At 50.4% G+C, this 57,671-nt stretch carries 55 protein-coding genes and 1 pseudogene; 39 read left to right on the plus strand and 17 right to left on the minus strand.

All coding sequences use genetic code 11. The annotated features are described in order from the left end of the window. Window positions 1–256 precede the first annotated feature (256 nt). Window positions 257–859, minus strand: a complete 603-nt coding sequence (gene yyaC / locus ACE99V_RS07705) for a spore protease YyaC (RefSeq protein WP_400490488.1) — start codon at window positions 857–859, stop codon at window positions 257–259. A gap of 146 nt (window positions 860–1,005) precedes the next feature. On the opposite strand from yyaC, the gene ACE99V_RS07710 reads away from it, so the two are divergent. The 4 genes from ACE99V_RS07710 to ACE99V_RS07725 all read left to right on the plus strand — a co-directional run bounded on the left by ACE99V_RS07710 (window position 1,006) and on the right by ACE99V_RS07725 (window position 3,643). Next, complete coding sequence (locus ACE99V_RS07710) at window positions 1,006–1,311, plus strand: putative Se/S carrier protein (RefSeq protein WP_400490490.1); 306 nt, start codon at window positions 1,006–1,008, stop codon at window positions 1,309–1,311. 5 nt (window positions 1,312–1,316) lie between these two features. Beyond that, complete coding sequence (locus ACE99V_RS07715; protein WP_400490562.1) at window positions 1,317–2,186, plus strand: mechanosensitive ion channel family protein; 870 nt, start codon at window positions 1,317–1,319, stop codon at window positions 2,184–2,186. A gap of 23 nt (window positions 2,187–2,209) precedes the next feature. Further along, a complete protein-coding gene (locus ACE99V_RS07720; protein WP_400490491.1) occupies window positions 2,210–2,413 on the plus strand; it encodes a DUF951 domain-containing protein in 204 nt (67 codons plus the stop codon). 102 nt (window positions 2,414–2,515) lie between these two features. Continuing rightward, window positions 2,516–3,643, plus strand: a complete 1,128-nt coding sequence (locus tag ACE99V_RS07725; RefSeq protein WP_400490492.1) for an Ig-like domain-containing domain — start codon at window positions 2,516–2,518, stop codon at window positions 3,641–3,643. Window positions 3,644–3,804: 161 nt separating this feature from the next. On the opposite strand, the gene ACE99V_RS07730 is transcribed toward ACE99V_RS07725, so the two are convergent. Further along, window positions 3,805–3,897 (minus strand): YjcZ family sporulation protein, encoded by a 93-nt coding sequence (locus tag ACE99V_RS07730; protein ID WP_400490493.1) that lies wholly within the window; start codon window positions 3,895–3,897, stop codon window positions 3,805–3,807. A gap of 376 nt (window positions 3,898–4,273) precedes the next feature. Here ACE99V_RS07730 and pepF point away from each other — a divergent pair, with 376 nt between their 5' ends. The 10 genes from pepF to ACE99V_RS07780 all read left to right on the plus strand — a co-directional run bounded on the left by pepF (window position 4,274) and on the right by ACE99V_RS07780 (window position 15,064). Beyond that, a complete protein-coding gene (gene pepF / locus ACE99V_RS07735) occupies window positions 4,274–6,163 on the plus strand; it encodes an oligoendopeptidase F (RefSeq protein ID WP_400490563.1) in 1,890 nt (629 codons plus the stop codon). Window positions 6,164–6,368: 205 nt separating this feature from the next. Continuing rightward, window positions 6,369–7,469, plus strand: coding sequence for a redox-regulated ATPase YchF (gene ychF, locus ACE99V_RS07740; protein ID WP_400490494.1), 1,101 nt, complete (start codon window positions 6,369–6,371; stop codon window positions 7,467–7,469). A 141-nt stretch (window positions 7,470–7,610) separates the two neighbouring features. Continuing rightward, complete coding sequence (rpsF, locus tag ACE99V_RS07745) at window positions 7,611–7,898, plus strand: 30S ribosomal protein S6 (RefSeq protein ID WP_400490495.1); 288 nt, start codon at window positions 7,611–7,613, stop codon at window positions 7,896–7,898. 30 nt (window positions 7,899–7,928) lie between these two features. Continuing rightward, window positions 7,929–8,390: a single-stranded DNA-binding protein gene (locus ACE99V_RS07750; RefSeq protein WP_400490496.1), complete on the plus strand. Its 462-nt coding sequence runs from the start codon at window positions 7,929–7,931 to the stop codon at window positions 8,388–8,390. A 56-nt stretch (window positions 8,391–8,446) separates the two neighbouring features. Continuing rightward, window positions 8,447–8,677, plus strand: a complete 231-nt coding sequence (gene rpsR, locus ACE99V_RS07755) for a 30S ribosomal protein S18 (RefSeq protein WP_400490497.1) — start codon at window positions 8,447–8,449, stop codon at window positions 8,675–8,677. Window positions 8,678–8,900: 223 nt separating this feature from the next. Continuing rightward, window positions 8,901–9,809, plus strand: coding sequence for a YybS family protein (locus tag ACE99V_RS07760; RefSeq protein ID WP_400490498.1), 909 nt, complete (start codon window positions 8,901–8,903; stop codon window positions 9,807–9,809). Window positions 9,810–9,813: 4 nt separating this feature from the next. Next, window positions 9,814–11,754, plus strand: a complete 1,941-nt coding sequence (locus tag ACE99V_RS07765; protein ID WP_400490499.1) for a DHH family phosphoesterase — start codon at window positions 9,814–9,816, stop codon at window positions 11,752–11,754. A 17-nt stretch (window positions 11,755–11,771) separates the two neighbouring features. Further along, entirely contained in the window at window positions 11,772–12,215 is a 444-nt protein-coding gene (gene rplI / locus ACE99V_RS07770; RefSeq protein ID WP_400490500.1) for a 50S ribosomal protein L9, read from the plus strand. A gap of 25 nt (window positions 12,216–12,240) precedes the next feature. Continuing rightward, window positions 12,241–13,590: a replicative DNA helicase gene (gene dnaB / locus ACE99V_RS07775; RefSeq protein ID WP_400490501.1), complete on the plus strand. Its 1,350-nt coding sequence runs from the start codon at window positions 12,241–12,243 to the stop codon at window positions 13,588–13,590. 187 nt (window positions 13,591–13,777) lie between these two features. Beyond that, window positions 13,778–15,064, plus strand: coding sequence for an adenylosuccinate synthase (locus ACE99V_RS07780; protein WP_400490502.1), 1,287 nt, complete (start codon window positions 13,778–13,780; stop codon window positions 15,062–15,064). A 124-nt stretch (window positions 15,065–15,188) separates the two neighbouring features. Here the strand turns inward: ACE99V_RS07780 and ACE99V_RS07785 are convergent, their stop codons facing one another. Further along, the gene (locus ACE99V_RS07785) at window positions 15,189–16,556 is read right to left on the minus strand and encodes an LVIVD repeat-containing protein (protein ID WP_400490564.1); all 1,368 of its coding nucleotides are present in this window, start codon (window positions 16,554–16,556) and stop codon (window positions 15,189–15,191) included. Window positions 16,557–16,771: 215 nt separating this feature from the next. Between ACE99V_RS07785 and ACE99V_RS07790 the strand changes: the two genes are divergently transcribed. Beyond that, window positions 16,772–16,975 (plus strand): hypothetical protein, encoded by a 204-nt coding sequence (locus ACE99V_RS07790; protein WP_400490503.1) that lies wholly within the window; start codon window positions 16,772–16,774, stop codon window positions 16,973–16,975. A gap of 181 nt (window positions 16,976–17,156) precedes the next feature. Here ACE99V_RS07790 and ACE99V_RS07795 read toward each other — a convergent pair whose 3' ends face one another. After that, window positions 17,157–17,528: a hypothetical protein gene (locus tag ACE99V_RS07795; RefSeq protein ID WP_400490504.1), complete on the minus strand. Its 372-nt coding sequence runs from the start codon at window positions 17,526–17,528 to the stop codon at window positions 17,157–17,159. 263 nt (window positions 17,529–17,791) lie between these two features. Here ACE99V_RS07795 and ACE99V_RS07800 point away from each other — a divergent pair, with 263 nt between their 5' ends. The 6 genes from ACE99V_RS07800 to ACE99V_RS07825 all read left to right on the plus strand — a co-directional run bounded on the left by ACE99V_RS07800 (window position 17,792) and on the right by ACE99V_RS07825 (window position 24,984). Further along, window positions 17,792–19,282, plus strand: a complete 1,491-nt coding sequence (locus tag ACE99V_RS07800) for a LysM peptidoglycan-binding domain-containing M23 family metallopeptidase (RefSeq protein ID WP_400490505.1) — start codon at window positions 17,792–17,794, stop codon at window positions 19,280–19,282. Window positions 19,283–19,418: 136 nt separating this feature from the next. Then, complete coding sequence (yycF, locus tag ACE99V_RS07805) at window positions 19,419–20,123, plus strand: response regulator YycF (RefSeq protein ID WP_400490506.1); 705 nt, start codon at window positions 19,419–19,421, stop codon at window positions 20,121–20,123. Then, window positions 20,123–21,955, plus strand: coding sequence for a cell wall metabolism sensor histidine kinase WalK (walK, locus tag ACE99V_RS07810; protein ID WP_400490507.1), 1,833 nt, complete (start codon window positions 20,123–20,125; stop codon window positions 21,953–21,955). The genes yycF and walK overlap by 1 nt, the downstream gene beginning before the upstream one ends. Beyond that, window positions 21,952–23,331 (plus strand): YycH family regulatory protein, encoded by a 1,380-nt coding sequence (locus ACE99V_RS07815; RefSeq protein ID WP_400490508.1) that lies wholly within the window; start codon window positions 21,952–21,954, stop codon window positions 23,329–23,331. The genes walK and ACE99V_RS07815 overlap by 4 nt, the downstream gene beginning before the upstream one ends. Then, a complete protein-coding gene (locus ACE99V_RS07820; RefSeq protein WP_400490509.1) occupies window positions 23,318–24,094 on the plus strand; it encodes a two-component system regulatory protein YycI in 777 nt (258 codons plus the stop codon). Before ACE99V_RS07815 ends, ACE99V_RS07820 begins: the two co-directional genes overlap by 14 nt. Before the next feature lie 101 nt (window positions 24,095–24,195). After that, complete coding sequence (locus tag ACE99V_RS07825) at window positions 24,196–24,984, plus strand: MBL fold metallo-hydrolase (RefSeq protein WP_400490510.1); 789 nt, start codon at window positions 24,196–24,198, stop codon at window positions 24,982–24,984. Here the strand turns inward: ACE99V_RS07825 and ACE99V_RS07830 are convergent. Then, window positions 24,948–25,166: a hypothetical protein gene (locus tag ACE99V_RS07830; RefSeq protein ID WP_400490511.1), complete on the minus strand. Its 219-nt coding sequence runs from the start codon at window positions 25,164–25,166 to the stop codon at window positions 24,948–24,950. The genes ACE99V_RS07825 and ACE99V_RS07830 overlap by 37 nt on opposite strands. A 215-nt stretch (window positions 25,167–25,381) precedes the next feature. Here ACE99V_RS07830 and ACE99V_RS07835 point away from each other — a divergent pair, with 215 nt between their 5' ends. From ACE99V_RS07835 to rlmH, 3 genes are all read left to right on the plus strand, one after another. Next, entirely contained in the window at window positions 25,382–26,608 is a 1,227-nt protein-coding gene (locus ACE99V_RS07835; protein ID WP_400490512.1) for a S1C family serine protease, read from the plus strand. A 128-nt stretch (window positions 26,609–26,736) separates the two neighbouring features. After that, window positions 26,737–26,973: a CxxH/CxxC protein gene (locus ACE99V_RS07840; protein WP_400490513.1), complete on the plus strand. Its 237-nt coding sequence runs from the start codon at window positions 26,737–26,739 to the stop codon at window positions 26,971–26,973. Window positions 26,974–26,978: 5 nt separating this feature from the next. Then, on the plus strand, window positions 26,979–27,458 hold the full coding sequence (gene rlmH, locus ACE99V_RS07845; RefSeq protein ID WP_400490514.1) for a 23S rRNA (pseudouridine(1915)-N(3))-methyltransferase RlmH: 480 nt from the start codon (window positions 26,979–26,981) through the stop codon (window positions 27,456–27,458). Between the two features lie 77 nt (window positions 27,459–27,535). Here the strand turns inward: rlmH and ACE99V_RS07850 are convergent, their stop codons facing one another. Continuing rightward, window positions 27,536–28,894 carry a tetratricopeptide repeat protein gene (locus tag ACE99V_RS07850; RefSeq protein ID WP_400490515.1) on the minus strand — a complete coding sequence of 453 codons (1,359 nt, stop codon included), beginning with the start codon at window positions 28,892–28,894 and terminating at the stop codon, window positions 27,536–27,538. Window positions 28,895–29,509: 615 nt separating this feature from the next. On the opposite strand from ACE99V_RS07850, the gene ACE99V_RS07855 reads away from it, so the two are divergent. Both ACE99V_RS07855 and ACE99V_RS07860 read left to right on the plus strand, forming a co-directional pair. Further along, a complete protein-coding gene (locus tag ACE99V_RS07855; protein WP_400490516.1) occupies window positions 29,510–29,767 on the plus strand; it encodes a Fic family protein in 258 nt (85 codons plus the stop codon). A gap of 98 nt (window positions 29,768–29,865) precedes the next feature. After that, window positions 29,866–30,324 (plus strand): Fic family protein, encoded by a 459-nt coding sequence (locus ACE99V_RS07860; protein WP_400490565.1) that lies wholly within the window; start codon window positions 29,866–29,868, stop codon window positions 30,322–30,324. A 263-nt stretch (window positions 30,325–30,587) separates the two neighbouring features. Here ACE99V_RS07860 and ACE99V_RS07865 read toward each other — a convergent pair whose 3' ends face one another. Then, window positions 30,588–31,328, minus strand: coding sequence for an SDR family NAD(P)-dependent oxidoreductase (locus ACE99V_RS07865; RefSeq protein WP_400490517.1), 741 nt, complete (start codon window positions 31,326–31,328; stop codon window positions 30,588–30,590). A 125-nt stretch (window positions 31,329–31,453) separates the two neighbouring features. Between ACE99V_RS07865 and ACE99V_RS07870 the strand changes: the two genes are divergently transcribed. After that, window positions 31,454–32,344 (plus strand): LysR family transcriptional regulator, encoded by an 891-nt coding sequence (locus tag ACE99V_RS07870; protein WP_400490518.1) that lies wholly within the window; start codon window positions 31,454–31,456, stop codon window positions 32,342–32,344. An 85-nt stretch (window positions 32,345–32,429) separates the two neighbouring features. On the opposite strand, the gene ACE99V_RS07875 is transcribed toward ACE99V_RS07870, so the two are convergent. Both ACE99V_RS07875 and ACE99V_RS07880 read right to left on the minus strand, forming a co-directional pair. Beyond that, entirely contained in the window at window positions 32,430–32,864 is a 435-nt protein-coding gene (locus ACE99V_RS07875) for a DUF488 domain-containing protein (RefSeq protein WP_400490519.1), read from the minus strand. Between the two features lie 51 nt (window positions 32,865–32,915). Then, window positions 32,916–33,275 carry a TetR family transcriptional regulator C-terminal domain-containing protein gene (locus ACE99V_RS07880; RefSeq protein ID WP_400490520.1) on the minus strand — a complete coding sequence of 120 codons (360 nt, stop codon included), beginning with the start codon at window positions 33,273–33,275 and terminating at the stop codon, window positions 32,916–32,918. A 231-nt stretch (window positions 33,276–33,506) separates the two neighbouring features. On the opposite strand from ACE99V_RS07880, the gene ACE99V_RS07885 reads away from it, so the two are divergent. Together ACE99V_RS07885 and ACE99V_RS07890 are read left to right on the plus strand one after the other, a co-directional pair. Continuing rightward, window positions 33,507–34,913, plus strand: a complete 1,407-nt coding sequence (locus ACE99V_RS07885; RefSeq protein WP_400490521.1) for a tetratricopeptide repeat-containing diguanylate cyclase — start codon at window positions 33,507–33,509, stop codon at window positions 34,911–34,913. A gap of 102 nt (window positions 34,914–35,015) precedes the next feature. Then, window positions 35,016–35,686: pseudogene (locus ACE99V_RS07890) on the plus strand (glycosyltransferase). Window positions 35,687–35,745: 59 nt separating this feature from the next. Here the strand turns inward: ACE99V_RS07890 and ACE99V_RS07895 are convergent. Next, window positions 35,746–36,225 (minus strand): CarD family transcriptional regulator, encoded by a 480-nt coding sequence (locus tag ACE99V_RS07895; protein WP_400490522.1) that lies wholly within the window; start codon window positions 36,223–36,225, stop codon window positions 35,746–35,748. 223 nt (window positions 36,226–36,448) lie between these two features. Between ACE99V_RS07895 and ACE99V_RS07900 the strand changes: the two genes are divergently transcribed. Next, window positions 36,449–37,801 carry an MATE family efflux transporter gene (locus ACE99V_RS07900; RefSeq protein ID WP_400490523.1) on the plus strand — a complete coding sequence of 451 codons (1,353 nt, stop codon included), beginning with the start codon at window positions 36,449–36,451 and terminating at the stop codon, window positions 37,799–37,801. A gap of 249 nt (window positions 37,802–38,050) precedes the next feature. On the opposite strand, the gene ACE99V_RS07905 is transcribed toward ACE99V_RS07900, so the two are convergent. Beyond that, a complete protein-coding gene (locus ACE99V_RS07905) occupies window positions 38,051–38,230 on the minus strand; it encodes a small acid-soluble spore protein H (protein ID WP_400490524.1) in 180 nt (59 codons plus the stop codon). 141 nt (window positions 38,231–38,371) lie between these two features. On the opposite strand from ACE99V_RS07905, the gene fumC reads away from it, so the two are divergent. Continuing rightward, the gene (gene fumC / locus ACE99V_RS07910; protein ID WP_400490525.1) at window positions 38,372–39,760 is read left to right on the plus strand and encodes a class II fumarate hydratase; all 1,389 of its coding nucleotides are present in this window, start codon (window positions 38,372–38,374) and stop codon (window positions 39,758–39,760) included. 8 nt (window positions 39,761–39,768) lie between these two features. Here fumC and lplT read toward each other — a convergent pair whose 3' ends face one another. The 4 genes from lplT to ACE99V_RS07930 form a co-directional block, all read right to left on the minus strand. Then, window positions 39,769–40,980 carry a lysophospholipid transporter LplT gene (gene lplT, locus ACE99V_RS07915; protein WP_400490526.1) on the minus strand — a complete coding sequence of 404 codons (1,212 nt, stop codon included), beginning with the start codon at window positions 40,978–40,980 and terminating at the stop codon, window positions 39,769–39,771. Further along, window positions 40,977–43,091 carry an AMP-binding protein gene (locus tag ACE99V_RS07920; protein ID WP_400490527.1) on the minus strand — a complete coding sequence of 705 codons (2,115 nt, stop codon included), beginning with the start codon at window positions 43,089–43,091 and terminating at the stop codon, window positions 40,977–40,979. Before ACE99V_RS07920 ends, lplT begins: the two co-directional genes overlap by 4 nt. Window positions 43,092–43,212: 121 nt before the next feature. Next, window positions 43,213–43,851, minus strand: coding sequence for a response regulator (locus ACE99V_RS07925; protein WP_400490528.1), 639 nt, complete (start codon window positions 43,849–43,851; stop codon window positions 43,213–43,215). Between the two features lie 9 nt (window positions 43,852–43,860). Then, window positions 43,861–45,222 carry a sensor histidine kinase gene (locus ACE99V_RS07930; protein ID WP_400490529.1) on the minus strand — a complete coding sequence of 454 codons (1,362 nt, stop codon included), beginning with the start codon at window positions 45,220–45,222 and terminating at the stop codon, window positions 43,861–43,863. Window positions 45,223–45,399: 177 nt separating this feature from the next. Between ACE99V_RS07930 and hrpB the strand changes: the two genes are divergently transcribed. Beyond that, complete coding sequence (gene hrpB, locus ACE99V_RS07935) at window positions 45,400–47,910, plus strand: ATP-dependent helicase HrpB (RefSeq protein ID WP_400490530.1); 2,511 nt, start codon at window positions 45,400–45,402, stop codon at window positions 47,908–47,910. Between the two features lie 127 nt (window positions 47,911–48,037). Here hrpB and ACE99V_RS07940 read toward each other — a convergent pair whose 3' ends face one another. Both ACE99V_RS07940 and ACE99V_RS07945 read right to left on the minus strand, forming a co-directional pair. Further along, window positions 48,038–48,385: an MmcQ/YjbR family DNA-binding protein gene (locus tag ACE99V_RS07940; RefSeq protein ID WP_400490531.1), complete on the minus strand. Its 348-nt coding sequence runs from the start codon at window positions 48,383–48,385 to the stop codon at window positions 48,038–48,040. A 23-nt stretch (window positions 48,386–48,408) separates the two neighbouring features. Continuing rightward, window positions 48,409–50,043, minus strand: coding sequence for a M20/M25/M40 family metallo-hydrolase (locus tag ACE99V_RS07945; protein ID WP_400490532.1), 1,635 nt, complete (start codon window positions 50,041–50,043; stop codon window positions 48,409–48,411). A 163-nt stretch (window positions 50,044–50,206) separates the two neighbouring features. Between ACE99V_RS07945 and ACE99V_RS07950 the strand changes: the two genes are divergently transcribed. From ACE99V_RS07950 to ptsP, 7 genes are all read left to right on the plus strand, one after another. Beyond that, window positions 50,207–50,971 carry a dimethylarginine dimethylaminohydrolase family protein gene (locus ACE99V_RS07950; RefSeq protein WP_400490533.1) on the plus strand — a complete coding sequence of 255 codons (765 nt, stop codon included), beginning with the start codon at window positions 50,207–50,209 and terminating at the stop codon, window positions 50,969–50,971. Between the two features lie 118 nt (window positions 50,972–51,089). Beyond that, window positions 51,090–51,560: a nucleoside deaminase gene (locus tag ACE99V_RS07955; protein WP_400490534.1), complete on the plus strand. Its 471-nt coding sequence runs from the start codon at window positions 51,090–51,092 to the stop codon at window positions 51,558–51,560. 154 nt (window positions 51,561–51,714) lie between these two features. After that, entirely contained in the window at window positions 51,715–52,470 is a 756-nt protein-coding gene (locus ACE99V_RS07960) for a DeoR/GlpR family DNA-binding transcription regulator (protein WP_400490535.1), read from the plus strand. Then, window positions 52,467–53,381 (plus strand): 1-phosphofructokinase, encoded by a 915-nt coding sequence (gene pfkB, locus ACE99V_RS07965; RefSeq protein WP_400490536.1) that lies wholly within the window; start codon window positions 52,467–52,469, stop codon window positions 53,379–53,381. Before ACE99V_RS07960 ends, pfkB begins: the two co-directional genes overlap by 4 nt. Window positions 53,382–53,395: 14 nt before the next feature. Continuing rightward, window positions 53,396–55,324 carry a PTS fructose transporter subunit IIABC gene (locus ACE99V_RS07970; RefSeq protein WP_400490537.1) on the plus strand — a complete coding sequence of 643 codons (1,929 nt, stop codon included), beginning with the start codon at window positions 53,396–53,398 and terminating at the stop codon, window positions 55,322–55,324. Beyond that, window positions 55,318–55,578 carry an HPr family phosphocarrier protein gene (locus ACE99V_RS07975; RefSeq protein ID WP_400490538.1) on the plus strand — a complete coding sequence of 87 codons (261 nt, stop codon included), beginning with the start codon at window positions 55,318–55,320 and terminating at the stop codon, window positions 55,576–55,578. The genes ACE99V_RS07970 and ACE99V_RS07975 overlap by 7 nt, the downstream gene beginning before the upstream one ends. 77 nt (window positions 55,579–55,655) lie before the next feature. Next, window positions 55,656–57,377 (plus strand): phosphoenolpyruvate--protein phosphotransferase, encoded by a 1,722-nt coding sequence (gene ptsP, locus ACE99V_RS07980; RefSeq protein ID WP_400490539.1) that lies wholly within the window; start codon window positions 55,656–55,658, stop codon window positions 57,375–57,377. Window positions 57,378–57,671 lie beyond the last annotated feature (294 nt).

Genomic DNA, 57,671 nt, shown 5'->3' on the forward strand with positions numbered 1-57,671 from the left:
GGATTGGTTCAGGGAGAAGGGTATCCCACAATGTGATTTGCTCGTTACGAAGTTTTAACATAATCGCTCACCTCAAATAGGATTTTCGAGGAGCACTGTTGAATTTCTTTAAGAAGAAAGGAATTCAGTCCCTCTTTTTGGATGTATTGCCTCGACAACACTACTTCCATTTAGAGAGCTGAATTCCTTTTGTTTTTGACTTACCCCAGGAATTTTTCAGGGGAAACTAGCTAAAGTCGGCTGGGTTTTCTTAATGTTACATCCGGGAACCGTACTTGTTCTGATCGCTGGAGGTGAGCAGCGCGGCTTTGAACAGGGCGGCGGCTATGATATCCGCCATGCGCATGACGATATACAGCCGGGTATTCTGAAGGACGAAATACTCCATGAAACCTCCGACATTGACAATTCCGGTGATGTGGAAGGTCCCGACGGAGGGAAGATCCTTTTTCACTCCGGCTCCAGGTTTCAGAGGGCCATCTGCCACATTGATGTTGCCCACATTGCTGAATTGCCCGAGACAGGCATCAATGGCAACGATGGTTGCGTTTTGGTGAGTCCCTTGGATATACTGGATTTTTTCGCCGAGATTGATGGCGTGTACGGGTTCTTCCAGCGTTCCGTACACATGAAGCAGCTGTGGAGCCTGCGGTTTCAGCTTGGTTCCCACAAGCGGGCCGAGAGCGTCGCCGGTCGATCGGTCCGTGCCGATGCAGAGGATGACGAGTTCGTGATCGTATGGCGACAAGCGAAAACGGTGAGCAAGGTGCTGGGCCAATTGCTCGACAGCGTTTTCATTTCGATATTCGACTTTAAAAAGAGGAAAGGAAAAGTCCATACGACTGTCAACCTTGTTCATGGCGACCTCCAGACGTTTTAACTTGCGACTCGTGTAAAGTATTCACAGTATAGTACCGGCACGTTATTTTTATACCTGCTAATATGAAGGTTAAGGCTTTTCGTAAAAGTCAGCGAAACTGGCATCCCTACAGGGGAACAGGTAAAATGGGAGAGGAGGGAGGGATAAAAGTGGAAGGCGATACCGTGTTGATTGCGTTTGATTCCACACAGCAGGCCTTGCGGGCGGAAATGCTGCTCGAATACGCTGACATCGATATCGATACGAGGCCGACACCAAAGGAGATAACGGCCGGCTGTGCCCTTTCAATTGAATTCCCGATCCAGGAATACAGACAAGCCAGGGAGATCATTGAAGAACAGCAGGTCGTCATCAGAGGCTATTTCCGTATGTTCTCCGATTCCTACTGCGAGATAGACGAAAACGGAGACAGAAAGGAGAATAAGCGGTGAAGGAATTGAGCTTGATCGAGACATTATATGCAAAAATATACGACTATGTAACCAATCCGGAAGTATGGGTCAATCTAGGGATGGCCCTGATAAAAATTCTGGTCATTATCGTGGGAGCCAAGATCGTGGTGACCATCGTGCATGCCGGGGTAAACCGCATTTTCAGAAATCGGGAAGGAGCAAAGCTGCAGATTGATCAGCGACGTGTGGATACGCTGCGGGTTCTGGTCAACAACGTGACAAGCTACACGATCTACTTCCTGACCATTTTGCTGGTCTTAAAACAGCTGGGATTCGATCTGCAGCCGGTTCTGGTTAGTGCAGGCGTGCTCGGACTGGCTGTCGGTTTTGGGGCACAGAGCCTTGTCCGCGATGTGATTACCGGTTTTTTCATTATTTTTGAAGATCAGTTTGCCGTTGGAGATGTGGTCACGATCAACAACATGACAGGGACGGTTCAGGAGATCGGACTGCGCATCACCCGTATCCGCAGCTGGACAGGTGAAGTGCATATCTTCCCGAATGGAAGCATCAGTCAGGTGACAAACTTCTCGCTGCAGAACTCGATTGCTGTCGTGGATGTGTCGGTGGCGTACGAAGAGGATCTGGATCGCGTCGAACAGGTGCTGAAAGAAGTCGCACAAAAGGCAAAAGAACAAATGCCTGAGATTGTGCAAGTTCCGCAAGTGCTGGGTGTTCAAGCGTTTGGCCCGTCAGAGGTGATCATTCGCGTTACGGCTGAATGCAAGCCGAACAGCCATCATGGGGTAAACCGAAAACTGCGCGCCATGATAAAAGCGGAATTTGACTCACGAGGCATAGAAATACCGTATCCGAAAATGGTAACGATGCCTGTTGGCAAACAGCAAGCGTAAACATCATCTGGGGGGAGATCGAGTTGGAACGAAAGCAATTTGGCTTGGGCGATGTCGTGCAGATGAAAAAGCCCCATCCATGCGGGACCAACGCGTGGAAAGTAATTCGGATGGGAATGGATATTCGAATCAAGTGTACCGGTTGTGACCATAGCGTGATGATTCCCCGGCTGGAATTCGAGCGGAAAATGAAAAAGGTATTGATTCAGGCTCAACCGGAGGCATAGAAGAAAAAAATTTGAATACCGCGTTTTTCTTTTTCTACAATGCGCGTAGACACTCAAGGAAAGCCTCACAATGAGAAGCGCATAAGAGAAAGGGGAATGTTGGTGAAAAAAACATGGACAAGCAAGTGGATGGCTTGGGGATTGTCACTTTGTCTGCTGCTGGGAACAGGAGGCTATGCTTCTGCAAAGGACGAGCAGCCACCGGGCATGAAAGCGGTACCGGCTCACGGTGAAAGAGATGTACGTGTAACCTCGCCTCTGCAAATTGTATTTGGCGAGCCGGTAAAGCTGGCTTCAGGCGAGACTGTAACCTCCAAGAACGCGGCCTCACTGGTTCAATGGAGGGAAGCGGACAGCCGGCAGAGAGTTGAATACAAAACGAGCTGGAGTCCGTCCAAAAAAACACTGACGTTGAAACCGATTCATCCGTTGGCGTACGGTACAGAGTATGTCATAACGGTTCCGGCCGGCACGATCATCGATGCAGCGGGCAATCAAAACGAGGCATATACCGTACGGTGGCGGACAGAACAGGAACTGCCGCCGCTGCAAGTGACGTTTTCTCCCGCTGACCAGCTTGTTGACGTTCCTCAGGGGAGTCTCATCACGCTGACGTTTAACAAGCCGATGCGTTTACACAACCAGAAAGAGATTACGGCCAAGTCAGTGGAAAATTTTATCAAGCTGACGAATGAAAAGAACAGACGCACCGCCTATTCCGCAGCGTGGGACGCTTTACGCAATACGATTACACTGGATCCGCACGGCAATCTGGAAGGCGGCACCCGATATACCGTTACATTGCTGGAAAAAAAGCTGGTCGATCAGCAGAGGAACAAAAACCAACAGTTCTCCAGCTCGTTCACCACACAAAAACCCGTCGATCTGATTGCGCCGCAAGCAACCATTACTCCGGCGCATGGGGCAAGACAGGTTAGCCTGGATACGAAGATTACCTTGCAGTTTGCGGAAGAGGTGGTATTGCCGGACGGCAGCCCTCTCTCCAGCAAAATGGTGGAGAATCTCGTGCAAATCACCGATGAGAAAGGCGCATCGGTTGCAACCTACAGCACATGGAACAAGAACAAGCGTACATTGACGGTAAAACCAAGAGGCAAATGGCAAGCCTACACCACATACCGCGTGTTTTTTTCAGCCAATCAGGTAAAGGACATGTCAGGAAACTACAACCAGCCGCAAATGGCAAGCTTTACAACCAGCGGCAGGTAAACGGAAAAAGGATGCAGCCTGCAGTGGCTCGCATCCAGATAAGTGCCCCGCCCGGCGAAGCGTTAGCTAATGCCGGGTGGGTTTTCTTATTGATGGTGGTAGGCAAGGCTGAATAGTGCTGCAGCTTTACCTCCGGTCAGCTCTATTGGGTTTGGATGGGGTTAGTCGTCACAATCACATCCAACGATTACGAGCAGGATGAAGAGCACCAGAACTAACGCGAAACCGTCAAAATCGCCGTTGAAGATACCCACTAGCTAACACCTCCTACCCTGTATTCAATACCTATGCTATGAAGGAACGGCGGAAGAGGTATGGGCAGATGCCCTGATGATCGACAAATTAAATTATTCACAGTGTATCCACAGAAAATGTGGACAACTTGCTGTGGAAAAGGCGCGTTGAAGAAGGATACCGGGAGAAGACGGGGGGCAACTAAGGAAGTTATCCACAAGGTTATCAACAAAAGAATGATTTCTCTGGACAAGTTGTTGATGATTCATAAATATTTTAAATATTTTTACTGATAAGAAGGAATTGGGAGAGGCGGATATAATTACAGTATTTAGCAAAACTAAAAATAGTTGGGGAAGGGGCGATTGTAAAGTGAAAAAACGAGTACTCACGACGATGACAGCTCTCACGATCACCTTGACAGGGATCTCCGCACCATTTATTCCATACAGCACACAAGCAGTCATGGCGGCAGCGGAAAATGCTCCTGTCTACAAAACTCGTGCAGAGATTCCCGCCGAGTACAAGTGGAAGCTCGAACACATTTACTCCACCACAAAAGAGTGGGAACAGGACGTAGAGAAAGTAGAGAAGCTGGCCAACGAATTTACCAAACACCAGGGCAAACTGGGCAATTCGGTACAATCTTTGCTGCAGGCGTTGGAAGATTACACCGCCATGATGCGGATCAACGACAAAGCCTACGTGTATGCCAATATGGCCCTCGACGTGAACTCGGGCAACTCCGAGCTGCAAAAGCTGTCGGATCGAGTGGAGAAAATGTACACGCTCGTATCGGAAAAAACGGCCTGGGTTCAGCCGGAAATCGTTTCGATTCCCGACGACAAGATGAAGGGCTTCCTGGCGGCAAAAGAGCTTGCTCCCTACAAGGTGTTCCTGGAAGACATGCTCCGTACAAAGCCGTACTCCCTGTCGAAAGAGATGGAGGAGTTGCTGGCCAAATCGTCGCCTTTGGGTAACTCGCCTGCCAACATTTACGGTATGCTCTCCAAGGACGTAAAGTTCCCCAAGATCAAAGATGAGAATGGCAAGGAAGTGCAGCTGACCCGGGCGAACTTTGTATCTCTTTTGGAAAGCAAGGACCAACGCGTGCGCAAGGAAGTGTTTGAGGTCTATTACAAAGCACTGACGGGCTTTCAGGACAGCTTCGCGCAAACGCTGGGAGCGAAAGTAAAGGCAGATAACTTTTATGCGGGAGCGCGCAAGTACAATTCCGCGCTGGAGGCAAGTCTCACGCCAAACAATATTCCAACCAGTGTGTACAACGAACTGATTGATACGGTCAACGAGCACCTGCCGTTGATGCACCGTTATATCGCTCTGAAGAAGAAAATGCTCGGTGTAAAAGAACTGCACATGTATGACATCTACGTGCCGATCGTGCCGTCCGACGACAAGTACATTCCGTATGAGGATGGCAAGAAAATGGTGGTGGACGGGCTAAAGGCAATGGGTGACGAGTATGGGAAAGTGCTGGCTGAAGGGATGCAGAACGGCTGGGTTGACGTCTACTCCACGGATGACAAACGCACCGGCGCTTACCAATGGGGCGCGTTTGACACGCATCCGTACGTCCTGCTGAACTACCAGGGAACGCTGGATGACGTCTTTACCATCGCGCATGAGATGGGTCACGCCATGCAGTCCTACTACACCAACAAAAAACAGCCGTACATCTCATCCAACTATCCAACCTTTACGGCGGAAGTCGCTTCTACCATGAACGAAACGCTGCTGTTCAAGAGCATGTACGCCAATGCGAAAACCAAGCAGGAGAAGATGTTCCTGCTCAATCAATACCTGGAGAATTTCCGCAGCACGTTGTTCCGCCAAACCCAGTTCGCCGAATTTGAAAAGGCGATCCACGAGAAGGAGCAGGCAGGAGAGTCTCTCAACGCGGAAGCGATCAAGAAGATCTATCTCGATCTCAACAAGAAATATTATGGAAAAGACATGGTGTCGGACGAAGAAATCGCCATGGAATGGGCGCGCGTATCCCACTTCTTTAACTATCGCTACTACGTCTACCAGTATTCAACCAGCTTTGCTGCTTCCCAGGCGCTGGCCAAACAGGTGCTGGATGAAGGAAAACCGGCTGTAGACCGTATCCGCACCAACTTCCTGGAGGCAGGAAACTCGGCGCCGCCAATTGAGGTGCTGAAAGCGGCGGGAGTGGACATGTCCACTTCCAAGCCGATCGAACAAGCCATGGAAATCTTCGAAGAGACGTTGAACGAACTGGAAAAGCTGGTCAACGAAAAGTAATGCCACGAACGAGGCAACTCCCTTCCATGCGAAGGGAGTTTTTTTTGTCCCTGAAGGCTGTGTTACCGTTTCCATAGAGGAAGTCCCGCACAGAATAGCCGAACCGTATCAACCAGCCTTCCACAAGGATGCAATTGTAATCTCCCAGACAAATCTTTATACTAGAAAAGATGTTGTGAAATTGGCATGCAGGGAGTGTATATAGATGGGTGCATCTTGTGGAATTGTCGGGCTGCCGAACGTGGGCAAGTCCACTTTGTTCAATGCGATCACACAAGCCGGCGCGGAATCTGCCAACTATCCGTTCTGTACGATCGACCCGAACGTGGGGATCGTGGAAGTTCCGGATCCGCGGTTGACGAAGCTGACGGAGATCGTGGTGCCGAACAAAGTGGTTCCGACTGCGTTTGAGTTTGTGGACATCGCCGGTTTGGTCAAAGGGGCAAGTAAAGGCGAAGGATTGGGCAACCAGTTTCTCGGGCACATTCGTGAAGTGGACGCGATCGCACACGTGGTACGCTGCTTTGAAGACGAGAACATCACGCACGTAGCAGGCCGTGTTGATCCGCTCAGCGACATTGAGACGATTAACCTGGAACTGATCTTTGCCGACCTGGACTCCGTGGAACGCCGAATCGAGCGCATTGGCCGAAAAGTAAAAGCGGGTGACAAGGAAGCAAAGCTGGAGCTGGACGTGCTGGAGCGTTTGAAGGCTGCCTTTGAAGAGGGACAATCTGCGCGCAGTGTGGCCCTTGATGAAGAAGAGCGGAAGCTGGTGCGCGATCTGCACCTGTTGACCATCAAGCCTGTGCTGTACGTCTGCAACGTGGCGGAAGACGGTATCCTCGACGCCGACAACAACCCGCACGTGCAGGCGGTACGCAAGCATGCTGCTGAAGAAGGGGCGCAAGTCGTTGTGATCAGCGCCAAGGTAGAGGCGGAAATCGCCGAGCTGGAAGGGGAAGACAAGCAGATGTTCCTGGAGGAGCTCGGCTTGCAGGAATCCGGCTTGGACCGTCTGATCCGCGCTGCGTACGAACTGCTTGGTCTGATCACCTACTTTACCGCAGGGGTGCAGGAAGTGCGTGCCTGGACGATCCGCAGAGGGACCAAGGCACCGCAAGCAGCGGGCGTGATTCACACTGACTTTGAACGCGGTTTTATCCGTGCCGAAGTGGTGGCTTACGACGATCTGGTGGAAGCGGGCTCGGTTCATGCCGCGCGGGAAAAAGGAAAATACCGCTTGGAAGGCAAGGATTACGTCGTGCAGGACGGAGATGTCATGCATTTCCGGTTCAACGTTTAGAAATCAACCTTGCCTAGTGTAGTACCGTTTGATATAATACGAAAATGCGAGTATTTATGGAGTGCATGTCTTTATGCGTTTCAGTTGGCACTCGCTCCTTGCCCTATAAGGGCCGCTAAGTCCATAAGGAGGTGAAAAGGTATGCGTCAATACGAAGTAATGTACGTATTACGTCCAGACCTTGAAGAAGAGAAAGTGAAAGCGAATGTAGCTCGCTACAGCGAGGTTATCACTAACTTCGGTGGCGAAATCACGAAACTTCAAGAGATGGGTAAGCGTCGTCTTGCGTATGAGATCAACAAGTTCCGTGAAGGATTCTACGTTTTGATGAACTTCAAAGCAAATGCGGATGCTGTTGCGGAAGCAGAGCGTCTCATGAAAATTAACGACGACGTCATTCGATTCTTGTTCGTACGAGAAGACAAGTAATCGTCGTCGGTGGGCAGAGGGGGACCCTAGATGAACAAAGTCATTCTCATCGGCAACCTGACTAAAGATCCGGAGCTTCGCTATACTCCGAACGGCGTGGCCGTAGCGACATTTACCTTGGCGATCAACCGCCCACGCACCAATCAGGCGGGCGAGCGCGAGGCCGACTTTATTAATATCGTTGCATGGCAGAAATTAGCCGACCTGTGTGCAACTTATTTGCGCAAAGGCAGACAAGCAGCTGTAGAGGGACGCCTGCAAACGCGTTCTTACGACAATAAAGAAGGTAAAAAAGTGTACGTAACGGAAGTCGTAGCGGAGAACGTTCAGTTCCTGGGCGGGAAAGCCGGAGAAGGCACAGGTTACGACCCGGGCTTTGGCGGCGGCGGTACGAAGCCGGCCGGCAAGCGGGATGACTTTGATCCGTTTGGTGATCCCTTCGCAGATGCAGGCAAGCCAATCAACATCTCGGATGATGACTTGCCGTTTTAATGAAGTTGGTTAAACCGTAAGAAACTTTCACATTCCTGAAAAAGGAGGGACTTTTCATGGCACGCAAAGGACGTCCAAATAAGCGTCGTAAAGTATGCTACTTCACTGTTAACAAAATCAAAAAGATCGACTATAAAGACACCGATCTGCTGAAAAAGTTTATCAGTGAGCGTGGTAAAATCCTGCCACGTCGCGTAACCGGTACTTCCGCGAAGTATCAACGCGCACTGACCATCGCGATCAAACGCGCTCGTCAAGTAGCACTGTTGCCTTACACGGCTGAATAATAAACAAAAACGCAAAAGGGGGACACAATTACGTGGCCCTCTTTTTTGTAGATAGGAATATATAATGACGGATTTCAATACAGTCCCTAGGAAAGGGTTCGGTGCCCCGCCCGGCGCAGAAAGGGAACCCACTTGGCGTTAGCGATCGCTAACGCCAAGTGGGTTGAGGATAGCTCATGTCGGGTGGGATATTTCTACATACGAATGAGAGGAGTAGCAGTCCATGCCGACGCAAACGAGACAATTGGCGGAAAATGCTTTGATGTTGGGAATTGCCTTGGTTCTGCTCTTCATTAGTACATATACGCTGTTAGGTATGGTTACCGTATTGTTGATTCCCATTCCGTTTGTGCTGCTCGGTTTGAGGCGAACGGTCAAAAACCTGGTTTGGATTGTGCTTGTCTTTACCGTTCTCGGCTCCATCCTGACAGGATTAATGGGCGGCGGCTTTTCGTTTGTGCTGGCCGCGCTCGGCGCCGTGATGGGTTACATGTACCAAAGCCGTCGAACGGCCCTGTCAGCCGTTATTGCCGGGGCCGTGGTCATCTTTCTTTCGTACATGGCTCTGCTTGCCGTCTCGCTGTTTGCGCTTCATATCGACTTTGATGCCATCCTTCAACAGGCAGCCAAAATGAAACCTCCCTTTATGACGGAGGAAGAGTTCCAAAAACAGATCAGTGCGGCCAAAATTGTGCTGCCTACTTTTTTCGTGGTGTCGAGCTTTTTCTACAGCGGATTGGTTCACTGGTTGTCGCGCGTGATCGGAAACAGAACAGGCCGACCTGTCCCCCCGCTGAAGCCGCTTCGCGAGTGGAGTTTTCCCCGGTCCCTGCTGTACTACTACTTTGTGGCCCTGCTTTGTCTGCTGCTGTTTGGAGACAAGCTGGAGGAGACGTTTTGGGCCAGCGCCATTTCCAACGTAAAAGTGCTCCTGGACATCCTGTTTACGCTGCAGGGCTTAAGTTTCTGCCTGTTTGCCTTCCATCTCAAGGGTTGGAAAATACTTACTCCTGTGCTTGTTGTCTCTCTATTTATTTTTCCGTTCCTAGCTACTATACTGAGTTTATTAGGCATTTTTGACTTGGGTGCAGATTTACGTAAGAAACTGGAAACACGAGTGAAGAGGGGCTGAAGAAATGCCCAAATTCCTGTTAAAGCGTTGGTACGGGCTGCATATGGTCTTGGCTCTCAGCTTTAGCTTGTTACTGTTGGCGATATTGACGCTGCATCACTGGATGTACGGGGCGATCGGGATTGTTTGTCTGATTAGCCTGGTGATATTCGCCATGCAGGCGGAAAAAGGCTTCCAGCGGGATCTGCGCCTTTACCTGGCGACCATTACCCATCGGGTGAAAAAGGCGGGAGAAGCTGTCATTCAGGAGATGCCGATCGGCATTTTGTTGTTCAACGAAGAAAAGGTAATCGAGTGGATTAATCCATTTATGACGAAAATGTCCGGAGATGAGATGCTCATCGGGAAAAGCTTGAGTGACGTGTTTCCTAGTCTCACTTGGAAACCGGAGCAAAAGCGTCTGGAGTTTACCTACAACGAACGGATTTACGAAGTGTTGATCCGTTCCGAAGAGCGACTGCTGTACTTCAAGGACATTACCGAATGGAAAGAGTTGATGGCTCGCTACCATCGGGAGAAAGCCGTCCTGGCCATCATCCATCTGGACAACCTGGACGAAGTGGGACAGGTGATGGATGACCAAAGCCGGACCCTGCTGTCTACCAGCGTAGCCGGCGTGATCAACGAGTGGGCGCAGAAACACAACATTTACTTGCGGCGATTTACGGCAGACAAGTTTTTGGCGTTGATGGAACGGGAAACGCTGGAAAAACTGGAGGAAAGCCGTTTTGACATTTTGGACGTTGTTCGCGAGATGACTGCGGACAACAAAATTCCCATTACTCTCAGCATCGGTGTCGGGGCTGGCGTCAACTCCTACATCGAGTTGGGGCAAATGGCCCAGTCCAGCCTGGATATCGCGCTGGGCCGCGGTGGAGACCAGGCAGCTGTGAAGGTAGGCAACAAGCTTACGTTTTACGGCGGAAAATCAAATGCCGTAGAGAAACGCACCCGCGTGCGGGCCCGCGTCATCGCCCATGCGCTGCGCGACTTGATCCACGAGGCAGAACACGTCATTGTGATGGGGCACAAGCAGCCGGACATGGACTCCATTGGCGCCTCACTGGGTGTGCTGAAAGCGGTGCAGGTGCACAACAAGACAGCCTATATTGTGCTGGATGAAGTGAACCCGTCCGTTGAGCGCCTGATGAAAGAGGTAAACACCAACGAGGAGCTGGCGGAAGCGTTTATCACACCGGAGCAGGCGATTCGCCTGATTTCCGGGAGAACGCTGCTCGTCATCGTCGACACGCATCGCCCCTCGTTGGTCATGGAACCGCGCCTGTTAAACGAAACCAGCCGGATTGTGGTGATTGACCATCACCGCCGATCGGAAGAATTTATCGAAGACCCGGTGCTCCTATATCTGGAACCATACGCCTCTTCCACGGCGGAACTGGTTACGGAACTGCTGCAGTACCAGAGCGATCGGATGAACATCGACAGTTTGATTGCCACCGCTCTGCTCGCCGGTATTGTCGTGGATACCAAAAGCTTTGCGTTCCGCACCGGTTCGAGAACGTTTGAAGCAGCGTCTTTCCTGCGCCGCAACGGAGCCGATACCGCGACCGTCCAGCGTCTGTTGAAGGAAGACATAAACCAATTCAAAAAGCGGGCCCGCATCGTCATGAACACCGAGACTTACCGGGAAACGATGGCGATTGCCACGGGAGATCCGCACGAGGATTACACCCAGGTACAGGTAGCGCAGGCAGCTGAGCTTTTGCTGACGCTGTCAGGCATTCAGGCCTCGTTCGTTGTCGCCAGACGGGCGGACGACACCGTACTGATCAGCGCGCGATCGCTGGGCGATATCAACGTTCAATCGATTATGGAACAATTGGGCGGTGGCGGCCATTTGACCGGAGCGGCGACACAGCTGGAGGGCGTATCCTTGAAAGAGGCAGTGAGACGCTTGAAGGAAGCGATTGATGCTGTCATCTGAGCGAAGGAGGAAACGATATGAAAGTCATTTTCCTGAAAGACGTAAAAGGACAGGGCAAAAAAGGGGAAATCAAAGACCTGTCTGAGGGCTATGTACGCAACTTCCTTTTGCCGAAAGGTCTGGTAAAGGAAGCAACGGAAGCAAATGTGAAAACACTGGAAGCTCAAAAGCGCAGCGAAGAAAAGCGCAAGGAGCAGGAGAAGCTGGATGCGCAGGAGCTGGCAGCGAAAATCAACGAGCTTACCGTAAAGGTAAAAGGCAAAGCAGGAGAAGGCGGCCGTCTGTTCGGCGCGATCTCCAGCAAACAAGTAGCGGAAGCATTGGAAGAACAGTTCAAAATCAAGCTGGACAAGCGCAAGCTGGAAATGGAGCCGATCCGTGCCTTGGGCGTGACGCAGGTAAAAGCGAAGCTGCATAACGAAGTGACAGCAACTTTGAAGGTACATGTTGTGGAAGAATAAATGCTGAATGAGTGAGGGGTGTGACGTGAGCGACCTGTTTTTGGACCGTGTGCCGCCGCAAAACAACGAAGCTGAACAGTCTGTTCTGGGGGCCGTGTTCCTGTCCAAGGAAGCTCTCATCACGGCCATGGAGATTCTCCGGCCGGAAGACTTCTACAAAACAGCACATCAACGAATCTTTAAAACGATGCTGGATTTATATGAAAAGGGAGAGCCGGTCGACCTCGTCACCGTTACGGCGGAGCTGCAGGACCACAAGCTGCTGGATGAGGTAGGCGGCGTCACCTTTTTGACGGAGATTGCGAGTTCCGTCCCAACCGCGGCAAACGTCGAGTATTACGCGCGAATCGTCGAGGAGAAATCGCTGCTGCGCCGTTTGATCCGTACGGCGACGAAAATCGCCAACGACGGCTATTCGCGGGAAGACGACGTCGGCGAAATCATTGCCGACGCTGAAAAATACATCATGGAAATCGCCCAAAACCGCAACAGCGGCGGGTTTACACCGATTCGCGACGTCTTGTTGGAGACGTATGAGCGGATTGAATTCCTCAGCCAGCGGCGTGGCGACGTCACTGGCATCCCATCCGGTTATCCTGATCTGGACAAGATGACATCCGGCTTCCAGCGAAGCGACTTGATCATCCTGGCTGCCCGTCCATCCGTGGGGAAAACGGCCTTTGCACTGAATGTGGCGCAAAACGTAGCGGCCCGCGCAGGGGAAACCGTAGCCATCTTTTCCTTGGAGATGGCGGCGTCACAGTTGGTGCAGCGGATGATTTGCGCCGAAGGAAATCTGGACGCCTCCAGAATGCGGACGGGCTGGCTGGAGGAAGACGATTGGCAGAAGCTGACGATGGCGATCGGGACGTTGGCGAAAGCCCCGATATACATCGACGATACGCCGGGTGTAACGGTGCAGGACATTCGTGCAAAATGCCGGCGTCTTCAGGCAGAACGCGGGTTGGGCTTGATTTTGATCGACTACCTCCAGTTGATTCACGGCCGCGGCAAAGGAGACAACCGTCAGCAGGAAGTATCGGAAATATCCCGGACGCTGAAAGGGATTGCCCGTGAGCTAAACGTGCCGGTGATCGCGCTTTCCCAGCTGAGCCGTTCTGTGGAGCAGCGACAGGACAAGCGGCCGATGATGTCCGACATTCGCGAATCCGGTTCCATTGAGCAGGACGCCGACATTGTGGCGTTCCTGTACCGGGACGATTACTACGACAAAGAGACGGAAAACAAAAACGTCATCGAAGTCATCATCGCCAAGCAGCGTAACGGTCCGACGGGAACCGTGGAACTGGCATTCCTGAAAGAGTACAACAAATTTGTCAGCCTCGATCAGCGATATCGCGATCAGGCGGGATAGTCATACATTTTGCAAAAGAAATGCTGAAAAAGATTCAGCATTTCTTTTTATTTCATATAATACACGAACATATAAGATTTCAATAATTATAATGTTCGTATTTTGATTGACAGCCACAAAATGGTTTAGTACACTTAGATTGTTTCTTGCCCAAAAAGGAAATGACTAGATCAGGAGGTGTTTTTCGATGTCAACAGTCGTTGTCGTCGGAACCCAGTGGGGCGATGAAGGTAAAGGAAAAATTACTGACTATCTTGCGGAGAGCGCTGAAGTAGTAGCGCGTTATCAAGGTGGAAACAACGCCGGCCACACCATTATTTTTGATGGAAATAAATACAAGCTTCATCTGATTCCTTCCGGGATCTTCTATACAGACAAAACGTGCGTCATCGGAAACGGCATGGTAATCGATCCGAAGGCATTGGTAGCGGAACTTGACTATCTGCACGGGTTTGGCTTCTCCACGAAAAACCTGAAAATCAGCGACCGCGCTCACGTCATTATGCCATACCACATCAAGCTGGACGGCGTGGAAGAAGAGAGCAAAGGACAAAATAAAATCGGTACGACCCGCAAAGGAATCGGTCCTGCTTACATGGACAAAGCAGCGCGCATCGGTATCCGCATTGCTGACCTCCTGGATCGGGAAGAATTTGCGCGCAAGCTGGAACGCAATCTGGCAGAGAAAAACCGTCTGCTGGAGAAAATGTACAATACAACCGGTTTTGAACTGAACGAGGTGCTGGAAGAGTACCTTGGCTATGCAGAAATCATTCGTCCGTACGTAACCGATACCTCCGTGGTACTGAACGACGCCATCGACCGCGGCAACCGCGTATTGTTTGAAGGCGCACAGGGTGTCATGCTGGACATCGATCAGGGCACCTATCCCTATGTAACCTCTTCCAACCCGATCGCCGGCGGTGTGACCATCGGTTCCGGCGTAGGTCCAACCAAGATTCATCAAGTGATTGGGGTAGCCAAAGCGTACACCACCCGCGTCGGTGACGGCCCGTTCCCGACTGAGCTGACTGATGCGATTGGTGACCATATCCGCGAAGTAGGCTTCGAGTACGGTACGACAACAGGACGTCCGCGCCGAATCGGCTGGTTTGACAGTGTTGTCGTGCGTCATGCCCGCCGCGTCAGCGGAATCACCGGTTTGGCCATCACCAAGCTGGACACCCTGACCGGTCTGGACACTCTGCGAATCTGTACGGCTTACAAATACAACGGGGAAGTAATCGAGTCGTTCCCGGCGAATCTGAACATCCTCGCCAAATGCGAACCGGTGTACGAAGAGCTCCCAGGCTGGAAAGAAGATATCACCGGGGTACGCAACATCAACGATCTGCCGGAAAACGCACGTCACTACATTGAACGCATCACCCAATTGACCGGCATACCGATGTCCATTTTCTCCGTGGGCCCGGATCGTGAACAAACTGTAATCGTACGCGGCATCTACGCGTAAAAGCTGGTTTTTCCTTAGAGGAAGCTCTTTATGCGTTCCGGAAAGTTTACGACACTGATGCGTTAACGCTGTATCAAAAAGCCGATCACTCACTGCAAATGTGTGAGTGATCGGCTTTTCTCCATTATTTTCGCTTTTGCAGGACTTTCAATCCGGAACCGATATCCGAGGCAAGAATGTAATTGCGGTCGACGAATACACCCCACACATCAGAATTCTCCGGTACGTAAACGCCTATTTCCACCGGATTTCCCGGATTCGTGATGTCTACGATGCGTACGCCACCGGCATAGTGGGAGAGATACAGGGTGTTGCCCCGTACTTTCGGATCATGTACAGTGTTGGCAAATGTTACGCCGTCATCAATATCGTCGGCCAGTTCCGTTTTGAACGAGCTGATCAGGACTGGATCCGTTTTGTCCTTGATGTCGTAAATTCTCGTGTACCCGTAGGATTGTTCGTACCCTGCCTTCGTCGGGTCATATACTTCCCGCGTCTCGATCAGAATGTTGCCGCCTTTTGCCAAGGCTGAGGAGTGGGCGGAACCCTGGACGTTTGATTCAAAGCTGGTTCTGCCGAGCATTTGCGGATGTTCAGGATCACGGATGTCAAAGATGAGGGTGCCCAGATCCCACATGGATACGTACGCAGTAGTGCCGTTCTCATCCGTTATCACGCTGTGGGCGAAGACCGGACGAATTTTGCCTTCGGAGCTTTCATCTTTCCAGTGGTATCCGTTGAAGTCTTGAGGAACTCCTTCTACAGTGCGGGGATCAAATTCATAGATGGTTTCCGGGTTGGAAGGTTCAGAGACGTCCACGATGGTGAAGTCCTTGGTTTCACCATGCGTATAGTAGTCCGCATAGGGATTGGCGGTCAGCACAAGGGCTCGTCCGCCTTGTTCCGTCAAATACAATTCGTGCGTACCCCGGACTTGTGAATCAAGCGCCCAGAAGCCGAGCTTTTTTGGATGATACGGGTCGGTTACGTCGTACAAGGCAAATCCGCCTTTGGAATCCTTGCTTGTCCGACTTAGTTTTTGCACGCTGACAGCGGCCAGATCCCCTTTGAAGTGTGGAGTGTTTACGGTTTTCACAATTACTTTTTCCTGCCAGGTTCCAGGAAGGTCATTCGCAAATACTGCCACTTCTACAGGATTTTCCGGATCTTTCAAATCAAACACGCGCACCCCGCCTTCACCGCCGTTAGCCACGTGCGTGCCCATATAGGCGAAGCCTTTATGGGCGTAAACATCGGCCCCGGTGTTTTGCACGCCTGGCTTCAGCTCTTTTAGCGGTACTGCAGCTACTTCGTTCAGGTACTTGAAGTTTTTGCTTCCTTCCAACGTTTGAACCACTTCATAATGATCATGCTGCCCTTTTTCAATCGAGACGTCTCCCAGCTCGTCGTGGGCGTATACAGCAGAGGTGCCTCCCAATAGAGAAAGGGTTAACAGACTGGAAAAGATGGAACGTTGAATTTTTTTCAAAATAGTTTCCTCCCATAATTTGGCTTTTGCCGGCAAAAAAAAATATACAGGTAATTTTTCTAATCTTCAATTAATAATAATGTCGAATCATAAATTGGGAAAAAAGGTCCAAGCAGGGGATGAAATATTTCCTAAGAAATTTTTTTCGGACAAACACCACTTGCCGTTGTCTGGGCATATGGTATCCCATACAAAAAGAAATCGAGGTGTTCACGAAGATGGGATTTGATCAGAAAGCAATGAAGCTGCTGGGCAAGAATGTGCAAGTGAAAATGTTTAACGGCAGTATCATCAGTGGCACAATGACGCATTTCAACAAAGGGTATCTTTGCTTTATCACCACTGATAAGCAGCAAGACACAGAAAAAACCGCAATTCGTCGTTTGGCCGTAAAAGACATCACCTCCATGTTAGAGGTGTAAGGACGAGATGAGGCGAAAAAACAGCCACCTTTCCGCAGCAGGGAGGGTGGCGTATTTTTGGCATATAGGAAATTTTATAAATGGACATCCAATACAGTCACTAAGAAAGTGACAGTCACTAAGAAAGTGTTCGGGGCCCCAGCCGACACCAGCGTTGCTAAAGTCGGCTGGGTTTTCTTAGTTAGACCATGCCTCCGCACGAGCGGATCATCTCGGTCGCTTCGTCGCCCCGATCTTCTGGAACAACGGCAGTCAGCAGCACGTTGGAGTTCAGATTGTCATCATCACGGTCAGCCATCCCGCTCGCATTCGGGCTGGCTGCCGCAAGTATACTGGCGTCACGGCCGCTGGGAAAATCACCGGCTGCGGTTAATTTCGCCAGGCTGGAAAATTCCCCTGTAATCGGATTGGTAATATTATCCAGACCATCGCCGGGAAACTGGCCAACCGTGTCAACTTGAACGGTGTCGAAACCTGCGTTGCGCAGTTGCTCAGCAGCTTTATTCGCCTCGTCCATTGTTTGGAAACCCGCCAAGATGTTGCGCTCCTTCAACAGAGGCCCTCCTCATGAACATAAATATGGTAATTTCGTGTATATATTATGACACTTGGCATTCAATCTTATTCGACAGGATTTTACACTTGATGTTGTCGCTTATTATGTGGTAAAGTCGACATAGTTGGTTTCTTTAGGCAATTTGGCAGATAATTGGAAATAGGTACAGAGGGCTATTCGCACTACTCAATATTTTTGAAATATTCTAGAAGTACTGAAAAAATAGGAATGTTGGTACTTTTTTTCAGGAGGGACTAGAGATGCAATGGGCCGAGTGGAAGGACTGGTTGCGCAAGCGAACGGAACATCTCGTTCGCAACGCCGACCAGCGAGTAAAGCGAGTGGCAGAGTATGCAGCTACATACTTTCAAAACCATAAGAAGCAAACCTTATCCATCGCGGCGGGATTGCTTTTGACAGCGTCAGTTGGGGCGGGAGCCCAGTATTACTATACAAGCAACATCGTAACCGTTTATCACGTCATGGTGAACGGAAAAGAAATCGGGGTTGTCAGCAGCCCTGATGTGATTCACAACTGGACCAAGGCAAAGCTGGAAGAAGAAAAAGCGAAGAACGGATTGACGCTCACGCTGTCTGATTATATCTCCTTTACCGAAGAGAAGGTATATAAGGGCAGGTACGACAACATGGCCGCCATCAAGGCTCTTGGAGACATCGCCAACATCAAGGTGGAAGCGGTGAAACTGGTGGTGAACGGCGAGGTCGTGGGATATGCCGCTGACCAGGAAACAGCCGAAGAAGTGTTGGCGCGTGTAAAGCAGAAGTACGCAGGTGTTCCGGCAGATGCCATGAAGAAGTCGTCCATGGCGGCAGCCTCCACAGCGAGCGCGTCGCCCGTAAAACAGGTAAAATTCAAAGAAGACATCAAGCTGGAGACAGGCACTGTTACGGCTGCCCAGGTACTGCCGGTGGACAAGCTTGAGGAACTGCTCTCCAAAGGTACGTTTAAACAGGTCGTTCACACGGTTGTAGAAGGCGACTGCGTCGGATGTATCGCTCAAAAATACGGCATTACGTCAAAAGACATCTACGCCAACAATCCGGGCATAACAGAAGATACCGTGTTGCAGCTGGGACAGCAGATTAATGTTACGGCCGTTCGACCGTTGGTAACCGTGCAAGTGGTGGAAGAGGCTACACAGGAAGAGACGATCCCCTATTCAACACAAGTGCGCAACAACGAACAACTGCCGAAAGGTGAAAGTAAAATCGTTCAGGATGGGCGCGAAGGCAGCAAGATTGTCCGTTATCAGGTGATTAAAGAAAATGGACAGGTTGTTGAACGAAAGGTATTAAGCCAAAAGATCGTGATGCAGCCGATCACGAAGATCGTGGAGCGAGGCACCAAAGTGATTCCTTCACGCGGGACAGGCCGTTTCTCCTGGCCGGCGAGAGGTTATATCAGCAGCGGCTTCGGCATGCGCTGGGGAAAACTGCACAAGGGAATTGACATTGCCGGATCGGGTCCGATTCGTGCAGTGGACAACGGTCGAGTCGTTTCTGCCGGATGGGACGGAGATTACGGAAAAGCAGTTGTCATCGACCACGGCAACGGCATTCGAACTCTTTACGGCCATTTGCGTTCCATCAGTGTGAGCGTGGGCGATGTCGTCAGCAAAGGGAAAACGATCGGCATCATGGGATCCACTGGTGACTCTACAGGGGTCCACCTGCATTTTGAAGTTCATCAGAATGGACGAGTTCAAAACCCGCTTCGTTTCCTGCGTTAAGTTTTTTGCGTAAAAAAGGCTTCCCTTCTTTCGGAAGGGTGGCCTTTTCCTGTACTAACAGATATTACAGTCTCCTGCGTGGAGGAAATGCGGTGCTGCAAGTGGAATCCATTACACGAAAGAAGGGGTGAGCGTAATGGCAAAACTCCTGGTCGTAGACGACGAGAGACCGATTGCCGATATATTAAAATTTACGTTTGAAAAGGAAGGGTATCAGGTCGTGTGCGCTTACGACGGTGAAGAGGCTTTGCTGCTTGTGCAAAGCGAGAAACCTGATCTGATTTTATTGGACGTTATGCTGCCCGGACGGGACGGAATGGACGTGTGCCGGGTCGTACGGCAAAGCTGCGACGTTCCGATTATTATGTTGACCGCAAAGGATTCCGAGCTGGATAAGGTACTGGGATTGGAACTGGGAGCGGATGATTACGTGACCAAGCCGTTTAGTGCAAGAGAGCTGATCGCCCGCGTCAAGGCGCACCTGCGCCGGCAAAAACCGAAATTGGAAGAGCAGGATTCCAATCAGCTGAGGGTTCACGAGCTGGAAATCGATCTGAATTCCTACACTGTGTCCAAGGCTGGAGAGTATTTGGATTTGACTCATCGCGAATTTGAACTGCTCGTCTATCTGGCCCGTCATCAGGGACAGGTGTTGACGAGGGAGCATCTGCTGCAGGCCGTATGGGGCTTTGACTACTTCGGTGACGTGCGTACTGTAGATGTTACCATTCGCCGCCTGCGTGAAAAAATCGAGGATGATCCCAGTCAGCCGAAATATATCATCACACGGCGCGGCTTGGGATACACCTTGCGAAACCCTGCCCTCGGAGGAAATCCGTAATGCTGCGGACCCGGCTGTTTAAAACAGTTCAGTGGAAGCTGGTTGTTATTTACATGCTGCTCATTCTCCTGGCCATGCAGTTTATCGGCGCGTATTTTGCCAGAGAGGTAGAGCGTTACTATTCCACCAACTTTTCAGAGTCGCTGAATACACAGGCTTCCCTATTGGCCACACTGCTGGAGCGGTATCTGCAGCCTCGCAATGACAAGGAGCAAAGCTCCGACGATGTGCGGACCAGCATCGACAACCTGATTACCAATCTGGTGAAACCGAACGGCGCTACCGTGCAGGTAATCGACCAAAACGGCAATGTGATCAGCACCACGGAGAACGACAGAAGCATCATCGGCCAGCGCACCTCGCAAAAAGAGGTGACCATCGCGCTCTTGGGGACGCGCAGCGAATCGCTGCGGATCGACCCGCGAACGGGCGAACGAGTCAAGGTGCTGGTCGTCCCGGTGAAGGGAGACAACATCGTTTTCGGTGCCGTGTACATGGTTGCCTCGATGGAAAACATGTTCACGACGATTCGCAAGATTACCGGCATTTTGGCGACAGGCACGATGATAGCCCTGTTGATAACAGCCGGACTCGGTGTCGTTTTGGCGCGGACGATTACGACGCCGGTTAAAGAGATGACCCGGCAGGCAAGAGCGGTGGCGGACGGGGATTTTAACCGTATTGTAAGTGTGTACAGCGGAGATGAGATCGGCCAGCTAGGCATGGCATTTAACCATATGACCCGGAGACTGCAGGAAGCCATTTTGCAGCAGGAGGAAGAACGGGAAAAGCTGGCCGGAATCCTGAGCAACATGTCGGATGGCGTGATTGCTGCGAAACGGGACGGCCAAATCATCTTGCTGAACCGGTCGGCAGAAGAGATGCTCCAGGTGAAAATGATGGACGTGATCTCCGAGGGCAAAACCCTCTATGACCTGCTGCGGCTGCCGCCCGAAGACGAAATGCCACTGTTTGCTCAGACGGAACCGTTGATCATCGAGATGATGCTGGCCAACCGGGAAGAGGTAATGCTGCGTGTTACGTTCACACCGCTGCAACAGGACAGCGGAAAAAAAGGGGGCATCATCGCCGTGCTCCAGGACGTAACGGAGCAGGAGCGCCTGGAGCAGCAGCGTCGTGAATTCGTCGCGAATGTCTCACATGAACTGCGTACGCCGTTGACGACAATCAAGAGCTATGTGGAGGCCTTGCTTGATGGGGCCGTGAACGACCCGGACATCTCCAACCGATTTTTGCGGGTCACCATGTCGGAGACTGAGCGGATGATTCGGTTGGTGAACGACCTGCTGAAGCTCTCTCGTTTTGATTCCCAGGGCATCCGCCTGAACTGCAAGGACGTTAACATCAATCAACTGCTCCGTTATGCTGCCGATCGCTTCTCCATGTTCAGCGAGCAGCAGGGCGTGCAGTTAAGCCTGGCTGTCACCGAACAGCTGCCCTCCGTCCACATTGATCCGGACGCCATTAATCAGGTGTTGGACAATTTGCTATCCAATGCAATCAAATATACACCCCAGGGGGGATCCGTCACCATGCAGGCGGCAGCCAATCTGCATCAACAGCGGGTGTACATCACGATCAGCGACACGGGAATCGGTATCCCCAGCCGTGATTTGAAGCGAATATTTGAGCGCTTTTACCGGGTCGACAAGGCGCGTTCACGCGGACAGGGCGGAACCGGTTTGGGTCTGGCCATTGCCCGTGAGCTGGTTCAGGCGCATGGCGCTGACATTGAGATTGCCAGTGAGTGGAACGCGGGGACGACGGTTACCTTCTGGGTGCCTCTCGCCAAAGGAGGGAAATCCGGATGAGGCGGTGGAAGGAACGGGTCAAAACCGTACTGTTGTATCTGCTTGTTCTGACGAGTTTTTTCCTGACCGCCATGCTCTGGAACAACCAGCCCCCGTTCCAGCCGATTGAACCGGCCAAATATGTAAAGTCGAAGCCGGTGCAGACCAAGCAGCTGGAAGAGCTCGTCACTCCCGAATCTGTGATCTTCCATTACGGCGAAGAGCGGCATACGCGAGCGTTTTCGACCGATGCCCACTACCGATTGATCAAGGAAGAGATGGCGAAGTGGATTTTTTTTGAGTTCTATTACTACCCTTTGTCAGAAGAGAAGTGGGAGGAGCTGACGCGGGACAATCTTGGATTGGAAATCCAGTTTCGCTCGACCGTTCCCATGTCGATCCTGAACCAGCTGTTTACCTTCCGCGATGAAAAGTATGAACAGCTAAAAGGGATAGATCGCTTGTGGCTCTACTACGAGGAAAAAGAAGACCTCGTGTACGCGCTGTTTATCTCAACTGAGGATGAGCTAGTGATGAGGGCGCGGACCGCTATCAGTCCCAAGGACCTTCGGGAGTCTTACCTGCGAGCGGCAAATCTGTTGCCCGAGCAGATTCTGAAAGTGGTAAAAAATCGGCAAACGCATCCCACCGTCGGTCAGGATAACCCGTTTTGGCACGTGTATTACCTGCCAAAAGACCGGCTGAAAATGCAGCAATTTCTTTACAATTACCTGCCGATTACGGATGAGGAGTTGATTGAGGCCTATTTCCTCGATCGTACGTTGGTAAGGCAGATCGTTGAACGCGACAATACAACGATTTTTACCGACGGCAGCCGCTCCATTCAAAAGCGCCCGGATCATCAGGTCATCACATATACCGATCCTGCCTTTCACCAGGGAAACATGGACATCTCTGAAGAGGAGAAGCTAAAGGGAGCAGTCTCCTTTATTAACAAACATTTGGGCTGGACGGATGACTATCACTTCGAGACAATCAGGAAGAGCTATAATGACAAGGACTTGATTACCTTCCGTCAATACATCGGGGCGTATCCGCTGGTCAGTACGGACGGCTATCAAATTGATACGATTACCATGATATCAGAAGCGGGACAGGTTGTGACGATGACTCGTTCCCTGCTTGATTTGGACAAGTTTATCGACCACAAGGAATGGGTGGTCATGTCCGGCCCTGAATTGTTTCAGACCATCCGCAACAACCAATTGGCGGATACCAGCCGGATCATTGACGCCTATCTTGCCTATCAGACCAAGGTACACCAGGGCTATGTGGAACTGATCCCTGTCTGGGTTGTGGAGCTGTCCGATCGGACGAAGCTGTACGTCAACGCGCGATTACCTCAGGAAGGAGGAAAGCCAAATGGATTGGAGTAGAGCCAAAACCGTTCTCATTTGGGCCTTTCTCCTGCTGGACGCTTTTCTCGGCTACCAGGTATACGCCTCACGAATGGAACACTGGCAAAATACCGAAGCGGTACAGGGGGACAAGTGGGACATTGAGCTGTACCTGAAACAGCAAAATATCAAGCTGCAGGCGGACGTTCCGCAAGAGACGCCGGAAATGAAATATCTGAATGTCGAGTATTTGGGGTTAAACGCCCTTGCCGTGCAGAACGTGCCGGGCATCAAGGTAACAGTGGAGAATACAGCACTTGTGGCCAGATTGGAGCCGCCGATGCCGGTTCGCGAACAGACCAACCCGGTGGAGATCCTGAGGCAGTTGAAACCGCGTTTGCTATACAGCGAACAGTACGTCCCGGACCTGTACTTTTCCAGCCGCAACCATGTGAGATATTTGCAGCTGCATGACAAACTGCCGCTATTTGTTGCGCCGCTGGAGGTCACGATCGAGAACGGGGTTGTGCGCCAATACCGGCAGACGTACTTTCACATCCGCGGCCAGGGATCAGGCCGGCAGGTCATTTCCGCCTATTCGGCGCTACGTTCCCTGGTGGAAAAGCAGATCCTCCATCCGGGAGAAAAAATAGAGAATGTGGCGTTAGGCTACTACGGCTATCACTATGACGCTGACATTCAGGTGTTGGCTCCGGTGTGGCGGGTCATCCACGAAGGAAAGCAGCATTTTGTCAATGCGTTTACCGGTGCGGTGGAGCGACCGATGGTACCGGAGAAATAACAATACAGCCCCTCGGAAAGGGTTCGGGGCCCCGCCCGGCGAAGCGTTAGCTCGTGCCGGGTGGGTTTTCTTAGAGGAGCAGTAGGAAGAAGGGGTAACCATTGAGATTTAGTGTGCTGGCGAGCGGGAGTACCGGAAACGCCATTTATGTAGGCACAGACCGGGCTTCCGTATTAATTGACGTGGGTATCACGGGCAAACAGGCAGAAGCGGCGCTGCAGGAGATCGGTGTAAAACCGGCGGACTTGACCGCGATTCTCGTGACTCACGAACACGTCGATCACATCAAGGGAATCGGCGTCATGGCGCGCCGCTACAACCTGCCCATCTACGCCAACGAAAAAACGTGGGCGGAACTGGAGGGACAAATCGGCACGCTTCGTGAAGAGCAGAAGCGATTGTTTGAAATCGGGGAGAAAAAGGAGCTGGAAGACCTCGGCATCGAGTCGTTCGGCATCTCCCATGATGCTGCCGAACCGATGGGCTTTTGCTTTTATCACGACAAGAAAAAACTGAGCGTCGCGACAGATCTGGGCTATGTAAGCAGCCGCATCGTAGAGACGATTCGCGGGGCAGACGCGTACATTTTTGAAGCCAACCACGACGTGGAAATGCTGCGCATGTCGCAATATCCGTGGAGCGTGAAGCGGCGAATCCTGAGCGATGTCGGCCATCTGTCCAACGAAGCGGCTGGCGAGGCGCTGAGTGACTTTTTGCAGGGACAAGCGGAACGTGTCTTTCTCGCTCATCTCAGCAAGGAGAACAACATGATGGAATTGGCCAGACTGACCGTGAAAAACATCCTCGAAGAAAAGGGATTAAAAGTAGGAGACGACGTCCATCTGCGGGAGACCTATCCGGACCGTCCGACGAAACTGGAGGAGCTGTAGGGGAAGTTTTTATCCAACTCCTGTACTTTGTTGATCAGTTCGTCGCGTGAGAGCAGACCTTTTTCAATCAGCAGCTCGACAACCGCGTGGAGCACCAATGTATTGTGGTAATCGGTTTCCTGCAGGTCTGCCAGTTTGGCAATCAGGTTTACTTCCTGCATCGGGGAGGTACGAGGTTTCATTTCTATCAACCCTTTCTCGTAAAGGAAAGCTTTTACTCTAGCATATCCGTCGACAGAGAGATTTATGCCGGCATCATTTCCTGCATTCCACAACCTTTCCATATTTCTCACGATACTTTGCCGAATCCGAATCGTATACTATAGATGTAATCATCGGGTATAGGTATAAGGGAATCCTGTTAAACCTAGGAAAGAGAGAAAGGAGAGCGTGTACGATGGGGTATTATGACGATTTGGGCCAAGTAGAACGAAAAAAAAATCGGGAACCAGGCTTGGGCCGACTCATTATGACGTCGGTAACGTCAGCGGTTATTGGGGGAATGGTGGTTCTCCTGATGCTGCCGACTCTCTCCAAGTCCGGATATATATCGATGGTACAACCGAGCACAGCCAATGCGATGACCAACCCAAGCAGCAATATTTTTGCTCAACCGATTTCGGTTAACGTCGATACCGCAACCGTTCGTGCAGTCGAGAAAGCGGACAAAGCGGTGGTAGGTGTCATCAACATCCAACGCGTGAACAACTGGTTTAACCAGGAGTCCTCTTCGGTAGAGCGGGGAGAAGGCTCCGGGGTCGTCTTTGAGAAGAAAAACGGCAAGGCGCACATCATTACCAACTTTCACGTGATTGAAAATGCGCAGAAGGTGCAAGTCGTTCTGCCAAGCGGCGAAAAAGTGGAGGCAAAGGTTCTGGGCTATGATGCGCTGACGGACATGGCGGTACTGGAAATTGACGGTTCCAAGGTAACGGCTGTAGCAGAACTGGGAGATTCTGATGCATTGAAAGTAGGGGAGCCGGCGATTGCGATCGGTAACCCGCTCGGCTTGAAGTTCTCCCGTACGGTTACACAGGGGATTATCAGCGCGTTGGATCGTTCCATGCCGGTTGACGTAGATGAGAACGGCCAAACCGATTGGGAACTGGACGTCATCCAAACCGACGCAGCCATCAACCCGGGGAACAGCGGCGGTGCCCTGGTAAATATCCATGGTCAGGTGATCGGGATCAACACCTTGAAAATTGCCCAGGAAGGCGTAGAGGGTCTTGGTTTTGCCATCCCGATCAACGACGTGAAGAAAATTGTCACGGAACTTATGCAGGATGGAAAGCTGAAACGTGCGTACATCGGTGTGCAGCCGTACGATCTGACCAACGTACCGCGCTACCACTGGAAGGAAACGCTGAACTTGCCGGATGAGGTAAAAGCAGGTGTGGTCGTGATGAATGAAGTCACCAAGTTCTCGCCTGCGGGCAAAGCCGGCCTGCGTCAATACGACGTCATCGTCAAGCTGGACGGACAGGAAATCACCAACGGCGCGCAGCTGCGCAAGTACCTGACGCTGAACAAGAAGCCGGGCGATTCCGTTGAGGTCACCTTCTATCGTGACGGCTTTAAAAAGAGCGTAACCGTGAAATTGGGAGAGCCAGTTGGGGAATAATAAGGACTACCTTAGGTTTCTCCTTTTGAATAGGGGCGCTGCATCTGCAGCGTCTCTTTTATTTTCTTCACGATGTTGGGTAGAATAGAAGGCGGACCCTATATGGACGGAAAAGGAGATTGAGAATCATGGAGAACGCGGAAAAAACGATTCGCATCGAAGGAAAAGAAGTGGAGCTGCACCCGGAGCATCCGGTTCGCTATGCCTGCATGGAGCACGTCGACCAGGAGATTGACGAGTACGTGGACGAATTTGAAGCGGCACCGGACACCTACCGGGCAGCAGATGTAGAGGATCCGGATAAAAAATGCCGCGTCTGCGGTGCAGAGGCTGCCATTGCGCTGCTGCGGACGAAAGGAATGTAGGGAAGGTGCAGATTACGATTGTCACGGTGGGAAAACTGAAGGAAAAGTATTTGCGTGACGGCATCGAGGAGTACAGCAAGCGGCTCTCCGCCTACTGCAAGCTGCAGGTGGTGGAGGTAAGCGACGAGAAGGCGCCCGAAGAGCTGAGTGTCACCGAGATGGAGCAGGTAAAGCGCAAGGAAGGCGAGCGCATCCTCGCCCAGCTGAAACCCGACCAGTACGTCATCGCCCTGGCCATCGAGGGCCAGATGTGGTCCTCGGAAAAACTCTCAGCCGAACTCGACCGCCTCGCCACCTACGGCCGCAGCCAGGTGGCTTTTGTCATCGGCGGATCGTTGGGGTTGTCACCCGAGGTGCTGAAGCGGGCCGATGCGCAGCTGTCTTTTTCCAGGATGACCTTTCCCCATCAGCTGGTGCGGCTGATTTTGCTGGAGCAGGTGTATCGGGCGTTTCGGATTAGCAGGGGGGAACCGTATCATAAGTGATGATGTGGACGGTCAAAGTTATAAAAAACCAATAAAATGTAAAACAAGGACAGCTCTCGAGGCTGCCCTTGTTTTGGTCAACTTGTGGCGCCTTTTAACCATTGAAGTAATTTACCCTCGCGTTGCCAAATATGATAGTTTGCATTTACATACATGATGGCCTCGTTTGTATCGCCATAACCATAATAATCTGGCGCCTGGCTAGGCAATTTCTTTCGACCTAAGAGAAAATCAATGACGTGAGGATTTTGCTGAATTGCCTTATCAAGTAAGTGATCCAATTTTGAAGAAAGGCCAATTTTCATATACTCAAGTAGCACACGACTGTAATTCATGTAGGCACTATCTTCATTATATGTTTCTAATAGTCGCGATGCTTTTTCAAACTTGTTCAACTCAATGTAGATAGACAGCAAAGAGTAGCGGACTCCTTGGTTATCGTTAGGATTAAGATCGAGCATTTCTACAAATTCTTTTTCAGCTTGTTCAATTTGTCCTGCCATCAAAAGGCAGTTGGCATAGCCTTCCTTTGATCGCATATACGGTCGAGTATGGATTAATCCCCAAAAATGACCTCGATCTTCATGAAAACATCTCAAGCCAAGATCGCGTTCTCCGGCTTCTTTTCCTTGTTTGTAAAGCCGTAATAATTCCTCCAGATCATCACTTGATTCAGCGAGGATGTTATAGGCGTCCGGACTATCTGGATACAATTGAAGAGCTTGTTTAGCCAGTTGAATTCGTTTTGGAACAGAAGGCTCTTCCCAAGCATCATACAGGATCATCTGTGCCATCTCTTTGGGATCGAGGGAGGAGTTTTTTGTCATACGAGTGTGGTTAGATAGATGCGAGTTTATAAACTCATTGAGTTGTTCCATTGATTCGAACTCTTTTCCCTTAACTAGGCTTGTCATCTCGTACAGAGCTCTTTCTGCAGAGAGACGAGCTGTATCGGTATGTGTCTGCTGACCGCTGTTTTCTTGAAAAATGGTATGAAACAACCATTCCTCACCGAGGATTTCCTGTGCACGTTTGGAGATCGTTCCTACTGAGACACCGTATTTTCTCGATAATTCAGATTGCGTCACAGGAAGATCCATCATTTTGGCAACACAGTATTCAATAGCAGCTTCCATGACACCAGTTTTCCTTACTATTGGTTGAGCAGCGTTTGCGTACAGATTCCAAATTCGAATGGCAGAGACAATAATAGTAGGTTCATATTGGGGGTACATGGATTTGACAATGTTTCTAGCTAACAACTCATATAAATAATGATCCCAATCAAATTCCTGTTCGATATATGAAAAAAGAAGGGCTTTAGCATCTTGTGGCGCCGATGGTGAAAAACCTCTGAGTTCGTCTTGGGATAAACAGCATTTTTTGTACTTTTTTCCACTCCCGCACGGGCAGGGAGCGTTTCTACCGATTTTCAAGATGGTCACTTCCCTCGTGCTACATATTAGTCGCTTATAGTATATCATAGATCTATGGTGTTCCTTTGAGTGGAGAAAGAGCATGAAAAAAGATAAAGAAAGTGAATAGAGATACAAATGTGGTTGGACAGGAAATGAGGATGGCTATTCATGTCTAGAAAAAAGGTAAAGACTTCCACACCAAGACATAAACGATTAAACAGGCTTAGAAAAGAGGAGCACCTCTCAATATATCCTGACATCGATGAAGCGATTCTTTTTATCGACAACTGCACGCGATCAAACATCCACTTAGGAAAGAATTAGATGGAAGGGGGGGGAGCATTACAACGGAAAGGTCATTTATTTCTCATCATATATCCAGAGAAGGATGCAGGATACCTAGCGCTTTGGAATGAATTATAACAAGTAAAAGCTAGGTATATGTCTAGAGTCAACTCCTGAGATTGCTGTTAATGAGTCGTGCTCATTCAGTTATAAAATAAATCACAATAAGGGGTAACATGAGAAAGGAGGTCTACTATTGTATCAACCAAGATTCCAGTATACCCACACCATTGTAAAATCTTTGATGGCGATTGAAAAATACAAGATTCAAGAATAGAAGGGAACCCATTGGATTTGGAAGAGGTTTCTCAAGCTATTATCAAACACCGAGATAGGCAAGGTCTGAAAGCAGAACAAGAGGTAAGAAATTATTGGAACGCTCTTTCCTTTTTAAGCGCATCCAAAAGACTAAAGATCCAAATCAGCGAAAACTTTATCAAGAGGCTGCATTCAATCATTGAAGTAAGGGGTTCCGGGAGAAGGAATGAAGAAAGTGAATATAGAGGACCTATGAGACCTGGAGTATTGCTGCCTATCAACTGTTGACCATACATCCATTTTATGATGGAAATGGAAGAACGGCTCGGGCTCTTGCAACCTATATTCTTAGCATCGATGGCTATGATCTGAAAGGGTTTAACTCGATGGAAGAGTATTATGTGTCAGACCTGCAGGGATATTATACGAAATTACAAATGGGTCTGCCGGACCTTTATTATAATGGCAGGAATAATCCTTCTGACTTGGCACCTTGGCTTGAGTACTTTGTCTTGACGATGGAGAGGGCTTTCCGTAAAGTAGCACGAATTGCTGAGAGTAAGTACAAACAGCAAATTGATCCGAGGGTAAAGAGGTTAGAGCCCCGAGAGCTTATCGTGATTAAACTTTTGCTCGGAAAAAGTGGAGATATCACTCCTAAAGAAATTGCAGAGGAATTTAAAGTTGTACCGAGAACAGTTACAGAATGGGCTAAAGAATGGATGGAAAAAGGTATTATCGAGCCAGCTAGTGGAACCGAACGGATACGAGCGTACAAGCTAGGTAGACAGTTCAGTGATCTCACTTTGAGCGATCTTGGTTACGCTGATACAGATCAGCAATAAAAAGCTTACAATAGCGAACAGATGACGAGCAAATAGAGAATGAATAGGGAATGAATAGCGAATAAATAAGGAGCCAATAACGAAGACATAGCGAATGAATAAAGTATTATAAATGGAAAAGTGGTTAGAGAATCCTTCGACCACTTTTTTTTATGAAAAATTGACCGTCAGAACCGTTACGGTGAACCGTATCACAAGTAACCGCAAGTTTTGATTTCTACGGGGTACGTGTTAATGAACTTTAGTGTCTATAAGTGCCCTACCTACAAGGATTGTCCGCTGTCTACCGTGATAATCTGACCAGTCATCGCTTCCTGTTCCAAGGTTGCACAGATCATTGATGCGATATCTTCGGTTGTCGAAATACGCTGTAATAGAAGCTTGGGGGCAAGCCGGTTCATTTGTTCTTCCCTTCCGGCCCACCACCTTGTCGCGACAGCTCCCGGCACGACGCAGTTGACCCGAATATCGGGAGCCAAGGCTCGCGCTAACGATTTCGTTAGGCCATGAACGGCTGCTTTGGACACGGCGTAGGGAAGGGAGGAGCCTAATCCAGTTTGTCCGGCTATGCTGCCAAGATTGACGATCGCACCTTTTTGATTCTTCTTCATGAAGGGGGCGACAGCTCGCGCACAGTAAAACATGCCTTTCACATTCACATCGAACAACTCGTCCCATATTTCCCCGGTTGCTGCCTCCAGATTGTCCATCGGAATATGCCTGGTGATGCTGGCATTATTGACGAGCAGATCCACTGTCCCGAATTGCTGAACGATGGTTTCGATCATGATCCGGACTTCCTTGTCTTGTGATACATCGGCTAGCACGGCTACAGCCCGCCCACCCTCATTATTGATCCATCGAACGGTTTCTTCCGCATCGGATTGAGAACGTGAATAATTCACGATAACGGTTGCCCCCCGCTTGGCTAGCATGAGACTTGTCGCTCTGCCAATCCCCGTACCGCCGCCCGTAACAAGGACCACTTTGTTTTTTATTTCCACGATAATTTCACTCCCCATGCCGTGATTTGATGGATATCATTGTAAATGATTTATTTGCAATTGTATAATTGAACCAATTGAAGCTTCCGTTCAAATATTTTGAACCCGAGAGAAGGGGGCGCACCATGGATCTCAAGACATTAAAAACGTTCCAAATGATCGTGAAATACGGCAGCTTTGTCCGTGCAGCCAAAGAAATGAACTATGCTCAATCCACAGTCACGATGCAAATCCAAAAGCTTGAATCCGAATTGGGCGTTCAGCTGCTCGAGCGTGGAAAAGAAATTCGGTTGACGGAAGCCGGCAGATTATTTCACGACCAAAGCTTGCAAATTGTAAAGAATATGGAGCAATTACAAACGAACTTGTCGAATGTAAAGTTGGGTGAAACGGGGCATATTCGCATAGGGGTTACGGAGCCAACGGCGAGCTATCGTTTACCCGATATTCTGAAGAGGTTTATGTCCAGGTATCCGAATATCCGTATTTCTGTGGAAATCGCGAACACTCCGATGCTGAGCGAACGAATCCTCAGAGGAGATCTTGATTTTTCGCTTTGCTCGGCACCGGATTTGGGGACCGATCTTTATTTTGAACCATTATTCAAGGAAGAGTTCGTGGTGTTAATGCCTGAGCACCATCCACTGGCACAGAAAGAGGTTATTGCACCGGAAGATTTTCGGGGATATCGTCTGCTCATCACATCAGCAACCTGTCCATATCGCAGGAAGCTGAAGGTGGTTATGCAGGAAACGGGGAACATGACGCTTGACACGATGGAGATAGGGAGTATGACGGCCTTAAAATTTTTCGTCGAGAGCGGGTTAGGCATCGCACTTGTCCCGAAGATTATGGCGGAACCCGTTTCTACGGGAACAACAATACGGAAGATCCACGGAAGCCTTATAGACATGACTTTCGGGATCCTGTGCAAAGCATCGGCATATCCGTTGCAATTGGCCAGTCAAAAGCTTTATCAATATCTCAAACTGCATCTCAGAGAACAATCTGCTTGAATGTTGAGTGTATTCAATTGCAATGAAGGAGCGGAGGCAACTGAGCGATCACGATGAAGGAGATCGCTAATCGCTCCCCCGCCTACTATAAATGAATGACTTCAATTCGATTATCAAATTCTCTTAAATAATCTGTAACCAATTTTCGATGACACTGATGCGGTTTTTCCTCGCTACATAAAAAACATGGAATACCGTCACCGATCATTTCGTTGATTCTGGTTTCGATTTTGCGTTCTTGCAACAAATCTTTAAAAATGGTTTCAAATTCTTTCCATGAAATGTCTTTCTGCTTGATTGCCTGTAGTAAGCTCTCCGTTGGGGCTAAGGAAAGGTCGTGAATGTATTGAATCTGGAGCATTTCCATTACGAATTCCAGGTCATCCTTCTTCGCGAACCCAGCCAGTTGTGATGTATTATGTAAGCGTGTATCGATCAAACGGGTTACCTTGTTTTGTTGGAGGAGCGATACAAATGACCTAAGGGATTTCTTTGAGAAGCCAATGGTTGTCACCTTCATAGAGTTCACTTCACTCCTTTATCTTCATTCTTATAACATGACATACCTCATTTACGATCCATTTCGTTCCTGGTTAATGAAGAAATATAGGAATACAGGTGTTTCACCGTGTTCGGGGTCGCAATCATCCTCTTTTCGTTCGATACCATGTATCACAATGGTTTTCACAGTTGAGTAAAGTTGAGCCATCGAAGCACGCGCTTCCAAACAAAGTGCAGGATGTGCATCGTCGGATTCAATCGCAACATTCATGGTGGGGCATCCGCCTTTGATCGGGCTGCCATTTGCCAGGTTTCGAAAGACCTCCAAAACTGCACATAGAGCTTCAACAGAGTCACGGGCGTTTAGCAAAGCTTTCTCAAATTCATTCCTAAGCTTCATGACAGCAAAGCGATAGGCTTCGATTGCCATTTTTTCTTTATTGGACTAAATGGTCTGATAATAATGCCGAACCCGATTATAACTATATTAACATGATTGATTATTTTAAGACTATTTATTCTATTTCGCAACAAAGGATCTGAGAACTGTATTACAAACACCAGTAAAATGCTTTATCTAAAGCAGTTTTAAAGCTAAAATATTTTGTGTGACAATAGATATATTTTCCTGCATTGGTTAAATGGAATAGGGAGCGGGATTATGAAAAAAGAAGATTTACAGTTATTACAGCAAAACGTAACTTTACTTAGAGCTGAAGGGAAATACAAGGAAACCATCGAGGCTTGCTATCATCTTCTTAGGTGTGGTATGGAATTACATGATCATAAATCTATTTTAATTGCACATCTGAATAATGCAGCCTCATACTACTGTATTGGCGATATAGAAGAGGCCTTTGCCAGTATTGGTGCTTACGATGAGGTTTGCAGCAAATATGGAGATGAAACAGATCAATTACATTTGTACAATGTTTTATTTTTACTCTATGAGTACAACAAAGATTTTGATAAGGCAAAAGAGACACTTGAAAAAAGCATTGAATTAGGGAAAAAATTAAAAAAGTTCAATATTATCAGCAATGGATATAGCAATTACAGTCATGTATACATTGTTGAGGAGAATTACGCGGATGCCTTGGAAATGGCGAAAATGGGGCTTGCAATGGCGAAATTGCATCAACCTGCAAGTCCTATTTTAGAACTCAGAGTGAAATTAAACATGGCTGAAGCGTACATTGGGCTTGGAGATTTTGGTGCTTCACGATCGTTAATCGATGAAATGATGAATGATCCTGTTTTCGATTCATTTATAAGAGAAAAATCTCAGTTCTATATGTTACAAGGCAGCTGGTACTCCAAGCAAAATTTATACAGGGAAGCATTTGAATCCTTAACGTATGCAAAGGAGTTAGTAGAAAGCTATCATGATGTGTATTTATTAAAGTTCATTCAAGAAGAAAGATGCAAATTGTGTGAGCGAATGGATGATATCCATTTAGGATATACGGTTCAAAAAGAATATATATCACTGCTTAATGAAATTAGTAATCGAGAAATAGCATTAGCAGCTCTGAAGCTTGACGTAAAACATAGTTTAACTGCTATTGAAAAGAAAGCAAATACGGATTATTTAACAGGTTTATATAATCGGAATTATTTGGAGACGACTGCGAATGTTTGGTTAAAACAAGCATCTGAAAGAAATGAAAGCATCGTATGTATCGTATTTGATATCGATAATTTCAAATTGATTAATGATGAATACGGGCATCTTTTTGGCGATGAAGTAATCAAACAGGTAGGCGAAGCTTGCTCAAAAATAATGGGAGAAAATGAATTGATCGGTCGTTATGGCGGAGATGAATTTGTTGTGATTGTAAAGGGCGCATCGCTTGAAAGAGGGAAGAAGAAAGCCGAATTAATAAAAGAGACCGTAGAAAACCTGCAGATGAAAAAGGATGGAAAATCCGTTTCCATCAAAACCAGTATGGGCGTTGCCGATAACTCAGATGGTACGGTGATGTATTTTAACGATTTATTTCATGCTGCAGATGTAGGACTGTATAAGGCAAAACAGAATGGAAGAAATCAAATTTGTGTACAATAGCCTTGGAATCAAGGCTTTTTTGTTTTACGAATGAAATCAGGTTAACAGTCGAAAATAAAATGGGACCTTTCAAGGTAATCCCTAAAAAAGGAGAAGATCTTCATGACAACAAAGTTCCTGAAGTTGACGCTATGGATCATGTCCTTTGCTTTGATCTTTTCACCCATAAAAGCAGAGGCAATAGGAAACAGCGGAAAAAAACAGTGTATGAGCCAATCGGCTGTACAGCTAAAAGGTGACTTGCGAAAACTCTGGACTGACCATGTGATATGGACAAGAAATTACATCGTAAGCGCCGTGGCAGGGCTGGAAGATCAAGATAAGGTGCTGGCAAGGCTGTTGAAAAATCAGGAAGATATCGGGAATGAAATAAAGCCGTATTATGGCGAGGCAGCAGGTAACAAGCTGGCAGAACTGCTAAAAGAGCACATCGTCATCGCAGGAAAAATCGTGAACGCAGCCAAAAGCGGAAACCAGGCTGCACTTAACAAAACAAATACAATACCGAATGGTATCGAAACGCTGATGATATTGCCCAGTTTCTCAGCAACGCCAATCCAAACTGGCCCCAGAACGAATTAAAGGAATTGTTATACATGCACTTAAAACTGGTTTCAGACGATGTGGCAGCCAGGTTGAAAAAGGATTGGGATGCAGATATTCTTGCGTTTGATAAAGGGGTAGACCATATTATCAAACTGGCTGACACACTGACAGAGGGGATTATCAAGCAATTTCCCAATCAGTTTCCTCTCAAGCTGAAAACGTTGTAAAGCTTTCATTCAAAAAAACTGCTCTTAACACACGTTAAGAGCAGTTTTTTTTGTATCACCTAACTATTGATGGCCTCATTCAATAGATCGGATGCTTGCTTGGTCGCAATTCCCTTTACCAGTACAAGTTCACTAATGAGAATTTGCTGAGCTTGGTCCAGCATGAATTTGTCCCCGGCTCCAAGCCCCTTTTTTTTGCTGATGCTTAGTAAATCACGGATGACTTCAGCACCTTCATAAATATCGCCACTCTTCATCTTATCCATATTGATTCGATATCTTTGGGTGGCATTAACGGGAAGTTCGGGTTCTTCATCATGAAAAACAGCGAATACATCTTCCAATATATCTAAATCAACAACCTGGCGTATCCCTAGAGCGGACATTTTTTCGACAGGGACCATGATATGCAATTCTCTCAGCAGCATATTTAACACAAAATAAAGATGTTTTTCTCCAAAAAACTCCTTCTCTTCAATCGCTTCAATGACACCTGCACCATGAATCGGATAAAAAATCTTGTCGCCAATTTGAAACATACGTCCCCCCCTTTCTGGAGTAACATAGTAAGTATACCATACTTATGCAATAACAACAAAAAATAATTATTCTACCATATACAAATAATTTTAGCAATAATGAGTTTTAATAATGAGTTTTAATAATGCCTCATGATTGGGGTACCAAGCATTATGGTTGGACGGGCCGCCATCTTTCTAGTATCCTGTAGGATAGGAAAGAGAAAGAACGGGGTAGAGAGAGATGAATGAGACCCAGACGCTGCAAGAAAAGATATGGCAGTTTCTATCCGTATTGCTGCCGATTCTGATTACACAATTGGCGCTGTTTTCCATGACGTTTTTTGATACCGTCATGTCCGGCCACGCCAGCCCTACCGACCTTGCGGGAGTGGCGATCGGGACCAGCCTGTGGGTGCCGATTCAGGCTGGATTGACTGGAATCCTCATGGCGGTTACCCCGATGGTGGCGCAAATGGTAGGCGCTATGCGCAGGGATCAAGTGCCGTTTACGGTACTACAGGCGATGTATTTGGCCGCGGCAATCGCTGTTGCGGTCATTTTCTGCGGGGCCTTGGTTCTCGATCCGATTTTGAACAACATGAACCTGGAAACCGAGGTTCGCGACATTGCACGCAGCTTCTTACTCGCTCTTTCCTTAGGGATCGTACCGATGTTTGTCTATACCGTGATCCGCTGCTTCATAGATGCTCTTGGCTGGACGCGCGTCACGATGTTCATTACGCTGATTTCGTTGCCGATTAATGTGTTCCTCAACTACGTCCTCATCTTCGGGAATTTCGGCATGCCCCGGCTGGGAGGTGTGGGCGCAGGGTATGCATCCGCCATCACGTATTGGTGTATTACGCTGATCAGCTTGTATGTCGTGCATCGGGTCGAACCGTTTGCTGAATATGGAATATTTTCGCGTTTTTTTAGCGTTTCCTTGGCTGCCTGGAAAGAGCTGCTCACACTTGGAGTGCCGATCGGCTTCTCGATTTTTTTTGAAGTGAGCATTTTCGCTGCCGTCACGCTGCTGATGAGCGAGTTTAACACCGTTACGATTGCTGCCCACCAGGCTGCGATGAACTTCGCCTCGTTCATTTACATGGTCCCGTTAAGCATTTCCATGGCTCTGACGATTGTGGTCGGCTTTGAAGTCGGGGCGAAACGGTATCAAGATGCCAGACAGTACAGTTATCTGGGAATTGGTATGGCGCTTATCCTGGCGACGTGTTTCGGAATCGGACTATTCTTCTTCAGCGAACAGGTAGCAGGCTTTTACACGACCGATGCGGCTGTTCTTCAGCTGACTCAGCATTTTCTGCTGTATTCGATTCTGTTTCTGTTGTCAGACGCGGTTGCCGCACCGATTCAGGGAATCCTGCGAGGCTACAAGGATGTGAAAGTGACGTTCATCGTGGCGCTCGTTTCGTATTGGGTGATTGGTCTGCCGCTCGGATACCTTTTTGCCAAATACACCACGCTTGCGGCGTTTGGATACTGGATTGGATTAATTTCCGGACTGGCGGCGGGAGCTGTGTTTTTATTCGGGCGATTGTTGGTATTGCAGCGTCAAAAGATGAAAGCAAATTAGCGCGAAATATAGCTGCTTGGAAAGTGTTCGGGGCCCCGCCCGGCGAAGAGAGGGACCCCACTCGGCTCAGCGATCGCTAACGCCGAGTGGGGTGAGGATAGCTCATGCCGGGTGGGTTTTCTTATCGTGTAGGAAAGTTTAAGGGCTTCACCGTGTGAAAGCGCCCTGAAATAAACTTTCCGGAACGCATAAAAAGTTTCCACTAACGAAGAACCAGCTTCTTCGAGAGGGCTTCAATCGAAGCTTTTTTTATTCTTCCTTTAGGCTGTACAACGGGACTTCCTGCTCATTCTCCGGCTGGTCAAGGGGATAGATTCTGGCGGTTTCCTTCTTCTCATCGACATGCTGAATATAGATGGGCACCCCATCATAGGTTACATTGGCCATAACAGGTGAGGCAGCGATCTCTTGTGCCCGTCGTGCGTTCATGGCAATCCCTCCTTGTGAATGGTGACACGAATAATTTTCACTCAAACCCACCTGCCTATTCTGCATACCCGCTGATGAAACAGGGGATAAGCTGGACATCCTATGGATTGGAAATGGTAAAAGCACGAAGGAGGAACCATGATGGCATACAGAATCGAAAAGGATACCCTGGGAGAAATGAGAGTTCCCGCGGACAAATTGTGGGCGGCGCAAACCCAGCGCAGCCTGCAGAATTTCCCCATTGGCTCGGAGAAAATGCCGCAGGAGATCATTCGGATGTTTGCCGTCCTGAAAAAAAGTGCAGCATGGGTCAATCAGAGGCTTGGGAAACTGGAAAAGGAAAAGGCAGACGCCATCGTCGCCGCGGCAGATGAAATTTTACAGGGGAAGTGGGATGAGCATTTTCCGCTCGTGGTCTGGCAAACCGGCAGCGGAACCCAGTCCAATATGAACGTGAATGAAGTGATTGCCAACCGGGCCAATCAGCTGTTGGAGCAACAGGGGAGCACGCTTCGGATCCACCCCAATGATGATGTCAACAAATCGCAAAGCTCGAATGATACGTTCCCTACCGTCATGCATGTCGCCGGTTTGATCGCGATTGAAGACCGGGTGCTGCCCTCTCTGGCCACATTAAAGGAGACTCTGCGTCTAAAAAGTGAGGAATACAAGGACATTATCAAGATCGGGCGGACGCATTTGCAGGATGCAACCCCTTTGACGCTGGGGCAGGAAATCAGCGGCTGGTGCCGGATGCTTGAAAAAAGCGAGAGGATGATAAAGGAGAGCGCGGAATTCCTGAGGGAGCTTGCCATCGGGGGAACTGCTGTAGGGACCGGTATCAATGCCCATCCGAAGTTCGGTGAGATGGTGGCAAAGGAAATCAGCAGGTTGACTGGAAAGGCCTTCGTGTCTGCGGTCAATAAATTTCACGCATTGACCAGCCATGATGAGATGGTGCATGTTCACGGGGCGTTAAAAGCGTTGGCTGCGGATCTGATGAAAATCGCCAATGATGTAAGGTGGCTGGCAAGCGGGCCGCGCTCCGGAATCGGTGAAATCACGATACCGGCCAATGAGCCGGGCAGCTCGATTATGCCCGGAAAGGTCAACCCGACCCAAAGCGAAGCGCTGACCATGGTCGTTTGCCAGGTGATGGGCAATGATGCAACGATCGGATTTGCCGCCAGCCAGGGAAACTTTGAGTTGAATGTCTTTAAGCCGGTGATCATCTACAATTTCCTTCAATCAGCTCGGCTTCTTGCTGACGCGATGCTTTCCTTCCATGACAAATGCGCGATTGGGATTGAGCCCAACCTGGGAGTGATCAAACAAAATCTGGAGCGTTCCCTGATGCTGGTAACCGCATTAAATCCCTACATCGGCTATGAAAATGCGGCAGCGGTGGCGAAATTGGCCCATAAAGAAGGCTTAACACTGAAGGAAGCCGCGCTCAAAAGCAAGCTGTTGACCGAAGAGCAATTTGATCAGATTGTTCGGCCGGAACAGATGATTCATCCGAAGGAATAGCTTATCCGTCACTGCTTCACGATGGCTTGAACCCTTTTAAACTGCTCGCTCTGGTTCCGCAGATAGATCAGGAACAGCAAGAGCAGCAACCCCTGAACGACAATCGCACCGGATACGGATACGCCGAGATACACGATCACATAGTAAATCCCTGAACCGACGACCATCAGAACGTTTTCGATGAAATTCTGAATCGCAATCGTTTGTCCCGAGCCTACCATCTTTTTTCCTTCCTCCTGCAAGACCGTGTTCATCGGAACGATAAATACGCCGCCCATGAATCCGACCAGCAACAGGAAGAGGATGGCGACGACAGTGACATGGAACCAGGGGAACATCAGGATGAGCATACACATGAACACTCCATAGACAACCGAACGGTAGAACCGGTGTAACGGAACCAGTTTCGGGGCCAGAAACGCGCCGATGATAATCCCAATGGAGGTGGTCGCCAGGATCAACGAGACGGAGAAGCTATTGGGATCAATCCCAAGCGAAGCGGGGATCCATGCAAGAACGGCTACCCGCAGCACCGCCGAGCTCATCCAGAACGAACCGGTCCCAATCAAGGAGAAATTCGTTTCGGGCTTGCGCATAAGTTGATTCAGATTGGCAAAGAAACGCCGTGCCTCCGTCCCATAGCGGATGTTCCGGTTGCCATTGATGCGCGGGATAAAAAAGGTCATCAGGACAGACGAGCTGTAAAGGGCCAAGCAAATCAGAGACGAGACCGATGGGGGAGTCATCGCTGCGATTGCCCCCCCGCCGCCGATTCCGGTCAGAATGGCGATGATCGTGTACGCCTCGATTCTTGCATTGGCGTGGAACAGTTCGTTTTCATTTTTCGTCAATTCCGGCAGGATGCCGTACTTGGCCGGGGAGTATACGACAGCGCCTACCCCAACGGTGAAGTAGCAAAGCATTAAGAGCAGGATACTGGAATGGTCCATGAGGAAAAGCAGCAGTACGCCAAGCACCTTGATCAGGTTGCCAATCACCAGCACAACCGATTTGGGAAGCTTGTCGGCGAATGGCCCGACGATCGGGGCGAGCACGATATACGGCAGGAAGAAGGAAATGGATACAAGTGCGAGCAATGCGGGAGAGAAACCATTCTCCCGCAGCAGATTGGCGATGACAAACAAAATCATGTTATCGGCAAAAGCCGATAAGAATTGCGTGAAGTAAAGGGCTTGCAGAGGTTGGAATCGGATGGTCATGCTTTGTCCCCGCCTTTTTCGGCAATTTCTTTCAGACGTACATAATCGGTTTTTCCGCTGCCAAGCAAGGGCAGCTGGTCAATCACTTGAAGAGAGGCCGGAAGCAGAAGAGGAGAGTATTGCTTCTGTGCCAGATAAGTCCGCAGCAGATCCATGCGGACTGATGCGTCCGTCGTGTACAGAAGGATTCGTTCCCCTTTGCGCTGGTCGTTTACGGCGACGGAAGCAAAATCAGAGTGACCGAAACACTGGGAAGCCAACTCTTCCACCAGGTTGAGAGAGACCATCTCTCCACCGATTTTGGCGAAGCGCTTCAAGCGGGATGTAATGGTCAGGCAGCCGTCCGAATCCATCTCGACCAGATCTCCCGTTCGATACCATTCATCCGCAGGAAGGAATCCTGCGCCATGTATCAGGTAACCCTTCATGACATTGGGTCCTTTTACGAGCAGGTGGCCGCCTGATGTGATGCCTTCGACCGGCTCCAATTGATATTCGATTCCGGGCAACAAACGCCCTACCGTACCCTGTTTGTTTACCAGAGGTGTATTGAGGGACAGGATCGGGGACGTCTCTGTTGCCCCATAACCTTCAAAAATCCGTACGCCGAATTTCTCCATGTACATCTGCCTTACATCGGCCTTCAGCTTTTCTGCTCCCGCAAACACATAGCGGAGAGAGTAGAAGTTGTAAGGGTGAGCCAATTTCCCGTAGCCGGCAAGGAACGTCGATGTGCCAAACAGAATCGTCACGTTCTGATCGTAGCAAATCTCCGAGATGATCTTGTAATGCAGCGGACTGGGATAGAGATAGACAGGAATGCCGGCTACCACCGGTAAAAGGGTTCCTGCCGTCAGTCCAAAACTATGGAACATCGGGAGCGCATTTAGGATCTTGTCTTTGGATGTGAAATCGATGACGCTTTTCACTTGTTGGATGTTGGCGTACAAATTGGTGTGCGTCAACACAACGCCTTTTGGCTTGCTTTCACTTCCCGAAGTAAAGAGAATCAGTTCGTTGGTGGCTGCTTGTGAGGGTTGCTGCATCAGATAGCGGGACAGAGCCGAGATTTTATCCCAAGCAGTGGCGGATGCTTTCACATCCTCCAAATAGATGAGGTTGACCCGGCCCTGCATGCCAGATATCAGATGGTCCAGCTTCCCTTTTTCAATAAATAACCGGGATGTCAGGATGGTCTGGATTCCTGCTGTTTCGCAACAGTCCAGAAGCGAGCGAACACCGAGTGAAAAGTTTAGGATCGCAGGTGTTATCCCGATTCGGAACAGGGAAAGCAGGGTGACCAGGTGGCCTACGGAATTGGGGAGAAGCACCCCGACGGCATGATGATCCTTCAGCATTGTTTTCCATTTATTCCCGAGCAGGTAGCTTCCCATCAGCAATGTACGATAGGTGATGGCGGTGGATAGATCCTTGGCGATCACTTGCTTGCTTCCGTGAATGCGAGCCGCCTCGAGCACCTCATTAAACAGGTTTACCTGCTCCTTCATCCGGGCTTGAAACAATTCGGTTTGCATGGTGCGCAGGATAAAGTCGCTCGCGGCCGCTTTTTGCTCTCTCATGGATTCGTTTTCTTTCTTTTGCAAAGTAAACGGGGTGCCAATGGAGATCGTGACCTTCGGGAACCAGGCGATTCGCACTTTTCCTTTCAGGTAGGAGAAAATGGATCGCTCCAGCCCTTGAATGGCGACAGGATAAACGGCAGCGCCGGTTCGCAGGGCCAGGTATCCAACGCCGCTGTAGATTTTCATGAGTCCGCCGGTCGTGGTGATGCGGCCCTCCGGGAAAATCACCAGCGATTCGCCGCTATTTATGACGCGAATCATGTGACGAATGGAATACGGGTTCATCGGGTCGACGGTGATGTGTTTGCGGAAGCGGAGGAAAAACGAGAACTTCCTGGCGATTTCCGTATTTGCGACAAAGGTTGTTTGTTGGGGGAGGCAGAAGGACAAGAGAACGGCATCCAGCAAGGAAACGTGATTCGGCATGAGGATAGAGGGTTTCAAAAAGTCAATTTTGTCCAGACCCTGGATGCGAGGACGAAACCACAGCAGGAGTACCATTTTGAAGAAGGCATGAATGAGAAACATAGAAGACCACACCTTTGCGAAGGACTTGTAGCTTTCATTCTACGGTCCGGCGGGAAATAAAAAAGTACCAACTTTCATTGGTACCTGGTCATATGCCGGGAGCAATGTTGTGGCCGGTGGGTTAAAACAGCTTTTTTTGTTTGGCTTTGGCTGCCGCTTCCTTGCTGGTCTTGACGCCCAGCTTTTTTAAAATGCGGTTGATGTGGTTCTTGATCGTCCGCCTGGTGATATGAAGGGTTTTTTCAATCTGGGATTGGGTTTGGCCCTGATGAATCAACTGCAGCAGTTCTTTTTCCGCGGGAGACAACAGCTTCTGGAATTCTTCGTTTTTTAAACGCAGAAATTCATTTCGCAAAGCGGCAGCGGCTGTAGGATGGATTGCCGATTGACGATTGTAGGCTGCGCGGATGGCGTCCGGTATTTCCTTGAAGTTTGATTTGCTGATGTAGTTGACGGCGCCCGCCGAAAAGGACTCAATGATCACGTCTTCCGCTGTATGGGACGTAAGCATGATGATTTTGCAGTCTTCCTTTTGCTCGGTGATGGAGAGTGCGGTATCGATCCCATCCAGATTGTTTTCGGTAAGATTAATGTCCATCAGGACCACATCGGCATCGGATTCTTGAAACCATTTAAGAGCCTCTTCCTGGGTTCCGGCTTCGCCTACGATGGTCACGTCGGCTTCTTTGTTGATGTAGTCCACCAGGCCTTTTCGCCAGACGAGGTCGTCTTCCACGATGAAAACACGGATTTTCTGCATGGGTTCCTCCTAGGCAATCACACGCTTTTGCGGGAAATAAAGAAATACGGTTGTCCCTTCATCTTTGACACTATAGATCTCCAACGTGCCCTGATGTTTTTGCAGGACGTTGTAGCAGTAGGACAACCCCAAACCGAAATTCTGGCCGGATTTCTTGGTGGAAAAGAACGGGTCCAGAACATGGGGCAGATTCTCCTTGGCTATGCCTGTTCCGGTATCGGAAACCGCAATCACCAGGTGCTTTTTGGATAAAAACAGCTGCAGCTTGAGGGTCCCCCCGTTTTTCATGGCCTCAAAGGAGTTCATACAGAGATTGGTGAGGACCTCCCGCAGCTGTACGGGATCACATCGCAACATCAGCGTATCGTCCAACTCAGTGATCACTTCTGTCTGATACTTGTCAGCATAAGGCTTCATATCAAGCAGCACCTGATGAATCACCGCGCTCGGACGAATGGTCTCTTCCTGCAGAACCATATCCTGCAATTGTCCCTGAATCCGATTCATCATGTCCAGGATATGTTGGGCGGACTGGATCACAATCTTGGCGTCGTCCCGTAGTTTTGGCTGGTCTGTTTCCACAGCGTAGGATTGAATGCGATCGGCGTAAAGGGTGATTTTGCCCACTTCGTTTTTGATTGTGTGGTTTACGATTTGCGCGCCAGAGGTGATGGCGCGCAGCGTACTGTTCAAGCGATGCTTTTGCACACGCCATTTAACCCCAAGAAAACCGTATTTCACGCTGATAAACAATATGAGAAGAAACTGAATGCCAACCACCAGACTGTTATAGCGCCATGCGTCGTAGTAGTTTTGTGTCCGCATGACATAGAGCAGGGTAAATACAAACAGCATCGGTACGATGACAAGAAGGTTGGTAAACAACCGGCTCTTTTTTACGAGCGGATCTTTTTCAATCCGGTAGAGATGTACCAGAATCAGGCTGGCTGACAGGAAATAGGGGATGACCCACACCAGCATCAGCCAATAGTTGAACTGCAGAACCGGATAGATCGGCGTAATGACCAGCATGATCAGCGGCGGGACAAGGGCGGCGTATTGTATGATGATTTTGGTTTTTCGCGTGATCCATTCACCGGAGTATACGGCAAACAGGAGAAACGTGTACGGCAGACCCACCTGACAAACAAAGGAAGAGAACTTGCTGACGAACTTCAGCCCGGAAACAAGGGCGGGATGGAGTGTGTCCTGAAAAAGGGGGAGTAGCGTCTCATCAATCACGGCTGCGAAAAAACCGCCTCCTCCGACAAACGCGGTGGCGCTGGCCCAGCGGATGGATGTATTTTTGGGATCCGTGAAAAGCACAAGGAGCCCGAGGGCCCATATGGTAAACAATACGAGAACCATCATGTGTGTGCAGGTCTCCTGTCTTTGTATAGACCTATTATATACTGCAAAAGGGAGCAGCGATTGTAAAAAAAGCATGGACGACAGCAAGAAGCCGGTCCATGTGTAGATACCCGGCGTGAATTCATGTATTCTTACCAAAGAGTCAACATCTGAATGCTTGCCTATGGAGTGATAGGGATGACGATACTGCCCATTGAATCGGTGCTGCCGGCCGTAAAGGACGCACTCCGGTCCCGTACGAGCGCTGTACTGGTGGCGCCTCCAGGAGCGGGGAAAACGACCCGAATCCCGCTGGCATTGTTGGAGGAGCCGTGGCTGGCGGGGCGCCGCATCCTGATGCTGGAACCGCGTCGTATCGCTGCCCGGTCTGCTGCCGGTTACATGGCTGCTTCTCTTGGGGAAGAGGTCGGGGAGACCGTTGGGTACCGGGTGAAGCAGGACACTCGCGTAAGCCAAAAAACCCGCATCGAAGTGATTACCGAAGGAGTGCTTACCCGCCTTCTGCAGACAGATCCTGCACTGGAGGATGTAGGAGCCGTCATTTTTGATGAATTTCACGAGCGGAGCCTGCAGGCTGATTTGGGATTGGCGCTCTGCCTTCAGTCCCAGGCGATTCTGCGGGAGGATCTGCGAATTCTGGTCATGTCAGCCACATTGGATGCGGAGCCGGTGGCTGCGCTTTTGGACGATGCTCCGATAATTACCTGCGAAGGACGCAGTTTCCCGGTCGAGACGCGCTACCTGAGCCGCCGCGTGGAAGGCATCGAGTCCGTAGTTGTGCGTACCATAACGGCGGCGTTGGAGAGAGATCCGGGCGATATTCTGGTCTTTTTGCCGGGCGCCGGTGAAATCAGAAGGGTAGAGACGCGATTAAAAGAGCTGGACTTGGGTCAGCAGGTACGAATCGCACCGCTTTACGGAAATTTACCGCAGGAGGCTCAGAATCTGGCCATTGCCCCAGGTATTCCGGGTGAGCGCAAGATTGTGCTGGCCACTTCCATCGCTGAGACAAGTCTTACGATAAATGGCGTTCGGGTGGTCATTGACAGCGGCCTGATGCGCGTTCCGCGCTTTTCACCTCGCACCGGGATGACACGATTGGAAACGGTCCCGGTGTCCCGGGCGTCAGCCGATCAGCGTCGAGGCCGGGCGGGGCGTCTCGCGCCAGGGGTATGTTACCGGCTCTGGACTGAGCAGGAGGATCGGCAGCTGGCCCCGCGAACTACGCCGGAAATCATGGATGCCGATCTCGCGCCGCTCGCATTGGAACTGGCCGCGTGGGGCGTGTCCGATCCCGCGGAGCTCCTGTGGATGGATCCGCCTCCGCAGGCCGCGTATGCACAGGCCCGCGAGCTGCTCAAGCAGCTTGAGGCGCTGGGCGAGGACGGAACGATCAGCGTTCACGGGCGGCGGATGCTAGAGCTGGGTTCTCACCCGCGGTTGTCACACATGATCCTCAGGGCGATACCATTGGGCCTTGGAGGGCTGGCATGTGAGCTTGCAGCCATTCTCAGCGAGCGGGACTTTGTCCGGAGCGAGCGAAGCGTTCCTGAGGCAGATATTGGCCTCCGCGTCGAAGTGCTTCGTGCTGTCGGGCGGGGAGAGCGTTCAGGAGGCCCTTCGGCCATGAAGTACAACGTTGATTATGCAGCGTGTCGGCGTATTCTGGCTGAAGCCAACCACTGGAAGCGAACGCTTGGAATCCATCTTGATGAAGAAAATGATCTGCATGCCTGCGGACTGTTGCTCGCGTTTGCCTTCCCAGAACGCATTGCGCAGGGGAGGGGAGGCGGTCGTTTTCTGTTGCAAAATGGCCGGGGAGCTTTTTTGGCCGACATGCAGCCCCTTTCAAACGCGCCCTATCTCGTCGCGGCGGAGGTGGACGATCAGGGGCCAGAAAGCCGCATCTTTCTGGCAGCCTCCGTTGATTCTCACGACCTGGAGCGATATTTCGGCGATCAAATCGAAGTGGAAAACCTTGTCGCCTGGGATCGGGCGGCGCAGGCAGTCCGGGCGCGAAAACGGGTGCGGTTGGGTGCCATTGTCCTAAAGGATTCATCCCTGCACGATCCGGATCCGGAAGATGGTTTGAAGGCGCTGCTCTTGGGAATAGCCGAGGAAGGACTGAACATTCTGCCGTGGACGAGGACGACCCGGCAATTGCAACAACGTCTTCATTTCATGCACCAACAGGAACCGGGATGGCCGGATATGTCCGAGGAGGCACTGGCGGCAACTCTTTCAGACTGGCTGGGTCCGCATCTGTACGGGCTGAGAAGCCGCCAAGACTTGCAGCGGCTGAATCTCACCGAGATATTGGAATCATCGCTCACCTGGGATCAGCGGCGGGAACTGGATGAATACGCCCCGACACATCTTGTCGTACCCAGCGGTTCACGCATCCCCGTCGATTACAGCGATCCGGCCGCTCCGGTACTCGCCGTCCGTCTGCAGGAACTGTTCGGCCTGAAGGAAACTCCGCGTATCGCCAGGGGAAAGGTTCCCCTTACCTTGCACCTGCTGTCGCCGGCCCATCGCCCGGTCCAGGTAACGCGTGATCTTGCCAGTTTCTGGCGGGGCACCTACTTCGAAGTAAAGAAAGATCTAAAGGGACGCTATCCCAAGCATGATTGGCCGGACGATCCTCTGCATGCGGCGCCGACAAACCGAACACGCCCCCGGAGGTAGGCCAGTTTCGTAGCGGACGTTTCTTACTTCCTCGCAGGGAGGAGGGTCGAGCGATAGGCGAAAAAACGGCCCTTATACTAGTATCCTTTGTTATCAGTCTAGGTGTAAGAAGAAAAAGTCTTATGCCCTATTTGTTCAGCTTCTCTTTTTCTGCTTTTTTCAAGCCTTTGAAAACAAGCTCATAGGAGTGGTCAATCAGCATCGATATTTCTTCATCCGTCAAGCTGCCGTCCACGATCACCGTATTCCAGTGACGCTTGTTCATGTGATATCCCGGCTGAATCGCGGCATATTGCTCGCGAAGAGCAGCGGAGCGATCCGGATCGCATTTCAAATTGATTCGGCCCCCATCCTCCTGGATACCGAATAAGGCGAACATCTTGCTCCCCACGTTGATCACCGGCACGTCAACTCCGAAAGGATAAGCCAAGGCGGCTCCTTTTTTTCCAAGACAGTAGTCAATCCATTTCTGCATGTCATTTCCCTCTTTTTATGAAATTAGGACTCGTTCCTATTGCGAGATGCAAACAACTGATGAATACATACCGGCAGCATGTCGAGCAGCGTATCAAACGCATAGTCGATGCAAAGACGCTCCGTCCATTGGTGAGCGTCGCGCCCGAGGGGGCCGAGGTTTAACACCGGCACGTCAAATCTCTCCAGTTCCTGTAACGGTATGGAGTAACCTCTGCCCCACAGCGGCATATTGGAGACAAGCGGCTGCAGGGAAGCTGCGGGATACTGCAGTCCGACATAGCTCAGATCCGAAATGCCGGCGAAGTAGTTTTGTTTGCAAAAGGCAATGTCATGGTTTTCTTTGGCGTACTTCACCATTTCCGAGACGACAGCTTGAATCAACGGATGCTTGCGCGAGCTGACGGCCGGGTAATACGGCGGGGCGAAGAAGAGAACTATCATGGGAGACAATTCCTTGCACAAAATGGCGAGCTCATCGACAAGCTCGATGGTGATCTCACGCTCGTCTTTGTCTGTGCGATGGGAGAGCACGTCTGCCTGCAGGCGGTCAATCCGCTCTTTTCCATAGGTGTTCATGGCATACGCCATCAGCTCCTCATAGGTCAGGACATTGATCTCCAATGGCTGCGGGGTGAACGGGTCAAAGGAGGCGAAATGGGCGGCGCGTTTCCCGTGCGCCTGTTTGATTCGTTCCGCTACATTCCGCGCTGCCTGAAGCAGCGGCTCCACCACGTCGTCCAGTTTCTTTTCGAGGAGGAACAGGTTAAACAGCGTGACTGCCCGGTGGGGGATCTGAACGGAGTATTCTTTTTTCAAATCCTTCTGCATCAGGTTGGTTGGGGGAGGAGTCGCTTCCCCATCCACAACCTCGCAAAACGAGGTGTTCAATTCCAACTCGCACGTGAGCTGGGAAGCTATGTAATTCCCGTTCAGTCCGGCAAACGGTTCACCCACGTGCGTCTCTTTTCCGTAGCAGAGAAAACCGGGGAGAATCTTGCCGATCGACCCGGTGTACAAGTATGTATGCTGGTCACCGGGGTAGCGGGTAAACATCGGCTCCGAATTGAGAACGGTCCGGTAGTGCAGTCCGTACTTCTCCGCCATCTTCAGCAACACAGGTACGGCTGCCCGCATCCCCACGGAATTTACCTCTTCATCCGGCACGGTCAAAAGGAGTACGTTGCCGTCGAACGCTCCATCGCACGCCTGCTCTACCATCGCCATATGCAGGGCAAGCCCGCACTTCATGTCCATCGTGCCCCGTCCGAACAGCCAATTACCGCTCTCCATGTCTTGTTGCACGGCAGTCGGCATCTCCGCTTTGTTGGCGTGGAACATGGAAGTCAGTCTTTTGGCGTCAAACGCCGCCTCTTTCCATGCGCCGTAATCTTCCACGTCAACCACATCAAAGTGGCTGACCAGAATGACGGTGTCGGCGACGCCTTCCTTTTTTGCCAAAGCCGTGACAAAATATCGTCCGTCGCCGGTGGGATGGGACTGAACATGATCGGGATGCTCCTGAAAGTAAGGGAGTGTGCGCAACTGATCGACCACAAAAGAAGGCAGATCGATCTCCGCCTGGGAACCAGTCACGCTGGGGATCGCAACAAGATCGCACAACAGGTCAACCAATTGATCTTTTGTCTGCCATTTCATCTTTGATTCCTCCGGGGATTTTTCCGTATTGTGAAATGCAAATCGACCATGCGTTACAATCTATCAGAATTTTCCCCCTGATTCAACAGGGATCGGGATGAGAGTTGTATATTGACAAAAAATTCTAAACACTTTTACATTATCCATAGGGGAGGGATTCTTCATGAAGTTTACGCGTGCCATTGTACGAAAGCCGGGGAAAAGCTATGTGAACGGCTTGACGACGGCCAATTTGGGGAAACCGGATTACGAACGAGCACTCGAGCAGCACGGCCGCTACGTCGAGGCGCTGAAACAGTGCGGACTTGCTGTCACCATCCTGGAGGCGGATGAAGAGTTTCCGGACTCCACCTTTGTAGAGGATACCGCTGTCTTTACGGAAAAGTGCGTCGTGATTACAAACCCGGGCGCCGAGAGCCGCAATGGTGAAATAGTTGCTATGAAAAACGTCGTGAAGGACTTTACCGACACGATCGAATACATCCAGCATCCGGGGACGCTCGAAGGCGGCGACGTGATGCAGGCGGAGGATCATTTTTACATCGGGCTTTCCACCCGTACCAATGAAGAAGGGGCCAATCAGCTGAAAACGATCCTGGAAAAGTACGGATACGGCGCAACCATCGTGCCGCTGGTGAAGTTTTTTCACTTGAAAACCGGTATTGCGTACCTGGGGAACAACAATATGGTCCTGGCTGGGGAGTTTATTGACAGTGAAGTGTTCGCGGACTTTGACAAAATCGTGGTTGACGAGGACGAGGAGTATGCCGCGAACTGTCTTTGCATCAACGATACGGTGATCCTTCCTCAAGGATACGAAAAAACCAAGCGGAAGATTGAGCAGGCCGGGTATACTGTCATGGAGCTGGAGATGTCCGAGTTTCGCAAGCAGGACGGGGGCTTGAGCTGCCTGTCTCTGCGTTTTTAGGCCGGTCTGAAGGTGCTGGGTTCCGAGCGGGGGAGGATAAGATCCAGCATTCATGGAATACACTGGAGAAAGGACTGGAAAGTGCAAACCGCTTCAACGAAACGAGGAGGAGAATTCATTGGACAAGGAAAGGCTGATGGAAAAAGCGGTACAGGTCGCCCATGAAAATGTGCTGAGCAACCACGGGGGACCGTTCGGCGCCATCATCGTCAAGAACGGCGAGATCATCGGGATGGGCCGCAATGAAGTGACGGCGACGAACGATCCGACGGCCCACGCGGAAGTGCAGGCGATCCGGGAGGCTTGCAGCAAACTCAACACCTTTCAACTGTCAGATTGCGAGATTTACACCAGCTGTGAACCCTGCCCGATGTGCTTGGGAGCGATTTACTGGGCGAGGCCGAAAGCGGTCTACTACGCGTGCACGAAAGAAGATGCGGCTCGCGTCGGCTTCGATGATCAGTTTATTTACGATCAGATTGCGTTGCCTGCAGAGAGCCGGTCCATTCCGTTTCTGCAAATCTTTCCCGCCAACGGAAACCTCCCTTTTTCCGCCTGGGAGCAGTCGCAAAACCGAATTGATTACTAAGATGCGGCCATCGGGCTGCATCTTTTTTTTGCGGCTGAGAACAATAAGGAGAATTGATCGAAATTGATCATTTTTGATTGTTTATGATCGAATGTAGGTGTATAATCAAAATCAATCACACAATCAAATAGGCGCTGCCAGAAGGGAGGGTACGATGTTAACCCCTGAAAGGCATCAATTGATTTTGACTTTATTGAAAGAAAAGGACGTCGTCCGCATCCACGAGCTGGTGGAAGCGACAGGGGCATCAGAGTCGACGATTCGACGGGACTTGAGCGAATTGGAAGAACAACGGCTGCTGAAACGCGTTCACGGCGGGGCGTCCACGATTCAGAACAAGATCGAGGAACCGACGATTCTGGAAAAAGCGGTCAGGCATGAGCGGGAGAAGATCGCCATCGCCAAGTATGCAGCCGGATTGGTCAAAGAGCGCGACTCGATCTTTATCGACGCCGGAACCACAACCTATCAGATGCTGCACTACCTGCCATACGACAACATCGTCGTGGTTACCAACGGAGTGGATATTGCCCTGCAACTCATCAAGAGAAACATCAAAACCATTCTGCTTGGCGGAGAATTGAAAGCGGCTACATTGTCGCTGGTGGGGCGGGAAGCCGTCAAATCCATCAGCCAATACCGGTTCGACAAGTGCTTTCTCGGTATGAACGGGATTGACAAGCACCACGGTTTGACCACACCTGATCCGGATGAGGCGTACGTCAAGCAGCTGGCCCTGCAGTATTCCGACGAACGTTTTGTGTTATGCGACTCTGACAAGTTTTCCCGCGTGACGTTCGCGAAAGTGGGGGACTTGCGGGGAATCACTGTCATTACGGATGACGGTTTGTGCGAAGAGGAACAGCAAGAATACGGCAGACTAACAACTCTAAAAGTGGTGAAAGCATGATTTACACGGTAACCTTGAACCCTTCCATCGACTATCACGTATGGCTTGAGGGCCTGTCGGAAGGAACCATTCACGAGGTGCAAAAAGAATGGAAGGTTGCAGGGGGAAAGGGAATCAATGTATCCAAGGTTCTCCGCATCCTGGGGGTGGAAAGCACGGCGCTGGGCTTTGTCGGAGGATTTACGGGAGCCTTTATCCGGCAGCAGGTAGAGCAAGCAGGCATTTCTCATCAGTTTATTCAAATTGAACAAGATTCGCGTATCAATCTGAAGATCAAGGCCAAAACCGAAACGGATATCAGCGGCGTCCCACCGGCCATCCCCGAAGCGGCGCTCCGGCAGCTGCTTGACCAGATGGACCGCTTGGAACACGGCGATTATCTGGTACTGGCGGGCAGCGTGCCCAAAAGCGTACCGTCCGATATCTATCAGACGATCATGAAACAGCTGCGGGGCAAGGGCGTGCGCATCTTTCTGGACGCCAAAGGGAATGCGCTGAAAAACGGTTTGCAGGAAGAGCCGTTTCTTATCAAGCCCAATCATCATGAGTTGGGAGAACTGTTTGGCGTAACCATTGCGTCCGCGGCAGAAGCCGTCGCCTATGGGCGTAAAGCACTGGAGCTGGGAGCACAGAACGTGATTGTATCCCTGGCTGGCGAAGGTGCTGTCTTTGTCAACCGGCAAGCGGCCTACGTTGCCCAAATCCCGCCGCGTAAACCGGTCAACTCGATTGGCGCGGGAGACTCGATGGTTGCCGGATTCCTGTTCGGCCATGCGCAAGGCATGGAGACGGAAGCTGCGTTTCGCTTTGCCGTAGCGGCGGGGAGCACGACCGCCCTGTCGGAAGGCTTTTGCACACACGAAAAGATCAACGAATTTTTGCCGGACATTACGATAACCGCCATAAAATGAAAGGGGGCTCCACCATGCAAAACCAGATTCGAATCGTCGATTTGTTGAAGGCCGACACGATTGTGCTGCACCTGTCTGCGACGACGAAAGAAGCAGTGCTGGATGAGCTGATCGACAAGCTGGACGAAGCGGGACGATTGAACAGCAGGGACGAGATGAAGCAAGCGATCCTGGCTCGCGAGGCACAAGGCTCTACCGGAATCGGGGAAGGCATCGCCATTCCGCACGCCAAGTCAGCAGCTGTCAAAACACCCAGCATTGCGTTTGGCTTTTCTCCGGAGGGAGTTGATTTTGACTCCCTGGACAAACAAAAAGCGCATCTGTTCTTCATGATCGCTGCGACGGAGGACGCCAACCAGGCTCATTTGGAGACACTGGCGTTGCTCTCCCAAATGCTGATGGACGAATCGTTCCGTCAAGAGCTGATGAAAGCGGAGACGAAGGAGCAAGTACTGGAGATTGTCGCCCGCAAAGAAAAAGAGCTGCAGCGAGAAAATGAAAGCGTTCCCCAGGAAGTGGATCAGGTGACGCCGAAAGTAGTAGCGGTTACGGCGTGTCCAACCGGTATTGCCCATACGTATATGGCCGCTGATGCCTTGAAGAAAAAAGCGGAGGAGTTGGGCATTGCCCTCAAGGTAGAGACAAACGGTTCCGGAGGCGTGAAAAACAAGCTGACTCCGCAGGATATTGAAGAGGCCGCGGCCGTTATTGTGGCAGCCGACAAGCAGGTAGAGATGGAGCGCTTCACCGGCAAGGTGGTCATTGAAGTGCCGGTAGCCGAAGGGATCCGCAACGCCCAGGGGCTGCTGGAACGGGCGGTGAAACAAGAAGGAACCGTTTACCGCGGCGGTACAACCAGTTATCAGGAGAAGGTTCGAGAGGCCAAGGCGGAGAAGAACTCGAAGCAGCCGGCGTTTTACAAGCACTTGATGAACGGCGTATCCAACATGCTGCCGTTTGTCGTGGGCGGCGGGATTATCATCGCCATTAGCTTTATGTTCGGAATCAAGGCGTTTGATCCGAACGATCCCTCCTTCCATCCGCTTGCCAAGGTATTGATGGATATCGGCGGTGGGACCGCGTTTAAACTGATGATTCCAGTACTGGCGGGGTTTATTGCCCTCAGTATCGCTGACCGCCCCGCTTTTGCTCCCGGCATGGTAGGGGGATTGCTGGCAGCGGACTCTGGTTCCGGTTTCCTGGGAGGTATCATTGCCGGCTTCCTCGCAGGGTATACTGTGGTTGGATTGAAAAAAGTGTTTGCCGGACTGCCGGAATCGTTGGAAGGCATCAAGCCGATGCTGCTGTATCCACTGTTCGGAATTTTGATTACCGGATTTGTCATGGTGTACGTGGTTTCCGATCCGGTTGCGGCCGCCAATGCGGCGCTGGGTGATTGGCTGAAAAACATGAGTCAGGGAAATGCCATTATTCTGGGTATGATCTTGGGAGCGATGATGGCCTTCGATATGGGAGGACCGGTTAACAAGGCGGCATTTACGTTCGGGATTGCCATGATTGCCGAAGGAAACTTCGCCCCTCACGCCGCTATCATGGCAGCGGGGATGACTCCGCCGTTGGGACTTGCGTTGGCGACGACGCTGTTTAAAAAGAAATTCACCGATGAGGAACGGCAAGCGGGCAAGACCGCCTACGTCATGGGGGCATCCTTCATTACGGAAGGAGCGATTCCATTTGCGGCCGCTGACCCGACTCGCGTCATTCCTTCCATCATGGTTGGCTCTGCGGTAGCGGGCGGTTTGTCGATGTTTTTTGGCTGCACCCTGCCTGCCCCGCACGGCGGTCTGTTCGTTCTGCCGGTTGTCGGCAATGTCGGACTGTATATCGTGTCCATTCTGGCCGGGACGATTGTTACGGCGCTGATGGTTAATCTGCTGAAAAAAGATGCAATTGACGAAAAAGGAGCTGGGGCTTCATGTTGAGAAAAACGTTCATCATTCAAAATCCGACGGGATTGCACGCCCGTCCGGCTACATTGTTCGTGCAAAAAGCGACCTCGTTTCCTTGCGAGGTGAACGTCATCAAAGGCACGAAAAAAGTAAACGGCAAAAGCATTATGGGATTGATGACCCTGAGTGCGGCCAAAGGGGACGAAATCACCCTGGAAGTAAGCGGGGAACAGGAAGAAAAAGCCATGGAGGAGCTGGGCAAATTACTCGAGTCGGTGCACGAGTAACAAGCCCCTACGGGGACCTGGGTGGCTTCGCAGGAAGGTTATTCGAGGTAGAGTCGCCACGATGAGGGGGGATCGCCATGTTGCGTAAAGGGATCGCTGCAGCTCCCGGCATTGTGATCGGCCGTGCTGTAGTAAAAAAAGAAGAGACAATTCAATATGAACGGCGAACGGTTGAGACGACTTCCGCGGAACTGGACCGCTTTCGGGACAGTGTGAAAGCGGCAGATCGGGATCTGGAGTCGATCAAGGAAAAGGCGCGGCGGGAAATGGGAGAAGAGGAAGCAAGGATCTTCGAAGCGCATCAGTTGTTTTTGCAGGACCCGGAGTTTGTTGGCGCCATTGAAGCAAAGATCGAGAGTGAACGAATCAACGCGGAAGCAGCGTTGGAAGAGGTTCGCGACAGCTTCGTTGCCATTTTTGAGAGCATGGACAACGAGTACATGCGGGAGCGGGCGGCTGATTTGCGCGACGTCAGCCAGCGCCTGCTGAAGAAGCTCCTCGGTATCCTGGACCGACTGGAGGCGGACTTCTCCGAACCGGTCATTCTGGTGGTCCACGACCTGACTCCGTCCGATACGGCACAGCTAGACAAGGAAAAGGTGAAAGGGTTCGTTACCAACATTGGCGGCCGGACCTCCCACTCGGCCATTATGGCACGCACTATGGAGATACCTGCGGTGGTCGGCATGTCGGACATTACGGAGCAGCTACAAACCGGAGATCTGATCATTGTAGACGGTCTCGAAGGGGAAGTGCATGTTCGACCGGATCAGGCCGTTATCCAGGCCTATGAAGCCAAGCAGCAGGCGTATCTGCAGCAAAAAGAGGAATGGGCTCGTCTGGTGCAGGAAGCGACCGTCACGGCTGACGGTCATCGGGTGGAACTGGCAGCCAACATCGGGAATCCGCACGACGCCGTACAGGCGTTGAAAAACGGTGCCGAGGGCATCGGGCTATTCCGTACGGAGTTTCTCTATATGGGCAGAGACCAGTTCCCGTCGGAAGAAGAGCAGTTTGAGGCTTACAAAGCCGTTGCAGAGACGATGGGCAAGGATCGTCCGGTGATCATACGCACGTTGGATATAGGCGGGGATAAGGAGCTGTCCTACCTTTCGCTGCCCAAAGAATTGAATCCGTTTCTCGGCTGCCGGGCGATTCGGTTGTGTCTGGACCGCGTAGATTTGTTCAAAACACAGCTGCGGGCCTTGCTGAGAGCAAGTGCGTACGGCAACGTGAAAATCATGTATCCCATGATCGCCACGCTGTCGGAACTTCGAAAGGCAAATAGCATCCTGGCCGAAGCAAAAGCGGAGCTTTTGAGTCAAAACATTCCGTTTCATAATGAGCTGGAAGTAGGAATCATGATCGAGGTGCCCGCTGCCGCGATGATTGCGGACCAACTGGCAAAGGAAGCCGATTTCTTCAGCATCGGCACGAATGATTTGATTCAGTACGCAATGGCGGCAGACCGGATGAACGAACAGGTCTCCTACCTGTACGATCCGTACCATCCGGCCATCCTGCGGCTCATTCATCAAGTGATCAAGGCTGCACACCAGGAAGGCAAATGGGTCGGCATGTGCGGAGAAATGGCCGGGGAGGAACTGGCGATACCGATTCTGCTCGGGCTCGGGCTGGATGAATTCAGCATGAGCGCCACCTCCATCCTGCGCGCCCGCCATTTGCTGAAAAAGCTGGATTACGCATCGCTTAAGGAAGTAGCGCAGCATGTCCTTTCCCTGGAAAGCGGCGAAGAGATCAAAGCGTATATCAAAGAGACGGTTTTGGATACCTTGTAGGTCACGGCGCAGGAGGGCTCTCCTTTATGGGGAGAGTTCTTTTCGCTTAGGTTCGGGGCCCGTCCGGCGCAGCGCTAGCTACTGCCGGGTGGGTTTTTTCGTGTTACGGAAATAAGAAGGTTACGGCACTGAGCAGATGGTAGCGCAGGTGCTTGCTTGCAAAAGGCTTGTCGAAAGCGGCAAGCCTTTTTGTGATGCTAAAAATTCATGCAAAGGTAAAAAATTCAATATATGTCTACTCGAAAAAATGTGTGATAAAATAACTCGGTGCTTATTATATTCATCCTTCATATT

The organism is Brevibacillus soli (assembly GCF_044759095.2).
In the GTDB taxonomy this organism is placed as follows: domain Bacteria; phylum Bacillota; class Bacilli; order Brevibacillales; family Brevibacillaceae; genus JBIYSM02.

Excerpts from the sequence above, each read along its gene's own strand:
- ACE99V_RS07900 (WP_400490523.1), top strand. The coding sequence starts at position 36,449 with ATGAATGAGACCCAGACGCTGCAAGAAAAGATATGGCAGTTTCTATCC.
- ACE99V_RS07960 (WP_400490535.1), top strand. The coding sequence starts at position 51,715 with ATGTTAACCCCTGAAAGGCATCAATTGATTTTGACTTTATTGAAAGAA.
- ACE99V_RS07875 (WP_400490519.1), bottom strand. The coding sequence starts at position 32,864 with ATGAAGGTGACAACCATTGGCTTCTCAAAGAAATCCCTTAGGTCATTT.
- ACE99V_RS07930 (WP_400490529.1), bottom strand. The coding sequence starts at position 45,222 with ATGATGGTTCTCGTATTGTTTACCATATGGGCCCTCGGGCTCCTTGTG.
- yycF (WP_400490506.1), top strand. The coding sequence starts at position 19,419 with ATGGCAAAACTCCTGGTCGTAGACGACGAGAGACCGATTGCCGATATA.
- ACE99V_RS07975 (WP_400490538.1), top strand. The coding sequence starts at position 55,318 with ATGTTGAGAAAAACGTTCATCATTCAAAATCCGACGGGATTGCACGCC.
- hrpB (WP_400490530.1), top strand. The coding sequence starts at position 45,400 with ATGACGATACTGCCCATTGAATCGGTGCTGCCGGCCGTAAAGGACGCA.
- rpsF (WP_400490495.1), top strand. The coding sequence starts at position 7,611 with ATGCGTCAATACGAAGTAATGTACGTATTACGTCCAGACCTTGAAGAA.
- ACE99V_RS07885 (WP_400490521.1), top strand. The coding sequence starts at position 33,507 with ATGAAAAAAGAAGATTTACAGTTATTACAGCAAAACGTAACTTTACTT.
- ACE99V_RS07840 (WP_400490513.1), top strand. The coding sequence starts at position 26,737 with ATGGAGAACGCGGAAAAAACGATTCGCATCGAAGGAAAAGAAGTGGAG.
- ptsP (WP_400490539.1), top strand. The coding sequence starts at position 55,656 with ATGTTGCGTAAAGGGATCGCTGCAGCTCCCGGCATTGTGATCGGCCGT.
- ACE99V_RS07800 (WP_400490505.1), top strand. The coding sequence starts at position 17,792 with ATGCAATGGGCCGAGTGGAAGGACTGGTTGCGCAAGCGAACGGAACAT.
- ACE99V_RS07870 (WP_400490518.1), top strand. The coding sequence starts at position 31,454 with ATGGATCTCAAGACATTAAAAACGTTCCAAATGATCGTGAAATACGGC.
- ACE99V_RS07860 (WP_400490565.1), top strand. The coding sequence starts at position 29,866 with ATGGAAGAGTATTATGTGTCAGACCTGCAGGGATATTATACGAAATTA.
- walK (WP_400490507.1), top strand. The coding sequence starts at position 20,123 with ATGCTGCGGACCCGGCTGTTTAAAACAGTTCAGTGGAAGCTGGTTGTT.
- rplI (WP_400490500.1), top strand. The coding sequence starts at position 11,772 with ATGAAAGTCATTTTCCTGAAAGACGTAAAAGGACAGGGCAAAAAAGGG.
- ACE99V_RS07920 (WP_400490527.1), bottom strand. The coding sequence starts at position 43,091 with ATGTTTCTCATTCATGCCTTCTTCAAAATGGTACTCCTGCTGTGGTTT.
- lplT (WP_400490526.1), bottom strand. The coding sequence starts at position 40,980 with ATGACCATCCGATTCCAACCTCTGCAAGCCCTTTACTTCACGCAATTC.
- ACE99V_RS07945 (WP_400490532.1), bottom strand. The coding sequence starts at position 50,043 with ATGAAATGGCAGACAAAAGATCAATTGGTTGACCTGTTGTGCGATCTT.
- ychF (WP_400490494.1), top strand. The coding sequence starts at position 6,369 with ATGGGTGCATCTTGTGGAATTGTCGGGCTGCCGAACGTGGGCAAGTCC.
- pepF (WP_400490563.1), top strand. The coding sequence starts at position 4,274 with ATGACAGCTCTCACGATCACCTTGACAGGGATCTCCGCACCATTTATT.
- ACE99V_RS07940 (WP_400490531.1), bottom strand. The coding sequence starts at position 48,385 with ATGCAGAAATGGATTGACTACTGTCTTGGAAAAAAAGGAGCCGCCTTG.
- ACE99V_RS07710 (WP_400490490.1), top strand. The coding sequence starts at position 1,006 with ATGGGAGAGGAGGGAGGGATAAAAGTGGAAGGCGATACCGTGTTGATT.
- rpsR (WP_400490497.1), top strand. The coding sequence starts at position 8,447 with ATGGCACGCAAAGGACGTCCAAATAAGCGTCGTAAAGTATGCTACTTC.
- ACE99V_RS07760 (WP_400490498.1), top strand. The coding sequence starts at position 8,901 with ATGCCGACGCAAACGAGACAATTGGCGGAAAATGCTTTGATGTTGGGA.
- ACE99V_RS07790 (WP_400490503.1), top strand. The coding sequence starts at position 16,772 with ATGGGATTTGATCAGAAAGCAATGAAGCTGCTGGGCAAGAATGTGCAA.
- ACE99V_RS07765 (WP_400490499.1), top strand. The coding sequence starts at position 9,814 with ATGCCCAAATTCCTGTTAAAGCGTTGGTACGGGCTGCATATGGTCTTG.
- ACE99V_RS07905 (WP_400490524.1), bottom strand. The coding sequence starts at position 38,230 with ATGAACGCACGACGGGCACAAGAGATCGCTGCCTCACCTGTTATGGCC.
- ACE99V_RS07925 (WP_400490528.1), bottom strand. The coding sequence starts at position 43,851 with ATGCAGAAAATCCGTGTTTTCATCGTGGAAGACGACCTCGTCTGGCGA.
- ACE99V_RS07815 (WP_400490508.1), top strand. The coding sequence starts at position 21,952 with ATGAGGCGGTGGAAGGAACGGGTCAAAACCGTACTGTTGTATCTGCTT.
- ACE99V_RS07895 (WP_400490522.1), bottom strand. The coding sequence starts at position 36,225 with ATGTTTCAAATTGGCGACAAGATTTTTTATCCGATTCATGGTGCAGGT.
- ACE99V_RS07750 (WP_400490496.1), top strand. The coding sequence starts at position 7,929 with ATGAACAAAGTCATTCTCATCGGCAACCTGACTAAAGATCCGGAGCTT.
- ACE99V_RS07970 (WP_400490537.1), top strand. The coding sequence starts at position 53,396 with ATGCAAAACCAGATTCGAATCGTCGATTTGTTGAAGGCCGACACGATT.
- ACE99V_RS07780 (WP_400490502.1), top strand. The coding sequence starts at position 13,778 with ATGTCAACAGTCGTTGTCGTCGGAACCCAGTGGGGCGATGAAGGTAAA.
- pfkB (WP_400490536.1), top strand. The coding sequence starts at position 52,467 with ATGATTTACACGGTAACCTTGAACCCTTCCATCGACTATCACGTATGG.
- ACE99V_RS07820 (WP_400490509.1), top strand. The coding sequence starts at position 23,318 with ATGGATTGGAGTAGAGCCAAAACCGTTCTCATTTGGGCCTTTCTCCTG.
- ACE99V_RS07880 (WP_400490520.1), bottom strand. The coding sequence starts at position 33,275 with ATGGCAATCGAAGCCTATCGCTTTGCTGTCATGAAGCTTAGGAATGAA.
- ACE99V_RS07950 (WP_400490533.1), top strand. The coding sequence starts at position 50,207 with ATGAAGTTTACGCGTGCCATTGTACGAAAGCCGGGGAAAAGCTATGTG.
- ACE99V_RS07835 (WP_400490512.1), top strand. The coding sequence starts at position 25,382 with ATGGGGTATTATGACGATTTGGGCCAAGTAGAACGAAAAAAAAATCGG.
- fumC (WP_400490525.1), top strand. The coding sequence starts at position 38,372 with ATGGCATACAGAATCGAAAAGGATACCCTGGGAGAAATGAGAGTTCCC.
- yyaC (WP_400490488.1), bottom strand. The coding sequence starts at position 859 with ATGAACAAGGTTGACAGTCGTATGGACTTTTCCTTTCCTCTTTTTAAA.
- ACE99V_RS07830 (WP_400490511.1), bottom strand. The coding sequence starts at position 25,166 with ATGAAACCTCGTACCTCCCCGATGCAGGAAGTAAACCTGATTGCCAAA.